This window comes from Ralstonia psammae (genome assembly GCF_958405935.1).
Taxonomy (GTDB): Bacteria; Pseudomonadota; Gammaproteobacteria; order Burkholderiales; family Burkholderiaceae; genus Ralstonia; species Ralstonia psammae.
The window spans coordinates 57,360-115,030 of sequence record NZ_CATZBU010000008.1; the positions used below are offsets into that span (position 1 = coordinate 57,360).

Genomic DNA, 57,671 nt, shown 5'->3' on the forward strand with positions numbered 1-57,671 from the left:
CCGCATCACGCGCACGGAATTCAACGGCAGCATCACCGTGCTGGCCGATCAATACCAGGGCAAGCGCCTGAACGCGCCCAACGACATCGTGGTCAAGTCCGACGACAGCATCTGGTTTACCGACCCGACGTTCGGCATCAACGGCAACTGGGAGGGCTTCAAGGCGCAGCCGGAACAGGCCACCACCAACGTCTACCGGATCGATCCGAACGGCAGCATCCGCGCGATCATCACCGACCTCGTGAACCCGAACGGCTTGGCGTTCTCGCCCGACGAGAAGAAGCTCTACGTGGTTGAGTGGAAGGGCACACCGTCACGCAGCATCTGGAGCTACGACATCGCGGCCGACGGCACGGCGTCCAACAAGACCAAGCTGATCGACGCCAACGGCGCGGGCGCGCTGGATGGTTTTCGCGTCGACAAGGACGGCAACCTGTGGTGCGGCTGGGGGGCGGACGGGCGCCTGGGCGTCAGTTCAGTCGACTACGACGGCGTGAAGGTCTTCAACGCGCACGGCAAGCCGATCGGCTTCATTCACCTGCCGGAACGCTGCCCTAATCTGACCTTCGGCGGGCCGAAGAACAATCGCCTGTACATGGCGAGTTCGCACTCCCTGTACGCGCTCTACGTCGAGGCCGAAGGCGCGGTATGACGCGGCGTTGATCCAACGCGGCCGCGCCGTCACGTGCGGCCGCAGCATCCGGATCGTTGGACTAGGGAAGACCCTGTATCAATACAAGTTCTGTATTAATCGAGTCAGCAGTTGGCTTGGACTTGAATCGATCCCGATGCAAGAATGCGTCCATCAACAACACGTATTCAGCACGAGCGAGACATGACCCGATACAGCCCCAAAGAATTCGCCCAACAGATCGGCTCCGGTCTGCTGTCCTTCCCGGTCACGCACTTCAAGGCGTCGGACCTGTCGTTCGACGAGGCAGCGTATCGCGCCAACCTGAACTGGCTCTTCAGCCACGATGCCGCCGGCCTGTTTGCCGCAGGCGGCACGGGTGAGTTCTTCTCGCTCACCGCTGCTGAAACCGACCGCGTGGTGCGCGCCGCCGTGGCGGAAACCGCCGGCAAGATTCCGGTGATCGCGCCGGCCGGCCGCGGCACTGCCGAATCGATCGAATACTGCAAGGCCGCTGAAGCTGCCGGCGCTGACGGCATCCTGCTGCTGCCGCCGTACCTGACTGAAGCGTCTGCCGACGGCGTGGCCGCGCACGTGGAACAGGTCTGCAAATCGACCAAGCTGGGCGTGATCGTCTACAACCGCGCCAACCAGATCCTCGACGAGAACCACCTGGAACGCCTGGCCGACCGCTGCCCGAACCTGGTCGGTTTCAAGGACGGTGTGGGCGACCTGGAACTGATGACCCGCATCTACGCCCGCCTGGGCGACCGCTTCACCTACGTTGGTGGCCTGCCGACCGCCGAGACCTTTGCGCTGCCGTACCTGACGATGGGCGTGTCGACGTATTCGTCGGCCATCTTCAACTTCGTGCCCAAGTTCGCGCTAGAGTTCTACGCCGCCGTGCGCGCGTTCGACAATGCCAAGGTCTACAAAATGCTGAACGAGTTCGTGTTGCCGTACATCCAGCTGCGCAATCGCAAGCGCGGCTATGCGGTGTCGATCGTCAAGGCCGGTATGAAGGTCATCGGCCGCGATGCAGGTCCGGTACGCGCCCCGTTGACCGACCTGACCGACGCCGAGATCGCAGAACTGTCGGCGTTGGTGTCGCGCATTGCCGAAGTGGAAAAGCTGGCGGCCTGAGCGCAACCGAAAACACAAGGAATCCAAATGCAATTGAGCGGCGAACTGTTGTTGGGTGCCGCCCGCGTAGCGGGTGGTGCCGGCAAGGTTCGCGCCATGAACCCCGCCGCCGGGGAATGGCTCGAACCGGAATTCACCCTGGCCTCCAAGGCCGATGCCGCACGTGCCGCTGAACTGGCCGCCGCGGCGTTTGACGTTTACCGCGAGACCGCGCCGGAAACCCGCGCAGCCTTCCTGGAAGCCATCGCCAGCCAAATCGAGGCGCTGGGTGATGCGCTGATCGAACGCGCGATGGCCGAATCGGCATTGCCGCGTCCGCGCCTGGAAGGGGAGCGTGGCCGCACGTGCGGTCAGCTTCGTCTGTTTGCAAGCGTGGTGCGTGCCGGCGATGCCGTGGGCGCGCGCCTCGATTCGGCACTGCCGGAGCGCAAGCCGCTGCCACGCTCCGACCTGCGCATGCGCCGCATTGCGCTGGGTCCCGTGGCCGTGTTTGGCGCGAGCAACTTCCCGCTGGCGTTCTCGGTGGCGGGTGGTGATACCGCGTCGGCGCTGGCTGCGGGTTGCCCGGTTGTCGTAAAGGCGCATCCGGCGCACCCGGGTACGTCCGAGCTGGTGGGCCGCGCCATTCAAGCCGCGGTTGCGCAGTGCGCGCTGCCGGAGGGCGTGTTCTCGCTCATCCTGGCGGACAACGACGTGGCCGGCGCACTGGTGGCCGATCCGCGCATCCAGGCGGTTGGCTTTACCGGCTCGCGCGCCGGCGGTCAGGCGCTGCTGCGTATTGCGCAGGCGCGTCCGCAGCCGATTCCGGTGTATGGCGAACTGAGCGCCATCAACCCTGTCTTCCTGCTGCCCGATGCACTGGCCAAGCGCGCTGCCGCGCTGGGTCAGCAGTACGTGGCATCGCTCACGATGGGCGCGGGCCAGTTCTGTACGAACCCGGGCCTGCTGCTCGCCATCGACGGGCCGGAGCTCGATGCCTTTGAAGCTGCAGCCGCTGCTGCCATGGGCGGCGTGGCCGCGCAACCGATGCTCACGGCCGGCATCCACACCGCCTACGCGCGCGGCGTCGACAAGCTGGCTGCCGAGGCCAACGTGCGCTGCGTCGCGCGTGGGCAAGACAGCGACCAGCCCAACCGCGGGCAAGCCGGTTTCTACATCACCGATGCCAAGAGCTTCCAGGCGCAACCGACGCTGCACGACGAGATCTTCGGCGCGACAGGCCTCGTTGTGCGCTGCCGCGATGCAGAAGAGCTGCGCACACTGGCCGAATCGCTGGAAGGCCAGTTGACCGCCACGCTGCATCTGGACGCTGGCGACATCGCGATCGCGCGTTCGCTGCTGCCGATTCTCGAACGCAAGGCGGGCCGCATTCTGGCCAACGGCTGGCCGACCGGCGTTGAAGTGTGCCAGGCCATGGTGCACGGCGGTCCCTGGCCGGCAACAACGGATGCCCGTACGACTTCGGTCGGCACGGCAGCCATCGAGCGCTTCCTGCGCCCGGTGTGCTACCAGGATCTGCCGGCCGAACTGCTGCCCGAGGCGCTCCAAGACGCCAACCCGCTCAAGCTGCGCCGTCTGGTGGATGGCAGCTGGGCCTGAAGTCGCAACACTCAATTAGCAAAACAACATGCCGGGCCGAACAGGACCCGGCAACCTGAACCGACCGGCACGACGGGTGCCGGCTTAAGGAGGAGACGATGGACATCAAAGCCCCCGCGGTGGGAGCCCAAGCCGTGCCGCGCACTGAGCGCATGAGCCGCGTGCGTTTCGTGATCCTCGCGATGCTGTTTATCGTGACGACCATCAACTACGCCGATCGCGCGACCATCTCCATTGCCGGCTCGGCCATGCAGAAGGAACTCGGCATCGATGCCGTGTCGCTGGGCTATATTTTTTCGGCATTCGGCTGGGCCTATGTGATTGCGCAGATTCCGGGCGGCTGGCTGCTTGACCGCTTCGGTTCCAAGCGCGTGTACACGTTCAGCATTCTGCTGTGGTCGCTGTTCACGCTGGCCCAGGGTGCGATCGGCTTCTTTACCGGCGCCGCCGCCATCGTCATGGTGTTCTGCCTGCGCTTTCTGGTCGGGGCCGCAGAGGCTCCGTCCTTCCCGGCGAACAGCCGTATCGTGGCAGCGTGGTTTCCGGCCAACGAGCGCGGCACTGCAGCGGCCATCTTCAACTCGGCGCAGTATGCCGCCACGGTGGTGTTTGCCCCGCTGATGGCCTGGCTGGTGCACGCGTTCGGCTGGCATCACGTGTTTATCGTGATGGGCGTGATCGGCATCGTCATGGCGGTCGTTTGGAAAGCGTTCGTGCACGAACCGAAGGACCACCCAGGCGTCAACCGCGCAGAAATCGAGTACATCGAAGCCGGCGGCGGCCTGGTCAACATGGACCGTTCTGGCGTTGCAAAGACCGAGGGGCCGAAACTCGGCTACGTCAAGCAGCTCCTGCAGAACCGCATGCTGATGGGTGTGTACATTGCGCAGTACTGCATCAATGCGCTCACGTACTTCTTCATCACGTGGTTCCCGGTGTACCTGGTGCAGGCGCGCGGCATGTCGATCCTGAAGGCGGGCTTCGTCGCGTCGATTCCGGCGGTGTGCGGCTTCCTGGGCGGCATTCTGGGCGGGATCATCTCTGACGCGCTGCTTCGCCGTGGGGCCTCCCTTTCGGTGGCGCGCAAGGTGCCCATCGTGGTGGGCATGCTGCTCTCCATGACCATGGTGATCTGCAACTACGTCGACGCGCAGTCCGTCGTGGTGGCGGTGATGGCGCTGTCGTTCTTCGGCAAGGGGCTCGGTGCGCTGGGCTGGGCAGTGAACTCGGATACGGCGCCCAAGCAGATCGCCGGGTTGTCGGGCGCCCTGATGAACACCTTCGGCAACCTGTCGAGCATCACGACCCCCATCGCCATCGGTTACATCGTCAACACCACGGGTTCGTTCAACGGTGCGCTGGTGTACGTCGGTATCCATGCCGCGGTTGCCATCGTCTGCTACCTGTTCATGGTGGGCGAGATCAAGCGTGTGGAACTCAAGCCGCTGTAAGCCACGGGAGCCTTGGAAGTGACGTTGCAATCGATCGAATCCGGCGCACGCACCCACACACCGCGTGTGACGGAGATGCAGGTGATCCCCGTCGCGGGCCGCGACAGCATGCTGCTGAACCTGTGCGGTGCGCATGCTCCGTTCTTTACGCGCAACCTCGTCATCCTGAAGGACAACGCCGGGCGCACTGGCGTGGGTGAGGTGCCGGGCGGGGAGGGCATCCGTCAGGCGCTGGAGCGCGTGATTCCGCTGGTGATCGGTCAATCGGTCGGTCGTACCAACGGCGTGCTGAACAGCATTCGCCGTGCTCTTGCGGGTGGCGGCAATGCGGCGCATCAGGCGACGGTGCACCAGGTGACTTCTGCTTCGGAAGCTGCCGTGCTGCGCCAGCCGCACGAGATCAACCTGCGCATGGACAACGTCATCACGGCAGTGGAAGCGGCGCTGCTCGATCTGCTCGGTCAGTTTCTGGAGGTGCCGGTGGCCGAGCTGCTCGGCGCCGGCCAGCAGCGCGATAGCGCCCCAATGCTCGCCTATCTGTTCTACGTGGGCGATCGTCGCAAAACCGATCTACCGTACCTGGACGGCGCCCGCGGCGCCGACGACTGGCTGCGCCTGCGCCACGAAGCCGCCATGACGCCCGCCGCTATCGCTCGTTTGGCCGAAGCCGCTACCGAGCGATACGGCTTTGCCGATTTCAAGCTCAAGGGCGGCGTGATGCCCGGCGCCGAAGAGATGGAAGCAATTGCCGCCATCAAGGCGCGTTTTCCGGAAAGCCGCGTAACGCTGGACCCGAATGGCGCATGGTCGCTCAACGAGGCGATTGCGCTGTGCAAGGGCCAAGGACATCTGCTGGCCTATGCCGAAGACCCGTGCGGCCCCGAAGCCGGCTACTCGGGCCGTGAGGTGATGGCTGAGTTCAAGCACGCGACCGGTATTCCGACCGCCACGAACATGATCGCCACCGATTGGCGCCAGATGGGACACGCCGTCCAACTGCACGCGGTGGATATTCCGCTGGCCGATCCCCATTTCTGGACCATGCAAGGCTCCGTGCGTGTCGCGCAGCTGTGCGACGAGTGGGGCTTGACGTGGGGCTCGCACTCCAACAACCACTTCGACGTGTCGCTGGCGATGTTCACGCACGTGGCTGCTGCCGCGCCGGGCAACATCACGGCAATCGATACGCACTGGATCTGGCAGGAAGCCGAGGAGCGCCTGACGCGCGAACCGCTGCGCATCCGGGGCGGCCATGTGGCCGTGCCCGAGCGTCCGGGCCTCGGTATCGAAATCGACATGGACCGCGTCATGGCGGCTCATGCGCTGCACAAGACCCTGGGCCCCGGCGCGCGCGACGACGCCACGGCCATGCAATACCTCGTGCCGGGCTGGACGTATGACCCGAAACGTCCGAGCCTGGGGCGTTGAAACGAAACCCGTTTGAATCAATCACGGAGTCTGTGATGTCTGAACCGACGCTGGCCCCTGAAGCCGGCAACGCAACTGAAAAGGCGCTGACGATCCGCGTGCACGACGGTGACAACGTCGCCATCGTCGTCAACGCACGGGGCTTGCCCGCCGGCACGGCACTGTCCGATGGCACCGTGCTCGTCGAAGGCGTGCCGCAAGGCCACAAGGTAGCGCTGGCCGACCTGGCTGAGGGCGACGCCATCATCCGCTATAACGAGGTGATCGGTTATGCCGTGAAGCCGCTGCCGCGCGGTAGCTGGGTCAACGAGCACGCCGTGAAGCTGCCGTCCGCGCCCGCGCTGGATGAGCTGCCGCTCGCCACGCGCCCCGATCCCAATCTCGCCAAGCTCGAGGGCTATACCTTCGAGGGCTATCGCAACGCAGACGGCACGGTCGGCACGAAGAACGTGCTCGGTATCATGACCAGCGTGCAGTGCGTGGCGGGCGTGACCGACTACGTCGTCGGCCGCATCAAGCGTGAATTGCTGCCGCGTTATCCAAACGTTGATGATGTCGTCGCACTCAATCACGTCTATGGATGCGGTGTCGCCATCAACGCGCCCGCGGCCATCGTGCCCATCCGCACCCTGCAAAACCTTGCGCTCAACCCGAACTTCGGCGGCGAGATCATGGTTATCGGCCTGGGCTGCGAAAAGCTCGTGCCCGAACGCCTCGTGCCCGAGAAGCTCGCCCCGGGTGGCCGCATTCCTATCGAAGTTGCCGGCACGGCGGATTCGCCGGTGCTGCGTCTGCAAGACGAGGCCTTTGACGGCTTCATCGGCATGACCGACGCCATCATGGAGATGGCTGAGCGCCGCCTTGAGCACCTGAACAAGCGCCAGCGTGAAACCTGCCCGGCATCGGACCTCGTGGTCGGGGTGCAGTGCGGCGGCAGCGATGCCTTTTCGGGCGTGACGGCCAACCCGGCCGTCGGCTTTGCGGCGGACCTGATCGTGCGTGCCGGCGGCACGGTGATGTTCTCGGAAGTGACCGAGGTGCGCGACGCCATCCATCTGCTCACCCCGCGCGCCATCGACGAAGACGTCGGCCGTGCGCTGCTGCGCGAGATGGCCTGGTACGACAACTACCTCAGCGGCGGCCAGACTGACCGCAGCGCCAACCCGTCGCCCGGCAACAAGAAGGGTGGCCTGTCCAACGTGGTGGAAAAGGCGCTGGGTTCGATCGTGAAGTCGGGCAGCACGCCCATCGTCGACGTGCTTGGCCCCGGTGAGAAAGTGCGTCGCAAGGGCCTGATCTTTGCCGCGACACCCGCGAGCGATTTCGTGTGCGGCACGTTGCAGCTGGCCTCCGGCATGAACCTGCAGGTGTTCACCACCGGCCGCGGCACGCCGTATGGCCTGGCCATGGCGCCGGTCATCAAGGTGTCGACGCGCAAGGCGCTGTCCGAGCGCTGGCATGACCTGATCGATCTCGACGCCGGCCGCATCGCTACGGGCGAAGCGAGCATTGCCGACATTGGCTGGGAGCTGTTCCACCTGATTCTTGACGTGGCGAGCGGCCGCAAGCAAGTTTGCGCCGACAAGCTGGGCCTGCATAATGCGCTGGCTCTGTTTAACCCCGCCCCGGTGACCTGATATGACCACTGACGTACACATTCAAACCGACCCGCTCGCGGGCGTGACCACGCATTGCCACCGCCTGCTGCTGACCGGCGCAGGTGGCAACCTCGGCAAGGTGCTGCGCGAGCGTCTGCCCAAATACGCCGATTTTTTGCGTTTGTCTGATATATCAAATCTGGGCGAAGCGCGCGCCGGTGAGGAGATCGCGCCGTGTGACCTGGCTGATGCGCAAGCCGTCGATGCGCTCGTCGCCGGCACGGATGCGATCGTGCATCTGGGCGGTGTGTCGGTCGAGCGGCCGTTTGAAGAGATTCTGCCGGCCAATATCGCGGGCACCTACAACCTGTACGAAGCCGCGCGTCGCCATGGCGTGCGCCGCATCGTGTTCGCCAGCTCGAACCACACCATCGGTTTCTACAAGCAGGGCGAGGTCATCGATAGCACCGCGCCCACCAAGCCCGATGGCTACTACGGGCTGAGCAAGGTGTTTGGCGAACAGCTCGCCAGTTTCTATTTCGATCGCTATGGCATCGAGACGGTCGCCATCCGCATCGGCTCTTCGTTTGCCGAAGCGAAGGACCGCCGCATGCTCGTCACCTGGCTCGGCTACGACGACCTCGAGCAGCTCATCCGCCGCGCCCTGTTTGTGCCAAGCGTGGGCTTTACCGTGGTCTACGGCATGTCGAACAACCGCGATCGCTGGTGGGACAACCGCCATGCAGCGCACCTCGGCTACACGCCCACGCAGACGAGTGAAATCTTCCGCGCGCAGGTCGAAGCACAGCCGCCGCTGCCCGCCGATGATCCGGCTGCGCAGTACCAGGGTGGGGCGTTTGTCAAAGCCGGCCCGTTCGGAGACTGACGCAATGCAGGTGAACGTAGAGCCGACTGTCGAGCGGATTGGCAACATGCAATGCGGTGTCGGCGAAAGCCCCATCTGGCACGCCGGTGAGCAGGCGCTGTACTGGACGGACATTCCGGGCCGCAAGCTGTGGCGCTGGAATTTCTTCACCGGCCAGGTCAACAACTGGGCGCTGCCCGAGATGGCCGGCTGTATTGCCATGACCTCCGACGGTTGGGCCATGGCCATGGAGACGGGCATCTTTCTCGCGCCGCAGCCTGGTGCCGGCGCTGAGCTTGCGCCGCTGCAGCGCCTTGCCACGGTGGCGCACCCGCGCCCTGACATGCGCTTCAACGACGGCCGTTGCGACCGCCAGGGCCGCCTGTGGGCCGGCACGATGGTCCTGGACACCTCTCTGGGTTTGCCCATCGGCACGCTGTATCGTTTTGATGCGCAGGCCGCTCGCGCCGGGCGCGTAGACGCCGTCATTGACGATCTGATCGTACCGAACGGCCTCGCCTTTAGCCCCGATGGCAAGACGATGTATCTTTCGGATTCGCACGCCAGCCGCCAAACCATCTGGGCTTTCGACTACGACGTCGACAGCGGCACGCCGCACAACCGCCGTGTCTTCGTCGACATGACCGCGTACCCCGGGCGTCCCGATGGTGCCGCGGTGGATGCCGACGGCTGCTACTGGATCTGCGGCAACGATGCGGGGCGCGTGCACCGCTTCACGCCGGACGGTCGTCTCGATCGCAGCATCGCCATTCCCACGTCCAAACCGGCCATGTGTGCATTCGGCGGGCCCGGGCTGGACACCCTGTTCGTGACGTCGATCCTGATCGGCGACGACCCGCTCTCGGGCGCCACGTTTGCAGTGCGCCCGGGCGTGACCGGATTACCGGAACCTGTCTTGCACCTCTGAAACCGCAGTACGCCCCGCACACAAGAACAACCGGGAGCTCTTAGGAGACAACACATGAAACCCATCAAAGGCTTGCGCTGGTGGATCATCGGCCTCGTACTCAGCGGCCTGATCATGAACTACCTGGCGCGCAACGCGCTGGCCGTGGCGGCACCTGAAGTCAACAAGGTGCTGAACATCAGCACGCAGCAGTACGGCTACATTGTCGCGGCATTCCAGGCGGCCTACATGGTGATGCAGCCGGTGGCGGGCTACGTGCTCGACGTGCTGGGCACCAAGCTGGGTTTTGCGCTGTTTGCGGCAGCGTGGTCGGTGGTCTGCCTGCTGCATAGCACGGCGGGCAGCTGGCTGTCGCTGGCGGCGTTCCGCGCCATGCTCGGGATGACGGAAGCGGCGGGTTTCCCCTCGGCGCTGCGGGCCACGGCGGAGTGGTTCCCGGCCAAGGAGCGGTCGATTGCAACCGGCTGGTTCAACATCGGCTCGTCCGTCGGGGCGGTGGTGGCACCTCCACTGGTGGTCTGGTGCATTTTGCACGGCAACTGGCGCTTTGCCTTTGCCGTGATCGGCGGGATCGGGCTGGTGTGGAGCGTGCTGTGGTTCCTGCTGTATCGCGTGCCGGCCAAGCACCATCGCCTGTCGGAAGAAGAGCGCAACTACATCCGAGCAGGCCAGGAAACGCCGGACGACAACGCGAACACGCCAAAGCCCTCATGGGGCAAGATCGTCAGCGGCCGCCGGTTCTGGGGCATCGCGATCCCGCGCTTTCTGTCGGAACCTGCGTGGCAGACGTTCAATTATTGGATTCCGCTCTATATGGCCACCGAGCGCCATATGAACCTGAAGGAGATCGCACTGTTCGCGTGGCTGCCGTTCCTGGCAGCGGATGTGGGCTGCGTGCTGGGCGGCTACCTGGCGCCGTGGTTCCAGAAGCGGTTTTCGGTGTCGCTCGTGACGTCGCGCAAGCTGGTGATGGTGACGGGCTGCCTGTGCATGATCGGCCCGGCCTGCATTGGATTGGCGACGAGCCCGTACACGGCGATTGCGCTGTTCTGCGTGGGCGGCTTCGCACACCAGACGCTTTCTGGCGCGCTGTACACGCTCACGTCTGACATGTTCGGCAAACATGAAGTGGGCACCGCCGTGGGGCTGGCAGGCATGTCGGGCTACCTGGGTGGCATGCTGTTCTCCCTGGCGGTGGGCACCCTGGCAACCACCATCGGCTACAACCCGTTGTTTGTGGCCCTGGCCGTGTTCGACATTGTGGCGGCCATCCTCGTGTGGACGATGCTCAACGACACGCAGGCGCGCCCCGTACCGATGCAGTCCGGCGGAACGGCGCCTAGCACGGCGGCCTGATTTCCGCTTCCGCAAACGCGCTCGATCATGTGGCCTGTTGTGCAATCTTCGGGTTGAGCCTGGTCGGGCTGAGCGGGTCGGAGTCGACCCACTCGCCGTTGCGTCAGCGGCCAGCGGCTTCTTCAACATCGATCCCGCCGGAGCCGGCCAGGATACGGGCGGCTTCGGCCTCCCGATCGGGTGTCACGCGCACGGCCAGCAGGACGCCGGCATGGCGTGTGCGCAAGGTGGCATCGGGCGGATGCGCGGGGGCGGGCTCGTCGCGTGTGGCGAGCATCGCCCCCGCCAGCGAGCCGATATAGGCACCCACACCGGCCGCCACCACCGAGAACAGCACGGCCGCGTGCAGCGCCACCAGCACCACCACATCAGCGACGGCGCCGATTGCAGCACCAAGCGCCATCCCCTTGCCCGCGCCCGCACGCGCACGGGCGGCGCCTTCGGCGTGTTCAAACGTGTCGAAACGGGCAGCGACGATGAGCGACGATGAGCGACATGGGGCCTCCTGCATGGGGCCTCCTGAGAAACGCATTTCCCATTGCGCAAGCAAGTCGGGGGTCCGCGCCAGAAGTCGACCCAAAGTTACCTAGATCAGGTAATTGGCTGGGCAATCACGCGTCGCCATACTTGCCCCCCAAGGCCCGATCGAGGCCATGTCATTTCCAGACAGACGATAACGAAAACGTGGCAGCCCAGATTGCCGGGCAGCCAGCCGATGCCGCCCGGCAATCTGGCGGTTCTTTGGTATCGAAACGGGAGGGTGTGTCATGTTCAACGGCTTTGCTGCGGTGCCGGGCGCGATCGTGCCTTATGCATACGACTGGCTGCTGGTGGGGCTGTCGTATCTCATCTCGGTGGCGGGAGCGTATGTGGGCTTGCGATGGTCAAGACGCGTGCGCAACAAGAACGGCACCATCGACATGGACCGGCTCCTCTGCGCCAGCGTGGCGCTCGGCGGCGGGGCGGTCTGGTCCATGCACTTCATCGGCATGGCCGCCTACCGGACACCGGTACGGATCGAGTTCGATCTCTTCATGACTATGGTGTCGCTGCTGGTGGTGATGGTGTTTGCCGCCGGCGGGCTGGTCATTGCATCGCGCACCACGGGCAGCCGCCCGCGAAACATTGCCGAGGGTGGCGTGCTGACCGGCCTGGGCGTGGCGGTGATGCACTACACCGGCATGGCCGCCGTGCACACCAACAGCAGCTTCGATTGGGACGTCTCCATCATGGGCGTCTCGGCGTTGATTGCGGTGGTGGTGTCGATGGTCGCGCTGTGGCTGGCGACAACCGTCAAGACACGCGGTCAGCAGTTCGGCGCGGCGCTCATCATGGGCGTGGCCGTCTGCGGCATGCACTACACGGGCATGACGGCCGGCACGATGATCTGCACGGGGCAGAGCTACTCCCCATCGCTGTTTGCCATTGAAGGCGGCAACATCGGCTATGCGGTGTTTGCGCTGGCCGGCACCATCCTGATGATCATCCTGCTGATCGAGGCCTCGCGCAGTGCAAGCAGCGCACAGGCCACTGCATCGGGCACGCTACGCTAAAACCTGTTGCCTGAACGCCCGGCCGCGTGCTTTTCGGTCGGGCGTTTCTCATGGCGTTGGCGCGCCCCGCTACAATCGCGGCCTGGCATTTGTTGATGGCGTTTGAAATGGTGCTTGGCTGGTTTGGCATTTCCACCGTGTGGCTGCTGCCCCTGGTGTGGCGGTATGTAACGCGCGCGCTGGCGGGGGAGCGGGGCTTCCTCAAAGGCCGGGGCACCGTGCGGCTCTGGCTGGTGACGCTCGTCGCGCTGAGCGCCAGCGCTGCGCTTGAGGCTCTGACCTCCGGCGCCGATCCGCAGGACAAGGCCGGCGGTGCCGCCGGGCGTGCAGTGTCGTCGCTGTTCTCGCACATGCTGGGCTGGACGGGCGCGTTCCTTCTGATGCTCGGCGTGCTGATCTGGGTCGCGCCAATGGTGTTCGGGCGATCGTGGGGGCAGGTGTTCAACCGCCGCCGCGCCGCGGATGCCGAGGCGTCTTCCGAGCCAGACACCCGCCAGGATGAACCCGTTGACGATGGCTTGAAGCCGACCGCGCTAGGACTCGGCGGGGCAGGTGAGACACGCTGGAGCGGCAACACCGGCCCCGCGCAGCCGGCGGTGCGGCACCGCGGCATCGAGGCTGTTTCTGCCCGCCGTCAGCCCGCTTGGCAGCCGCCCCCTCGTACTCGCCCCTCGCCGCCGCAACCGGGCGAGATCTGGCCGCTACTCGATGCAAAGAAGGGCGCGTCGGCAGAGGCGCCCGCAAGCGCGAAGACGGCACCGCCTGTAGCAGCGCCCACTCCGCCGCAGACGCCCCCGGCACGCCCAAAACCGCGCGCCACCATCGTCAGCAGCCCGTTCCATCAGCCGCAATTGGGTCTGCAGACGCAGGCTCCCGCAGCGCCTGCGATGCAGGCCACGCCCGCAAGCGAGCCGGTTGCCCTGCCCGAGCCGCCGGTGCCGCAGCCAGTGGAAGCGCACGGCCCCATTGAGGCGCAAGCCCCCGCTGCAGAAACTCCAACCGTTGACCTGGACGCCGTACGCCAGGAGGCGGAGGCGCTCCTGGCCGAACTGCGCGGGTTGATGGCGCCTGCCGTAACGACGGCGCCCGAGCCGGAGGTTGCCGAGCCGATCGTTGACGTCGCTCCGGTTGTCCCGGCGCAGCCTGACGCGGAAGTGCTGCCTATTACGCCTTTCATCGAGCCGACCGCCCAGCCGGAAGTCGCACCTGCATTGCCAACGCCCAAGCCACGCATCGTCTTGCCCGCCGTGGTGGGGGAGGTGGTGTCACGCGCCGCGCCGGCCGTCGCCGCCGTACCCGTGCCCGCGCCCGCGCCGGCTCCTGCCGCACCGCGCGTCGTCGACTACCGCCTGCCGGGCGCCGCATTGCTGACCGCCGCATTTGCGAGCGCTGAAGCGGTCTCCACCGAACACCTGGAGGAAACCAGCAACCTGATCGCCCAGCGTCTGGCGGAGTTCAAGGTCCCCGTGACGGTGGTTGGCGCCTCGGCCGGCCCGGTCATCACGCGTTTCGAGGTCGATCCGGCGATTGGCGTGCGCGGCGCGCAGGTCGTGGGGCTGATGAAGGACCTGGCGCGTGCGCTGGGCGTGACGTCCATCCGGGTGGTCGAGACCATCCCCGGCAAGACGTGCATGGGGCTGGAGTTGCCCAACGCCAAGCGCGAAATGATCCGCCTGTCGGAAGTCGTGAACGCGGCGGATTTCCAGTCGCACGCGTCGCACCTCGTGCTGGCCATGGGCAAGGACATCACCGGCAACCCGGTGGTGACGGATCTCGCACGCGCGCCGCACCTGCTCGTGGCCGGCACGACCGGGTCGGGCAAGTCGGTGGCCGTCAACGCGATGATCCTGTCGATGCTGTACAAAGCCACGCCCGACGATGTGCGCATGATCATGATCGACCCGAAGATGCTGGAACTCTCGGTGTACGAGGGCATTCCGCATCTGCTTGCACCGGTCGTGACGGACATGAAGCAGGCTGCGCATGCGCTCAACTGGTGCGTGGGCGAGATGGAAAAGCGTTACCGGCTGATGTCGGCGCTGGGTGTGCGCAACCTTGCCGGCTACAACCAGAAGATCCGCGCGGCGGAACAGGTCGGCCGCAAGGTGCCGAACCCGTTCTCGCTCACGCCCGATGCGCCCGAGCCGCTCTCGACGCTGCCGATGATCGTGGTCATCATCGACGAGCTGGCCGACCTGATGATGGTGGCCGGTAAGAAGATTGAAGAACTGATCGCGCGCCTCGCGCAGAAGGCCCGTGCCGCAGGCATCCACTTGATTCTGGCCACGCAGCGGCCGTCGGTGGACGTCATCACCGGCCTCATCAAGGCCAACATTCCCACGCGCGTGGCATTCCAGGTGTCATCCAAGATCGATTCGCGCACGATTCTCGATCAGATGGGCGCCGAGTCATTGCTTGGCCAGGGCGACATGCTCTTCTTGCCGCCAGGCACCGGCTATCCGCAGCGCGTGCACGGAGCGTTCGTCGCCGACGAGGAAGTGCACCGCGTGGTCGAGCACTGGAAGCAGTTCGGTGAGCCCGAGTACGACGAGGCCATCCTAGCCGGTGATCCAGGTGAAGCTGCTGCGAGCGGCGACTTGTTTGGCGCAGAGAGTGCCGATGCGGAAGCCGATCCGCTCTACGACGAAGCGGCAGCGTTTGTGCTCAACACGCGTCGCGCGTCGATCTCTTCCGTGCAGCGGCAACTGCGTATCGGCTACAACCGTGCGGCTCGGTTGATTGAGCAGATGGAAGCCGCCGGGCTGGTGTCGCCGATGGGGCGGAATGGGCAGCGGGAGGTGCTGGCGCCTGGTGGTGGGGAGTGACGGGCCTTGTCTGCCGCTGGTGACGACTACGGCGCGACATAGTCGAGGCACAACTGACCGGGGCGACAATCGCGCACTTGGCCGGACGTGCCGTCAGCGTGCTGATGTTGTACGCCACGCCGCCCTGTGTGAAGGCGCCTCGCAATGCGTCTTTCTCTGCGCCGGAAAACCATGGGTGCAAAAACGCTTCGAGACCCCAGGGGCGCGCATCAACTGCCGATAGGCGCTCAACTCTCGGCCGTGACCGTCAACGATTGCACCCACTGCCCAAGCTGCGCCTCGCCTTCCTCATCCAAGTGCCCCGACAGCACGCCATACCATTCGACGACGGCCTCGATCGGCAGGTTCGCCTTGAGGATGGGCAAACTGTTTTCCAGGAAGCTGCCGAAAAACGGAATGCCGCGCATGTACAGGAAATGCGAATCCGTAATGCGGACATGCGCGTAGACATCGCGCAGCCACGCCAGGTAGGGCAAAGCTTCGGCCATATGCCCGCTCTGCGTGAGCGGCGAGATGAATTGCGTGCGGGCCGTGACGCTGGACATTTCGCGCGTCTGCTCGTTGACCTCGTCGAACTTCATCAACCACGCTTCGCCGCGCTTCAATTCGCCGCACATGACGGAGGTGGTCGCCAGTTGCAGAGCATTGTGCGCGCTGGGCTCCTGTTCGAAGAGCGCCAGCCAGTGAGGGAATGCCTCGGGATAGCGGCGCATGTCCGAATAGGCAAGCGCGCATAGGCGGTTGGCGTCGGCATGGCGATCCGCGTAGGGGGCCGCTGCGGCGATGGCTGCTTCGTGCCGGCCTTGTTGGTAGGCCTCCAGGGCAGGGGCGAGTTCGGGGGCGATGTCGGCGGAGGTTTTGTCGTCTTTCGGTGGTTGGGGTGGGTTGGCGGCTCCGTCGTTGGAGTTTCGCCCAAATAGTTTTTTAAGTAGGCCCATGGTGTTTGTTCCTGGCGCTGGAGCGTCTAGTTATTGGCCTTATTCAACCCGCAGAATCAAGACTGAAGGCTAGATTGGTCGATATCCCACTGCCAGATCGTTGCGCCATAGCTGCTCCCCTCAAACGAGGGCATGATTTCGCCCGGTTTGAAATACCGGCGGCTATTGGCCTTTGCCGGCGTCAACCACCAACCGGCTTGCGGACAAGGCTCGCCAGCTTCACACCGCAGACGGCTGAGAGGGTAGCCATCCAGGCCCAGCGATGTGTCGAAATCACTGGTAACGCGACCCTCCTCGCGAAGTTTCCGGCCATAGGCGACAAGGTCTTTTGGATAGACCATATCGTCTATCTTGGAATCGTCGATACCTAATAGGAAACAGGTTGCTGCTGCCTCAAACGCCCAATAACCATAGTAGAACGACTCGTCTTCCTGGATTTTCTTGTGGGCGTCATACCAGCGCGCGCCGTCTTGATAGCGGTACCACTTCTTCAGATAGAACTGAATGTGTGGGACAGCCGCTTCCCGACGCTCTTGGAAGTAGGCCTCAACCAAGGTTGAATAAGGTTCATCAAATAGGACTTCTTCTATGTCTTCGTCGGGGTCGTTGACATAGTCGAGAATCAGTTGCTCATACAGAGCGTCACCATGGCGATTGCTCGCCATGGCTGCGATGATGCGTTTGATCGATCGTCCATCACGGATCAAGATGGCGACACTGAGAAACTGCAATGCCCTCTCGTACTCGACCATATTGTCAAAATCGACTGCGCAAATCGTTAGATCGGTATCTCCACGGTCCTTGAACTTTTCCTTCAGGAAAAGGCGATACGGGACATTGAGTTCGTTCCACCGAACAAATTCATCGACGATAGGCGCGAACTGATCAGCCAAGGCATCAAGGTCTTTGCCTGCCGTGTAGTCCAGCATCCAGAGATAGAACATCTCCTTGAAGACAGCACCCTGTGCATCGACAAGATAGTAAGGGTCGAGGTCTCCTCGTCGTACGCTCTTGACGCACACATCAATGCCTTCCAGAAGGCGAGTGCGGACGTTGCGATAGAGGGTGCTGTATAGGAAATTCTGACGACGTTTGGAGTGCAGATCGTCCCGCTCAGGAAGGAAAGAGGGCGTGCTGTTTTTTGCCATGGGGGGTATGCCGAAAATTATTTGCTGCGCTGGGTTCCTGTTCGAACAGCGCAAGCCAGTAAGGAAAGGCTTCGGGATAGCGGCGCATATCCGAATAGGCAAGCGCGCATAGGCGATTGGCGTCGGCGTGGCGATCGGCATACGGCGCAGCGGCTGCGATGGCAGCTTCGTGCTGGCCTTGCTGGTAGGCCTCCAGAGCGAGGGCGAGTTCGGGGGCGATGTCGGGCGAGGTGTCGTCTTTCGGCGGTGGGGGCGGGTTGGCGACGCGGTCGTTGGCGCTTCTGCCGAATAGTTTTTTCAGTAGGCCCATGGGGTTTTGTCGTTGTCTATCAGCTTGGATATGCGCTTTGTAGAGTGAAGAGCCGGCCTAGACGTCTGCATGCTGCTGGCACACGAACTTGGCGTTGAGCATGTCTGCAATCTGGCCGAATGCCGAAGTGAGCGCGTTCACGTGCTGTGCCTCAATGGCGAAGGGCAGTTCGTATCGGGCGATGCGTCCGCGATGCTCCGATGGACGATCGCTGCGTGAAGCTCGGAATTCAAATGTGATGTCATACCCGCCGCCTCCACGGGCCGGATAAATAATCGTGCATATCACCTTCCCGACAGCGCGATGCCGAAAGCGGAAGCTGTCGTTTCCGCATCTGAAGCCGACCCACGCCTTGTCGTGTGAGCGGAATACCACGAGCACATCGTCCGGCGGCAACCGTGTCAGACCGTCCGCCAATTCGCTTGAGGAAACCATCGAGGTGCCGGCGTCGCCATTCTCTTGTTCCACGACCTCGTGTTGGGCGACCATTTTCAGCAGTAGGCCATAGACGAGCCGTGTTGCAGCTTGGCGACCGTTTTCTTCCCCGTACACGATGAGCTGCCGAAAACGGGCTCGCGCGCCTGTTTTCTCGGGCATCGGGACGTTGGCGCTCTCTACAGCGGTCCCAGGCGGCTCTTTCCCGGGGTTGGCGTTGCTTCGACGGTCAAGCACGGTGTTCAACCAGATGAGAAGAGCCGTTTGCGGCACCAGCACGACGATCATCACTGCAATCAGGACACCGAGCCCTGCCAGAAAGCCGTGCTTTGATGCGACATGCGATGCGGCCTGCGCTCCGGCGCAGAGGGGCAGGGCCAGATAGAGAAGCCAGAACATCGATTAGCTGCTCAGTTCCCTATGTGTTACAGCTTCGGATCGGATTGATCGCTATCCCATTGCCAGATGGTCGAACCGTAATCCGATGCAATCTCCGGCATCGGGGTCCCTTGCGAGAAGAACCGGCGAGAGCCTGATTTGGCTGGCGTTATCCAGTAGCCGTCTTTTGGGCACCCTTGTCCTGCTTCACAACGCAGGTGCAACGCACTTGCGGGCATGGCCTGGGCAGCAGGTTGCGATACGAAGTACCAGGTTGTGTCTACCGCCTCGGTCACAGGTGAGCCGGTTGTCATTGCCTCATACTCCGCAGCCATCTCATCATCGTATCCAGAAAATGGATTATTTAGCTCCAGCCCTCTTATCCGATACGCAGGCTGCATGGGTTGTCCCTCAATACAGAACGCAAGACTGAAATCGCTAGCTCCGTCCTGATGCCACTGCTTGGGAACCCATACTCCAGTCTGAGGGCATGGTGCTCCTGGGCGCACGCTGTTCGCAATGTCGATCACATAGTGCGGAAAGACGGTCGGCGCCGACATGAGCCCATATTCTTCCGCAAGCTGGATACCTTTCGCCCTATCACCCACGTGGCTGTCGTCTCGATCAAGATAGACTTGGTTTGCACCGATTGAAGTGCGATTTAACCAATGGCCACCCTTGGTTTGGTTGTTGCGCAGTGCCTCGCTTCCGATACCACAGGCATGGCCCAGTCGAGCAAACGCATTGTTCCATTGCTTGCGCTGCTCATCGGTCATCCAGCCCAGAGGTTGTTCAACGAGGCCGCGATAATCCGTGTCAGGGGCGCTCAAGAAATCGATCATCGGCAGATAGTCGCCGCCGTTCTTGATGAAACCAATACCGCGTCGAATATTCTGGGCATGCGTCAGGTAACGTGAAACCCAGTAGTCCAAGCGAGCGGCGCCATGCACCCCATGCCCAGTAATGAATGTGTTGTAGATATTCGCGAACTCTTCACACAGACGGCCGCACAATTCGTAGTGTGAAATCGACGTGATTTGATAGAGAAACCATGCATCCTGGTCGAGGTTGCGCTCTACATCGTAGGGTTTTAGGCTTGCTGCATTCATTGAATGTCGTCGGGTAGTGAAACGATGATGCCCTTAGCTTCCTCGAGATTCCAATCTGCGAACCCCCAACCAGTCTCAAAAGGGCCCTTCACGCGAGGATCGCTAGCCTTGTCGCGGAGGGGTTTGGGGTCAGTTTTCCTCCCGGTCACATCTTCCCACTCGACACGGGTATCGAACTCTCCTGGCCTACGCCCGGGTACAGGTTGTCCCGTTTCATGATTGATACGTGGTCTAGTCGGCAGGAATTTGTCTTCTGCTGGGGAGAATACGATTTGGTCGGCACCGCCCTCCAAGTGATAAGGAGTGCCGTCAAGCTTCTGCGACGCGGCAGGTCCTCTCAAAACAGTGAGAGTTTCGCCGGCAGGCACTTCATATACGACGTACTGACCATTCTGGTTCCAATCAGGTTTCACCGCTAGCTTCTCTCTCCAGTCAGCGCGGTTTTTAAGGCTTTTGAATGTTTTCTCGTCGACCCAAAACATACCGCCGGCGGCGTTTGTCGGGTCAACAATCCGATAGAGCTTAGTCGGCCCCTTGATCGCGTCGACGCGGATTTTTCCGTGCTCGAATGTTTTAACCAGCCCTTCGTTAATCTCTGGGAGCTTGTTCTCGATAGTGCGCTTTCCCAGAACCGCGTTCAGGGCTTTTGCTGTTTCCTCAGCCTGCTCTTTTGTCGGCGCCGGATGAGGAAAGTCGTTTCCCAACCGCACCCACTTGGGCGGATGCTTGTTCATCAACTGAGCCGCGCCTTGTTCACTCATGGGGGCAATCCAGCCCTTGTTGTGCGTCCGCGTGTAAGCAATCCACGCATGGTCATCCAACCGCTTTGCCGTCACATTCAGGATCGTGCGAATCGGCGCCGTGTACTGCTCAAGTTTCGACGCCATGTCCTGCTTGTTCTTGCGCAGGAAGTCCAGAAAGTCATTCAGTTTCTCGCGCGTCGATGCAGGCACGATCAGCTTCAAGCGGCCAAGAAGCGTTTCGATCTTGTCGGCTGCTTCCAGAAACTGCGTACGAAGCCTCGAGCCATTGACCTTTTCCGCCAGCTCCGTGATTTTCTTTGAGCAGAATTTGAAGATGTCGGGCACGCCTTCTTTGGTCGCCCACTTGACGACCTTCGAGTTGCTGAGGAACTCCGCGATCTTCGGCAATGCAGCGTCGAGGGCGAGGTTCGTTGCCCGCCCGAGCTTGGTCGCGTCGAGCAGGTCCTCCGCACGTCGAAGGTATTTCCGGATGTACACGAAGGCGATTTTGACAACGCCCTTGACCACAGAACCGATCTCGGGGAAGAAACCGATGATGGTCAGCGCGATGAAGAACAGGATGAGCTTGTTGCTGGGGTCTTTTCTATACGCGCGGATATTGGCGCAAAGGTCACGGATATCGCAGATCGTGTCGACGATGGGGATCAACGAGATCACCATGTCGGCCGCAATCTGGCCGGCGGAGCGGTCTTCCTGAAAATCGCCCTGAATAGCTTCCCAGAGCCACAATCCGACGCCTTTGTCTTCGGGCTTCGCTTGGCCGTGAACGATGCCCCAGGCCTCTTCGGTCTGCTGCTGCGTGCTCATACAGTGGTATTCGTTTGGTCTTGTTGCAGTTTCGCTTCCTCTTCTTTGATCAGAGGCTCGGTTGCTGCAAGCAGGTCATCAAGGGTTGGGCGAGGGACGTCCTTCGCAGTTGGATTGTTCTTGTAAGTCAGAGTGGCTTCTCCCCAAGGAACAGCCTCTTCCCGTTGCTCTGCGGCCCCGTTCAGCCTGCCTTTACGCTTGGTGCCGTCGGTGAACTCCAACTCGTATTCAATGTTCTTCATCGGTAGGCCCTCATAGCCGAGCAGGCTCATCTCGATCCAGTTGGGCGCATTGGCAGAGATCGGCAACGCCGGCAACGCCGCCGCCTGCCCCCCAGGCCCCACCAGCGGATGCCCAGCCCCCTTCACCGACAGCAGCCCCGACGTCTCAAACGTCACGGCATTCCCTTCCAGCCGGATCAACGAATCCCCACCATGCAGCACGATGTTCTGCTGCGCGAGGATCTCGACCGAATCGGCCGATGAGGTGACGGTAACGGCCTTGTCAGCCAGCACGGCCAGCGCATCGGTATGCGATTGAATAGAGACCGGCCCGCCTTCGGCAATCGCGCGGATGCCGTTGCGCTGGGCGAACAGGCTCACGCCCTTTGCTGCCGCCGCGGCGATGACATTGCCCGCGGCCAGGTGCCAGTCGGCTTGAGCGGTGCCATGCAAATGGCGACCCGCGTAGACGGTGGTCGTGGCTTGGGAGGCGAGCGCGATGCTCGAGGGCGATTCGGTCACCAGCAGCGGCTGGCCGAATTTGTCGACCGGTTGCTGTGAATCCTGGCCGTTGACGTTGCCAGGGTATTTGCCGTCCTGCGCGGGGTCGAGCGCCTTGTCGATCGGCTCGAAGGCTTCGTTGGCGGCCAGCGGCAGGGCTTGCTGGCTGGAGGCTGCGTCCGACAGGCGCTGTGCGGTTTTCTGCGCGGCGGTGAGTTGCCCGCGCGCTTCATGGGCGTCGAGCAGCGTGCCGACGGCTTGCGCGCGCGCGGTGGTCGAGAGCAGCAAGCCTGCGCCCGCGCGCACCACGGCCCAGGCATCGGTCCGTAGTTCGGCGCCGGTGCCGCGCCAGGTGCCGCGGTCTCCGCCCGTGGCGCCGTGCGAGGTGACATAGCCGAGGTTCAGTTGGCTGTTGGCGGTGGAGCTGGCCAGGCGCGTGCGCAACTGGCCGGGGTGATCATCAACGACCCATTGGTTGTAGCCGTCGCCGCCAAGGCCCTGCGAGTGCCAGCCGGAGAGTGCCTGCCCGAGCGGCGCATCGGCGGGGGCCCAGGGCAGGGCGTCCTGCGTGTTGTGCAGCTGCATGGCGATCATCGGGCGGTCGATGTCGCCGTCGATGAAGGTAAGCAGCACTTGCGTGCCGGCACGCGGCAGGTGATTGCCACCCCAGTTCGGGCCCGCGCTGGCGCTGGCCACGCGCACCCAGGCGGTGACTTGCGTGCGGTCGCTGCTGGAGGGGTCGGAAAAGGCATTGACCTCCGGCGCGCGCAGCCATGGGAAGCGCACGCGTACGCGATGGTCGCGGTCGGTGGTGAGTGGCGCGCCGTCGTCGGCGATGACCACTGCGGCTTGGCCCTCGGGCGCGGTCGGGCGGCGCCGATAGGCCGGCACGATGGGCGCCTCGGCCGGCACGGCGACGAACCGATTGCGGTAGCTGCCCGATTCGATCTCGGTGGTGGAGAGCAGCCTTGCGATGTCGGCGCCGAGGTTGTTGGCGGCTTCGTGTTCCACCTGCAGCGTGACGAACTCGCTGTGCGTGCTGTCGAAATGCTGCGTGAGCGTGAAACGCTGCCCAGCGCCCAACTGGCGCACGCTGCCTTGGCCCTCGTAGCGCAGGTACGCGCCTTCGTGTGCCTGCATGCGCAATTGCGCAGCCCGGCTGGCCTCTTGCGTATTCGTATATTGATACGAGCCTGAGGCTTCAAAGCGTTCCAGCGTGGGCAGTTCGCCGCCGGGGTCGTGCGCGCTGGCTTGCGCGCTGGTGGCGGCCAGCGCCTTGTAGTCCCACGACGCGAGGGTCACGGCGTTGGTGCCTACGCTGTGCGCGTGCGAGAAGCGCTCGATCGCGTCGTCGCTTTCGGTGGCGTCAACGCGATGGAAGCGGATTTCCGGCTGCGGGCAGGCAGGCCGTTGCGCATCGTTGTCGAAGATGACAACGGTGTGGCGTGACTGGGCGCCGCCTTGCTGTTGCGTGTCGTCGCTTTGCTCGTGTTCGATACGGAACGACAGGCCTTCCTCGGCCAGCAGGCGCATCACGAAGGCGTAGTCGGTTTCGCGGTATTGGCAGCAGATCGAGCGTTTGGCACACGGCTGCGTGGCGGCGATCTTGTAATGCGCGGTAGGATATTCGCTGAAGACCTCTTCGATGATCTCTAGCGCGGTCTTGTCCTGGTAGACGAAGCAATCGCTGCGGGTGCGCAGGCGGTCAAGCCACGGCACGACGCGCAGGCGGTAGCGCGCGAGGCCGCCGTCGCCGCCAAGCGATGCGCAGTCGGCCACATAACCGTGCCACGCGCGGCGCTTGCCGTCGGCTTGCACCAGGCGCAGCGTCACTTCCTGCGCGGCCAGCTTGGCCGTATCCAGGTGTGCCGATGGGCTCAGGCAGTCGATATGCAGGACGAACGAGGCCGACACCGCCTCGGTGGCGGTAAAGCGCTCCACGACGAGGTTGTCGGAAGCGAGCGCCGTCTCCAGCGTGATCTGGCGGGTCTGCTGCCCGAGCAGCGCGCCCAGGACGGCTTGTGGCACGGCGGCCGGCAGGTTGGACAAAGGCTTCATCGGAACAGCGTCGCGCTGGGGTTCGTGTTGCGGTTCAGCAGGAGGATGGGCACGCGGCCCATCGTGGCCATCACGGGAGCGAAATCGTCAAGTGCGAGAAGCGCGGCCCGAGCTTGATGACCTGGGAGTAGCCTTCCAGCGTTTCGTTGGTCTTGGTGCTCAGCGTGTGCGACAGCCCAAGGAAGCCCAGCAGCCCAATCAGCGCAAACACGGCGCCAAAAATCCACAGCGGCGTCTCGCGCTTGAGCATGTGCGCGACCTTGTCGGGCAGCGGCCAGTGCGGTGCGAATGCGGCGCGCTTGCCCTTGATGGCGGAAATCTCGTCGCCCAGGCGTGCTGTCAGGTAAGCCAGCTTTTCCGGCCCTTCCAGGATGTATTTGCCACGGAAGCCCAGCAGCAGGCACATGTGGAAGACCTCCAGCGCCTGCAGGCGCGGCGCACCGCGTGCCCGCAACTCTTCGAGCTTGACGAAGAAGGTCTCGCCGGCGAGCTGTTCGCCAAACAGTACGAGCTGCAGCGGGCGGCGTTCCCAGGCCGGGCGGATCGCAAAGTTGGACGACAGGATGGTTTCGTCCACGGCCGCGCAGAACGCATATTTCGAGTCGAACACGTCTTCGGCCGACACGTTCAGCCGCTTGGCGCCGCGGTCGAAATCGTCGAGGAAGGCACGTACGCGTGACAGGAAATCTTCTGCGCTGGTCGGCTGCTGGGCATTGCGCAACTGGAACAGCATGAAGAAGCCGTCATACAGCAAGTCGAGCAGCGTGCGCGCGTGCGTGCTGGATTCACGTGCATCCGCCGCTGCGGTTGCCGGTGCCGAACCGCCAAACAGTGAAGGGGTGGAGGTAGCGCTCATGAAGTCACCGCGATCAGTTCAAGTTTGAGTTCCCGAATACCGGCCGGGGCGTAGATGGTGAGGGTCTGCGCCTGCAGCATGCGTTCGTACAGCATGCCGCGCGCTTCTACGGCGAAGTAGCAGGCGCCCGGGCGCACCGGAATGGCGGGCGGCACCTGCGGCGTGTAGGTAAGCGGCACGCCGGGCATGGACGACAGCACAAGCTTTTCCACGTCGTCGGGTGCCCCGACCTTGAAGCGCGCCGGAATGGCTTCTACCAGCTCGGCGGCGGGCATGTCTGCCGACACCGACAGATAGAAGCTGGTCTGGTCGTCGATCTTGCCGGAGTCGATGCGGCCGAGGTGGAACGACGGGCGGGTCTCTTCCAGTGCAATCGCAAAGTAGCGCGTGGAGATGACGGTATCGAGCAGCTCGCGCACGATAGTGTCGAGCTTGGCAAACACCGGGCCCGGATTGTCGTGGTCGTAAGCGGGAAGGTCGGCCAGCGTGTAACTCTTGGTGAACGTCATGAGTGCGCCGGCCAGGCGCAGCATTTCCTGGAACAGGCGCTCCGGGTGCAGGTCGGGGTGGTGATACAGGTGCGACAGCGCCGCAAACGCCGCATTGGCCGTATGCAGCAGCCAGAACGACGCAATGTCGCCGGAGCGGAATTCGATGATGTTCTTGGTTGGCTCGCGGTGGAAACCATACAGCGCGTTGACCTTGGCCTGCAGCGCGTCGAGTAGGCGGCGCAGGCGCTGATACAGCACGGCCGAGGCGTTGATCGCCATGCTGGGCGCGACAAAGTTCTCGTCCAGTTCAAAGCCGCCGGTGCCGGTGCGCCGCACGCGCACCACGGGCAGTGAGATGAACTGCTCGCGCGGTTCCGTCTCGGCAATCAGCTTGACGGACTTCTTCAAATACGTGATGGCAGCGGGCTCGGCCTCTGTATACAGGTCGGCCGTTTCCTCCTCCGTGCCGACAAAGCGCGATACCGAGGCGCCTTCGATCTGCTCTCGGTAGTTGCCGCCGTTGTCTTGCAGCGGATACAGCGCGATATGGAAGGTCAGCTCCGACACGCCGGCGGGAATGGCGTCAAGCACCAGCGGTGGCGGAAGCGCATCGGCCTGCGGAGCGAAGTACAGCTCGCCGTCCGGAAAGAACAGCGACAGCTCGATTACGCGCAGCACGCCGCTGGCCAGCGCATCGGTATCGAAGCGCGCATGGCGGATGCCCCATCCGTACGGCTGGATGACCTGTGCGGTCGCATGCAGGCGCGACTCGTGATACGCATCCTGACGCTGGAAATGCTGCGGACGCAGGAACAGCCCTTCGCCCCAGAGAATCTTTGCGGAGTAACTCACGTTGGCCCTTGTTGTTCAGCTACCGCAGACCGCGGGGGAGAGCAGGTTGAGATCAGTCAGCGGCGTGGCGCCGGCCGGGGTGGTCAGCGTGCCCGACGTCACGGTCATGGCGCACGCGTGCAGCCCGATCACGATGCCCGACTTCTCGTTCTTCTCGGTGTTGAAGGCGAACTTCCAGCGCTGCGATGCGGGGCTGCGGAACAGCGCCACGACGCCCAGCGTTGTCGCCTCGCGCGAGACCTTCTCGGTGAAGTCGTAGCGCTGGCCCGGGATCAGCGTCATCTCGCGCACGTTGACGAGATCGGCGCCCAGCGTTTGCTTTTCACGCGCCGGGTCGATGAAGGTGTCATACGGCGCCTGCAGGAAGCTGGTCGGGTCCTTCAATGAGTACAGGCGCACCACGACCGCAACTGGACGGCGGTCGTTGGCGGCGTTCAGGTTGTTGCCGGCCGTCATCTTGAGCGGCACTTCGCGCGGTGGCTTCTGCGCATCCGGCAGGTTGGACGATTTGAGCCCCATCGCTTCCAGCGCGCCGTTGGCCGCGCCGGCCAGCACGCTCGCACCGGTTGAGCAGGCGGCCAGAACGGCCACGCTGGCGCTCAGCAGCATCAGCTTGAGCGCCCCAGCGAGACGGTGCTTCAGAGAGTGCTTCAGAAGGCGGCCGCAGCCCGGCTGCCTCGCCGCTTGCCCCCAAGCAGCATCGAATTTCATCATCTTCATGCCTGATTTCTGAATTACTTAATTCTCTTTGTTTGACTGGTTCTGCGCCCGCTCAGCTAAAGAAAGCTAGCGAATTGTTTCGATTTCTTAATAAAGTAAATCGCAAGAATATTTCGGTTTCTTAATAATTGAAGATCGTTGCCGGATGCGGTTCTAAGGTACTGAATACAAAGGATGTTTCGGTTCCTTAATAATCCGTTTTTGGTTGTCAACGGCAACGAGCGGAGTGTACTATTTCGCGCCAGTCGAGACCAACATTTAACTCGCCAATTCTGGCGAATTTGATTGGGTATCGACACACCGCTTTGAAACTTTGAAGAGTCTCGCCGTGGCCAAATCCTCGTCTATTTCCGTTCTCCGTTCCTTCATCGTGCTGGCGGGTGCCGCCGCTCTCTTTGCGGGTTGCTCGACCACTAACCCCGGACCTCAAACCGACGAGGCCTTCGGCCAGAGCATGTCGGAGGCGGAAACTGCGGCCAAGGGCGGCCAGCAGGACAAGGCGATTGATCTGTACCAGCAGATCGCCAAGCAGAACCCGACCCGTGACGAGCCGTGGGTGCGCATCGCGCAGCTCCAGTTCGGCGCAGAGAAGTACCCGCAGGCCATCCTGGCTGCGGAAGAAGCCCTGCAGCGTGACAACGCCGATCGTCAGGCCAAGAGCATCCTGGCAGTGAGTGGCCTGCGCGTGGCGCGCCGTTCGCTGCAAGAGCTGCGTGCCGACAGCGCGCTGGCCGGCGACGTCAAGACCGATGCGCAAGTGCTTGCCAAGATGCTGCGCGACACGCTGGGCGAACAGGTCCTGTTCCCGGGCGAGCAGCCGACCGCCAAGCAGCCCGTACGCCGTCCGGCCCGCGTTGTCCGCCGCGCTGCGCCCGCTGCTGAGCACGGCACCACTGCTGCGCCTGCCGCTGCAACCGGTGCTGCCAGCGGCAGCGCAGACCCGTTCGGCGCACTGCGTTAAGCACAGCGCTGGTTCGCATTCCTGGAGGAACGTGATGGCCAAGAAAGAAAGCGTACAAAAGCGTCTGCAGAAGGTGCGTCCGCCGCGTGTACAACTGACGTATGACGTCGAAATCGGCGACGCAATCGAGACGAAGGAGCTGCCATTCGTGGTGGGCGTGGTGGCTGATCTGTCGGGCCAATCCGAAGTGCAGCAACCCAAGCTGCGTGATCGCAAGTTCGTCAACATCGATCGCGACAACTTCGACGAAGTGATGAAGGGCGTGGAGCCGCGTGCGGCGTTCCAGGTGCCGAACACGCTGACGGAAGAGGGCGGCCGCTTTGGCGTCGACCTGAAGTTCCGCTCGCTCGAAGATTTCAGCCCCGAAGCCGTTGTCGAGCAGGTTGAACCGCTGCGCAAGCTGCTGGAAGCCCGTTCCAAGCTGGCTGACCTGCGCAACAAGATGGCCGGTAACGACAAGCTGGAAGATCTGCTGTCGGAAGTGTTGAAGAACACCGAAAACGCGAAGAAGCTGGGCGCCAAGCAAAACGGGGGCGAGGATGCTTGAGAACCAATCCGCTGCGCAAGGCGCCTCGGTTGCGGAAGAGGTCAGCCTGCTCGACAGCATCGTCGAGCAAAGTCGCGTCGCCAAGTCGGATTCCGAGCGTGAGCGTGCGAAAGACATCATCGGCGAGCTGGCCAGCCAGGTGCTGAGCGGCACCGTGGTGGTGTCGGACAACCTGTCGGCCACGCTCGATGCACGTGTGGCCGAGCTGGACCGCTTGATCTCGCAGCAGCTGAGCGCGGTCATGCACGCACCGGAATTCCAGAAGCTGGAATCCACCTGGCGCGGCCTGCACTATCTGGTCAAGGAAACGAGCACCGGCCAGACGATCAAGATCAAGGCACTCAACGCCACCAAGCGCGATCTGACAAAGGACTTCAAGACCGCCATCGAGTTTGATCAGAGCGCGCTGTTCAAGAAGGTCTACGAAGAAGAATTCGGCACCTTCGGCGGCGCACCGTTTGGCGCACTGATCGGCGACTACGAAGTCACGCGTCAGCCGGAAGACATGTACTTCATCGAGCAGATGGCGCACGTGGCTGCGGCTTCGCATGCGCCGTTCATCGCGTCGTCGTCGCCGGAGCTGCTGGGCCTGGAGTCGTTCGCCGACCTGGGCAAGCCGCGTGACCTGGCCAAGGTGTTCGACACGGTTGAGTACGCCAAGTGGAAGTCGTTCCGCGACTCTGAAGATTCGCGCTATGTGGGTCTGACCTTGCCGCGTTTCCTGGGCCGCCTGCCGTACAACCCGAAGGACGGCACCGTGGTCGAGAGCTTCAATTTTGTTGAAGACGTGGACGGCACGGATCACAGCAAATACCTGTGGTGCAACGCCGCCTGGGCGTTCGGCGCGCGCCTGACGGCCGCGTTTGACGACTTCGGCTGGTGTGCTGCCATCCGCGGTGTGGAAGGTGGCGGCCTGGTCGAAGATTTGCCGACGCACACCTTCAAGACCGACGACGGCGAAATCGCACTCAAGTGCCCGACCGAGATCGCCATCACCGACCGCCGCGAGAAGGAACTGAGCGACCTCGGCTTCATCCCGCTCGTGCATTGCAAGAACACGGACTACGCCGCGTTCTTCGCTGCACAGTCGGCGCAGAAGGCCAAGAAGTACGACTCTGACAGCGCCAACGCCAATGCGGTCTTGTCTGCGCAGCTGCAGTACATCTTCTCGGTATCGCGCGTGGCGCATTACCTGAAGGCGATGATGCGCGACAAGATCGGCAGCTTTGCCTCGGCCAAGAACGTTGAGACGTTCCTGAACCGCTGGATTTCGCAGTATGTGCTGCTGGACGACAACGCCACGCAAGAACAGAAGGCGCAGTTCCCGCTGCGCGAGGCGTCGATCCAGGTGGCGGAAGTGCCGGGCAAGCCGGGCACGTACCGCTCGGTGGCGTTCCTGCGGCCGCACTTCCAGTTGGATGAGCTGTCGATCTCGCTGCGCCTGGTGGCGGATCTGCCCAAGTCGGCCAACTCGTAATTCCTGACCGGACTCTCCCCGGGGGGGAATGTTCGGGCATAACCACCCGTTACGCTCGTTACCCGTTGCAGTACCAACAACCAATCTATTGAAGAGGGTCTCTGTATGAAGGATATCTACGTCAAGTTCGACAGCCCGGCAATCAAGGGGGAGTCGCAAGACAAGGATCACAAGGACTGGATCGAAATCAACAGCTGGTCGCAGGCAATCACGCAACCGCGTTCGGCCACGGCTTCGACCGCCGGCGGCCACACGGCTGAGCGTTGCGAGCACCGCGACATGGTGTTCACGAAGGACCTGGACGTGGTCAGCCCGCTGCTGTACCAGCACGCTTCGGGCGGCACGACCTTCGGTGAAGTGACCATCGAGTTCTTCCGCGCAGATGGCGAAGGCAACCGCGTGAAGTACCTCGAAGTCAAGCTGAAGAACGCCATCCTGAGCGAAGTCGATTCGCAAGTGGTCGCCCAGGGCATTCCGACCGACACGTTCAGCCTGCGCTACGCCGCCGTGCAGTGGAAGTACACGCAGCAAAAGAGCGCCGGCGGCCAAGGCGGCAACTCGCAAGGCGCCTGGAGCCTCACCAAGAACGACAAGACCTACTCGGTTTAACGTTTGGTGTTCTCCTGATGACAAGAGCCGCAGCCGCCGTGCTGCGGCATCTTGTTTTCTAGCAGCATATGAAAGGCTTCGAACCCAGCCTGCTCGACAAGCTCTTCGACGATGAGCCGCACGCGCCCATGCCAACAGCATTGCGCCAGCTCTCGCTTGAAGAACTCAAGAGCACCGTGGCACGCGATATTGAATCCTTGCTCAACACGCGCATCGTGTTGGAAGAGGAGGATCTGCACGGCTTGCCGGAATGCAAGCGGTCGTTGCTCACGTATGGCCTGAACGATTTTTCCGGCCTGAGCCTGGCCAGTTTCTACGACCGCAACTACATCTGCCAGTCGCTGACCAAGGCAATCGAGCGGCACGAGCCGCGTCTGCAGCATGTGAATGTGTCGCTGGAAATCAATGAACGCGCGACCAATGCCTTGTGCTTTGGGATCAGCGCGGTGCTGCTGGTGGGGCCCGCTCGCGAGCCCGTGAGTTTTGACGCCATGCTGCAACCGTCGACGCTGCGGTATTCCGTTTCGCGCGGACGCGGCTGAGGTTTGCACGCACCTGCACAACGCACCACCCGCAACACGCTGAAGCACCCGCAGGACTGCCACCGGACCGCCACGAAGAATGGAAGAGCTGCTGCCCTATTACGAACGAGAACTGGCCTTCCTGCGCCGGTACTCGCGCGACTTCGCCGAGCGGTATCCGAAGATCGCCGGCCGCCTCGCCATGTCGGGCGACGGCTGCGACGATCCGCATGTCGAGCGGATGATCGAATCGTTTGCCTTCCTGACCGCACGCGTCAGCAAGAAGCTCGACGACGACTATCCTGAATTTACCGAGGCGCTGCTGGAGGTGCTGTATCCGCACTACCTGCGGCCCTTTCCATCGTGCTCGGTCGCGCATTTCGATGCGCGCGGCGTGGCGGCACAACTGAGCGCGCCTGTCACGATCGCGCGCGGCACCTTCCTGACCACACGCGTGGTGCGCAAGGTTGAATGCCGATTCCGCACCGCGTACGACGTCACGTTCGCGCCGGTGCGTGTGGCCGCGGCGACGTTCGAGCGCGCGGTGTCCGCGCCGGCCGCCGTGCAACTGCCCAAGGGCGCGACCGGCGCCATTGCGATCACGCTGGAATACGTGGGCGAGCGCGGCGGCTTTGAGTCGCTGCCGATGGACAAACTGCGCGTCTACATGGACGGCGAGCCGTCCTTTGTTGCCGCGCTCGGTGATGCGCTGTTCCTGCATACCGCGGCCGGCTACGTAGAAGCCGAACGCGCAGGCGTCTGGAAGCGCCTGATGTCCGTTCCCTTGCACGAAGTCGGCTTTGCTGAAGACGAGGCCCTGATCGATTGCCCGGCACGCTCGCATCCAGCCTATCGCCTGCTGACCGAGCACTTCAGCTTTGCCGAGAAATTCAACTTCTTCGACATCGACCTCGCTGCATTGCGACGCGGCATGACGCCGGGCGTGCCGGTGCGCCGTCTGACGCTGCACCTGGTGCTGAAAGACGTGCGCAGCGATTCGCACGCTGCGCGCCTGCTCGAGAACCTGCAGGCAGAGCACCTGCGCCTGCACTGCACGCCCGTGGTCAATCTGTTCCAGCAGAAGGCTGACCCGATCCGCGTTGAACATACGGCCAGCGCCTATCCGGTGGTGGCCGATAGCCGGCGCGCCCACGGCTTTGACATCTACTCCATCGACAACGTGCAGTTGGTGCGTGAAACCGCGGCGCACGAAAAGGTCACGGAGTTCCGTCCGTTCTACTCCTTGCATCACGGTGAAGAGCCCGGCCGCGCGGGCCATTACTGGCTGGCACGCCGCAACGAACTGATCGCGCAGCGAAGCCCCGGGTTCGAAACCGAAATCTCCATCGTCGATACGCAGTTCGACCCGGCCAGCCCGCAGACCGACACGCTGAGCCTCACCGTCACCTGCACAAACCGTGATCTGCCGTCGACGCTGGCGTTTGGTCAGCCCGATGGCGACCTGTCGATGGAGGGCAGCTCCATAGCCCGCAACATCACCTTCCTGCGCAAGCCGACGCCTTCGATGCGGTTTGGCGGCGGGCGCGCGGCGCAGTGGCGGCTGATTTCGATGTTGGCACTCAACCATCTGTCGCTGGTGCAGAACGGTTTGCCGACGCTGAAGGAAATGCTGCGCCTGCATGATTTGCCGCGCAACGCGATCTCTGCGCGGCAGATCGAAGGCATCGTCGCCCTGGACTACCAACCAGCTACGCAGTGGCTGGCAGGTAAGCCGTTCGCCACCTTCGTGCGCGGCCTGGAAGTACGCCTCACGTTGGATGAAGACGCCTTTGTGGGCACCGGCATGCACCGGTTCATCCGTGTGCTGGACCACTTCTTCGGCCTGTACGTCCACATGAACAGCTTTGTGCAGTTGATTGCGGTCTCGCGCCGCAGTGGCAAGGAATTGGTCAAATGCGCACCCCGCAGCGGCGAATCGATCCTGGTGTGATCCGTCGGCTGCTCAAGCAGCCGCACCGGTACCAGTTTTTCCAGGCCGTGCGCCTGTTGGAGCAGTTGTTCGCGCGCGAAGGCGGCATGGCGCCCGAGCAGGCACTGGCCACGCGTCTGAGCTTTCGCAACACGCTTTCGCTCGCGTTTCCGCCCAGCGAACTGCAGAACATCGAGGCAGACGGCATTACCGCCGAGATGCTCGAAACCGATGCCGCGTTCATCGCAGCGCTGGAAGAGGGAGCACTCGATTCGCTGTCGATCACGCCCACGTTCTTCGGCATGCTGGGCGGCCAGGGCGCCTTGCCGCTGCGTTACACCGAGATCGTGGCAGAGCGCGAAAGCCTGTGGCGCGACCGCGCCGCGCGTGCGTTCTTCGACATCTTCTCGAACCGGGCAACGGCGCTGTTCTATCTGGCGTGGAAGAAATACCGCCTGCCGTTCCAGTACGAAGTCGACAGCAGCAAGCATTACCTGCCGCTGCTGCTGTCGCTGGCGGGCGCGGCAGACAAGACGCTGCGCCGCGATCTTTCCACCACGCCGGGCCCGATCCTGGACGAAGCACTGGCCGGTTATGCCACGGCGATCCGGCATCGGCCGGTGTCTGCAGCGTATCTGCAGCGCGTGCTGTCGGATTATTTCCAGGCGCCGATGCGGGTGGAGCAGTTCGTCGGCGGGTGGTATCGCGTGCCGGCGTCGCAATACACGCGGCTCGGTAGCACCAACAACGTGCTGGGCGCCACGGCGTTGGCCGGCGCGCGGGTGTGGCAGCGGGACCTGCGGGTGCGCCTGTGGGTCGGCCCGCTCAAGCGCGAGCAGTACCGCAATTTTCTGCCCGGTGCGTCCGGCGCGCTGGCCCTGCGCAAGATGCTGACCATCCTGTGCGGCACCACGCTGGAGTTCGAGATCAAGCTGATCCTGCGCCAGCAGGACGTGACCGGCAGCACGCTGGACAACAGCAACGACGGCCGCCTGGGCTGGGACACCTTCCTGTGCTCCCGCCCCGCGCAGCAAGACCGCAGCGATGCGCAATACACACTCGCGCCGCTGCATTGAGACCGACACATTCATCGATTCTTTCGGAGCGCTGCCGCCATGGCCATCCCACTCAAAACCCTGATCGCCAAGCTGAACGCGACAAGCCGGCAAGCCGCCGAGCGGGCCGCGTCGCTGTGCATGGCGCGCGGCAACTACGAGGTCGATCTCGAACACCTGTTCCTGGCGCTGCTGGAAAACCGCCGCAGCGACTTTGCCGTGGCCGCCCGTGCCAGCGGCATCGACCTGGCCGCGCTGCAACGGGACCTGGAAGCCGAGATCGGGCGCTTCCAGACCGGCAACACGCGCACGCCGGCGTTTTCGCCGTATCTGCCCAAGCTGTTCGAGCATGGCTGGCTGATTGCCTCGCTCGATTCGCAAATCACCCGCATCCGTTCGGGCCATCTGCTGCTGGCGCTGCTGACGGAGCCAAGCCTGTCTGCGCTCGCGCAACGTGGCTCACGCCTCTTCGGCCAGATTGACGCAGACCGCCTGAAGCATGCCTTCGATCGACTGACCACCGGTTCGGACGAACAAGAGCAAGCCGTGGACATTGCCGACGACGGCGCAGGCGCCATACAAGGCGAGGGCGGCAAGCCCGCAGCTGCGCTGACCGCCACACCCGCGCTGGATCAGTTCACCGTGGACCTGACGCAATCCGCTCGCGATGGCCGCATCGACCCCGTGATCGGCCGCGATGCCGAGATCCGCCAGGTGATCGATATCCTGATGCGTCGTCGCCAGAACAACCCCATCCTCACCGGGGAAGCCGGCGTAGGTAAGACCGCTGTGGTGGAAGGCCTGGCCCTGCGCGTGGCCGCCAACGATGTGCCTCCGCCGCTGCAAGGCGTGACGCTGCGCACGCTCGACATGGGTCTCTTGCAGGCCGGCGCCAGCGTGAAGGGCGAATTCGAGAATCGCCTGAAGAACGTGATCGACGAGGTGAAGAAGAGCCCGAAGCCGATCATCCTGTTCATTGACGAAGCGCACACCATCATCGGTGCAGGCGGGCAGGCTGGGCAGAACGATGCGGCCAACCTACTCAAGCCTGCGCTCGCACGCGGTGAGTTGCGCACGATCGCGGCCACCACATGGAGCGAATACAAGAAGTACTTCGAGAAAGATGCCGCACTGGCGCGCCGCTTCCAGGTCGTGAAGGTGGAAGAACCCAGCGAGCCGCTGGCTGCATCCATGCTGCGCGGCATGGCTGGGCTGATGGAGCGCCACTTTGGCGTGCGCGTGCTGGACGAGGCGATTACCGAGGCCGTGCGTCTGTCGCATCGCTACATCAGCGGCCGCCAACTGCCGGACAAGGCTGTCAGCGTGCTGGACACGGCCTGCGCCAAGGTGGCGTTGGGCCAGAGCGCCACGCCCGGTGCCATTGAAGATGACCAGAAAACGCTGGAACGACTGCAAGGCGAGATCAACGCGCTGGAACGCGAGCAAAGCGCCGGCGCCGAGCACGATGCACGCCTGAAGGCGTTGAACGAGCAGCGTACGGAACTGGAGCAGCGCGTCGCGCAGAACACCGAACGCCTGGCGCAGGAGCGCGCGCTGGTTGCACGCATTCAGGCGCTGCGCGAAGCGCGCGAGAGCGATACCGGGCAAGCAGGCGAGGAAGATGCTCTGCCCGTGGCCGCCAACAGCGACGTTGTGTCGATGCCCAAGCGCAAGCGCGCTGCCGACAAAGCGGACGAACAGGACGAACTGGCCAAGCTGCTCGCCGAGTTGCGCGCGCTGCAAGGCGAGTCGCCCATGGTGCCGTTGCAGGTGGATGGCCATGTCGTGTCGGAAATCGTCTCGGCCTGGACGGGCATCCCATTGGGCCGCATGGTCAAGGACGAGCTGCGCACGGTGCTGAACCTCAAGCCGCTGCTGGCTGCCCGCGTGATCGGGCAGGACCACGCGCTGGATGCGATTGCCCAGCGTGTGCGCACCGCCACCGCCAACCTGGAAGACCCGAACAAGCCGCGCGGCGTGTTTCTGTTTGCCGGCCCGTCGGGCGTCGGTAAAACGGAAACGGCGCTGGCGCTGGCCGACATTCTCTATGGCGGCGAACGCAAGCTCATCACCATCAACATGAGCGAGTACCAGGAAGCGCACAGCGTGTCGGGCCTCAAGGGCTCGCCGCCGGGTTATGTCGGCTACGGCGAGGGCGGCGTGCTGACCGAAGCCGTGCGTCGCAACCCGTACAGCGTCGTGCTGCTCGATGAAGTGGAGAAGGCCCACCCTGATGTGCTGGAGATGTTCTTCCAGGTATTCGACAAGGGCGAGATGGACGACGCGGAAGGCCGCCCGATCGACTTCCGCAACACCATCATCATCCTCACGTCGAATGTCGGTTCGCAGGCCATCATGCAGGCCTGCCTGAACAAGCCGGTTGAAGAGCTGCCCGACACCGACGCGCTGGCAGAGCAGCTGCGCCCCACGCTCTACAAGGCGTTCAAGCCCGCCTTCCTGGGGCGCATGAAGGTGGTGCCGTACTACCCGATTTCCGACGACGTGCTGGCCGAGATCATCACGCTCAAGCTGGGCCGCATCCGCGATCGCGTGGCCATCAATCACAAGGCCTCGTTCCAGTGGGACAACGCACTGGTTGAGTCGGTGCTCGCACGCTGCACTGAAGTGGATGCCGGCGCCCGCGCGGTCGACCACATCCTCAACGGCACGCTGCTGCCGCAGATTGCCGAATCGGTGCTGACGCGCATGGCAGAAGGCGGCAGTGTCGAGAAGATCAAAGTGGGCGTCGGCAAGAACGGCGAGTTCAAGTATCGCATCAACTAAGTCGCTTCGCTGGAGCACATCATGGTCTCTCCGACCGATTTGGCAAACCTGCTACGTGCATCGTTCTCCCAGGCCGATCGGCTGCTGCGCCTGGAAACGCCGCTCGGGCCGAACACATTGCTGCCCGAGCAGGTCGATGCTGCCGAGCACATCGATGCAGGTGGGTTCCGGCTGGAACTGACGGCGTTGTCCGACAACGCTGACATCGATTCGACCAAACTGCTTGGCCAGCCCGTGCGGCTTGATTTGCTGACGCAGCAGAGCCGCAGCGCGCTGCGGCCGTTCCATGGCCATGTGACGCGTTTCGAGCAGGTTGGCGCCAATGGCGGCCTGGTGCGCTATCGGCTGGTGATCGAACCGTGGCTCGCGTTCCTTCGCCATCGGCAAGACAGCTTCCTGTTCCAGGACATGTCGGTCATCGAGGTGATCGACAGCCTGTTTGGGGACTATCAGGGCCAAGGCCGTCTCGTGCCCGCTTGGCGCTGGGCGTTGCGCGACAGCTCGGTCTACACACGCCGCAGCGTCATCACGCAATACGACGAGAGCGACTTCGATTTCGCCACGCGCCTGCTGGCCGAAGAGGGGCTGTTCTATTTCTTCGAGCACGAAGCCAAGGACGGCGATGCGCTGGGCGTGCATCGCATGGTCATTGCCGATGCCAACGACGTGTTCGTTGACAACGCCCAGGCGAACATCCGTTTTTGCCGCGCCGACGCCACCGCCACCGAAGACGTGATCGACCGCTGGCAAGGCGCACGCCGCTGGCAGACCAACGCCGTATCGATCGCCAGTTGGGACTATCGCTCCAACGCCAAGCGCGCGGCCCAGCTCGGCGGCCAGCAGCAAGGCAACGACGGCCCGCAACTGACGCTGCAAGATACCGACTACCCCGGTCAGTACTGGTTTGAAGACAACAACCAGGCGCAGCGCGTTGCGCGGCTGATGATGGAAGCGCTGGAGTTGCGCGACAAGCAGTTCGATGGTGAAGGCTCTGCCCGCACGTTGTCGACCGGCACCCGCTTCCAGTTGCTCGATCATTTCGATCACGACGATGGCGAGCAGCGCTTTGCCGTGTTGGCCGTGAGGCACCAGGCGCGCAACAACTTCAACGACCGCTTCGGCCAGGTGCTGACGGAAACACTGGGTGCACTGCGCGGCGGCGATGTGCTGGCCGCTGGCAGCAACCGCGGCACGGGCGACGATGCACCGTTCTATCGCAACCACTTCACCGTAGTGCGCGACAACGTGCCCGTGCGCCCGCAGCAGAGCGACGCACAGGGTCGTGCACTGCATCCGCGCCCGACCGTCAACGGCAGCCAGACCGCGTTGGTGGTGGGCTCGGAAGGGCCCGTGCATACCGATCGTGATCATCGGATCAAGGTGCAATTCCACTGGCAGCGCGGTGCGCGCTCGGCCAGCCGTCAATCGCATCCGGCCGGCGACGACAACGCGCGTGGCAACGCGGCCCTTGGCGCCTGGGTGCGGGTGACGGCGCCCGTGGCCGGCCCGAACTGGGGCGGCGTGGCGCTGCCGCGCGTGGGCCAGGAGGTGCTAATCGAATTCCTGCAAGGTGACATCGATCGGCCCGTCGTGGTGGGCGCCGCCTACAACGGCAGCGGCCAGACCGACGCGCAATACAACCAGAACCAGGCCGGCGCAGCGGGCGCCACCGGCAACGCCCCCGCCTGGTTTGCCGGCGACAGCAAGAGCCAGGGCGCCTACGCCCACAACGCGGTGCTGTCCGGCATCAAGACGCAGGCGCTGCCCGGTAGCCAATCGGGCTCGTCGGGCTACAACCAGCTTGTCTTTGATGACTCTGAAGGGCAGGGCCGCACGCAGCTCAGCACCACGCAGGCCGCCACCGGCCTCGTGCTCGGCCATCACAAGGAACAGATCGACAGCGCCCGCCAGGCAGACCTGGGTCACGGCGCAGCGCTCGCCACCGACGACAGCGGCAGCGTGCGTGCCGGCGCGGGCCTGCTGCTTACCGCGCACAGTGCCGGCACCAGCGCCCCGCTACAAGACAGCGAACCCGCCGCCAGCCAGATCGAAGCCGCGAGCGACCTCGCCGAATCGCTTGCCGACGCGGCACAGAAGCAGAAAGCCGGCCTGGCCGACGAACCCGCCGCCAAAGAACTCCCCGCGCTCAAGCAACTGCGCCACACCACCGAAGTGCTGCGCCATGCCGAGAGCGCCGGTGAGGGTGCCGAAGCCGTTGCCTACAGCGAGCCGCACCTGCAGGTGTCCGCGCCCAAGGGCATCATCGGCACGACGCCGGTGGACGCCGTGCTGGTTGCGGGCACGCAGGCCACGCTGATCGCCAAGCAGGACACCAATGTCGCCGCAGGCGGCAATCTCTCCGTCGCGGTGGCCGAAGGGTTGAGCCTGTACGCGCACGGCAAATCGCTAGGGCAGGCGGGGGATGCAACACCGGGCATCGCCATGCATGCCGCTAGCGGCAAGGTCGGGCTTTCGAGCCTCAAGGGCGAGAGTCATCTCGTGGCGGAGAAGGCTGTGACGGTTGCCTCCACGCAGGGCAACGTGACGGCGGAGGCGAAGCAGCATGTGCTCGTCAATGCGGCCGGTGCGCAGATCAAGGTGACGAACGGCACGATTGAGCTGCACGCGCCGGGGATGGTGACGTTTAAAGGGGCGGGGCATCGGTTTGTGGGGCCGGGAGGGGCGGGGGTGGATAACAGTCTGGCGCAGGGCAAATTGAAGGGGTGCAGTGTCCAGGAAGATAGCGCTGCCACTAGCGGCGCGGGCTCGGTGTCGCGTTGAACGGCTTGCGCAATGACATGGCGAATCGCATGTTGGCTGGTCTTGCAGACGTGATGTTGAACCGCACCGCAGCGGAGAAAGCGGTCCCGGCTCCCGATTACCTAGCTCGGTGCAGGGAATTGGCGGCCGGATATCGCATGCTGCAACAACAGGCTTCTCGCGAACGTCCATTGCGTGCGTATTTGCTGCTTGATGCGTGGGATAACAATCCACTTGCAGCCGAATTGTCCGAGCAGTGGCCCGAGACTATCAGTGGAAGGGAGGCCGTTCCCGATAGCTTCTACACAGGCCGAGAGGACGAGGCACCTTGCCTTGTGCCGTTCCCCGACGACTTGTTACTCGATGCCGATTCCGACAACCTGGCGCAGGTGCGTGCGCGAGAAGCGTTGGCCCGTTGGCTGGAGGAGGCTAGCAAGGAGGCCGGTCAACGATTGGCGCGGCAATACTTCTGCGCTGTCGTGTTCAGCCCTGAGCCGGCTGCGCGGGTTGCCCAGCACCTTGCTCAGCTCGGGTTGCAATACGTACCGGGAAGTCACGCGGCACGACTGTTTCGCTATCAGGACCCTCGTGTAATGCAACGAGTCTGGCCGACGCTGGCGGCAGGGCAGCAGAACATGTGGCTGGGACAAGCGCAGGCGTGGTGGTCGTTGACGCAGCCATGGGGACCCATTGCAGATTTGTCTGCAACAGAAGACTGCGCCGCTCCTGCACCGATCTGGTTCAAAGCGCAGAGACACGTTCTGTCGGATGTGCAAACACTGGTGCCGCCGCTTAACCGGCTGATGGACGCCAACCAATGGCAGACGGCCCATTCGTCGCCGATTGGGAATCGCATATGGGCAAGGTTGGCACAGCGAGGGGTCTCTGTTCAAAAACAGCCGGACGCGGCGAGCATGACCCGGTTGTTGAATAAGGGACAGGAACTGGGGTTGGTGGACTCCAATCTGCAGGACTTCATCTGGTGCAGCTGGCGACCGATTCTGCAAAGCTCACAGGACGGCGCCGCTGTTTTACCGATTGATTGGGACAGCCCACGGTGGCGCGACGTGCTTGCCCGTGTTTTGCAAGCGTTGCGTAACGACTCCGAAGCGGGGTTTGCTGGCCTGTTTGAAGACTACGAGCAATTCGCATGAGGACGCATTTCCATGGCTGCTGAAAAAGTCTGTGCAACGCCTTGCAGCAACTGTAATCGCAAGGGGCTGCCTATCTTGTTTACGCGATATGCAGTTGCGTATAGCGCTCAGAAAGCAAATATGGCGTTGCTCAAGCAGCTGAGCCCGACTGGACAACTACAGGGCAAACCTGGTGGTGTTGCTATCGGGACGGCGGTCTATAACGTACGCCTGCTTCGTGCAGGCTATTTGTACGTTCACGTTGACCGAGGCCCTCTCATCTGTACCGACGACGAATGGAAGGGCTATGTGGTGCACCCACAAGGGTATCTGACTGAGTTCGATGTGTTCGTGCCCGGAAAAACGGCACCGAAGATCGCTTGTGCGCGTGATTCCAGACAATCGAACAACAGCATGGTGTGGATCCGGGATGCGAAGCGAGTCAAGAAGCTCTGGTACCTGTTCAGTCCAGACCCAATCGACTATGAGCACTTCAAAAACGTGATTTCCGCTAATCCTGCCACGTACATGAAATCGTTCGATGTGGCAGGCTGGGCAAATGGCAACACGAGTCAGCCGGACACGATGCAACCGGGACTGCTTAACGGGCAGGTGGCGGAGTTTGCCGCGTTGGCGAACCCTAGGTTAAGAGATGCATTGGATCCTTTGCTATATGGCTTGATGGGGAGTACGCCGCAGGAACGTGGCTGGGGCGATTACCAAGAGGAGGTTTCCACTCCGATGATGACGCCTGATGGTTTTGCCTCAGGTTTCGATGAAACCACCACGGTAATGCGAACTGGCCCGACCTACGAAAAGGCCCATGCAGTCCGCCTGAAGCAAATGGCTGCGTTCCTGCAACAGAACCAAGGTGCGGTGATCGCGTGTGAAGATGCAATGGGCATTGCCCAGGAGTTAGGACATTTGCAAGGGGAGGCACAGACCGTCTACACGGCCTGGCAGGCGAGAAGCGCCCCGGGGTTCGATGCCAGTGTCAGTAATGAGTGGGTCTACCAAACTGCCATCGGTGCGCAAGGATTGCGTGACCTGGTAAAGAAGGGAGCAATCAAAAAGGCTAGCGAGCACATCGATAGCTGGAACAAGATGCGACGCCCTGCCCCGATTGCGTATCGAGATGCCGAGACGCGTGCCAGGGAAGAAGCTCGTCGCGACGCTGCGATTGCCCGCAATCAGCAGGCTGAGCGAGACCGGGCAGCCACAACCGGCGATGCAGAGTTCAAGGAGTTGTTTGATTCGACTTCTGCGGCAGCGATCATTGCGACGCAAGGTAATGAGTACGGCAGCGTGCAGGCGTTACGGGAGACCTTGGGGCGCGACCAAGTTGCCTGGCTTGATTCGGCGTCGCTTAAGCGAGCGATTGCGCTATATAGCCCAAAGGACGCGGCGGTCAATCAGCCGGGAGGCGGCGCAGCACTGAGTTTGGAGTTGGCGCACTGCATGAGCGGAACAGAATCCAACAAGGCGGGCAAGGCGTGGCTTGCGAAGATAGATCTATGGGATGACAACGTGCTGGGCAAGACGCTGTCTTTCAATAATGTGCCTTATCGCGAGCAGATGAAGGCGCTGACACAGGAATCACCTCCTCCTCAGGTTCTACCGAATGCCGAACCAACCACAAGTCTCGCTGACGCTGTCACGGACAAGTTGAAGCCATTTGCTGCCCGGGTTTCGCTGGGCGACAAGGCGCTGGGCTTCATGGAAGCTTTTCCGCGTATCAGCGAGAGCGCCGCGCTACGCAAGCTTGCCTGGCCATTGCATATCGCGTCGCTTATGAGTGTGAAGATGATGAAGACTGTTCAAGGTCTTCCAGTCCCGCAGGTGGAGGCTAAGCTGACCAGGTACCTTGTGTCGCTTGGTGTAACTACACTCGGCCGGACCGCAGCCCAGTACGCCGGGACGCTGTCTCAAGCAAACCGGGACCGATTGCGAAACGCCGAACGAGGCCTTTCGAATGCGGCAAACAGGGCTGATGCCTTTAAAGCGGCGCCGAATGCGCGAGCAGCTGCGCTGGCTGGTGTGTTGGATGTGAGTTTCGCGATCATCAAGGGCACACAGTTCCAGACGAAAATGGATGGCCGAACGGGGACGGAGTTAGTTGGCAATATCATGCAAGGTATCGGAAGCCTGGCGGATTGGAGGGCTAAGGCTTATGAGGAGACCGTATTCAAGGGAATTGAAGGTCGCAACCTGTTCTCAACGCCTGGCATGCAGGCGACTTTGGATGAGTTGCAGGCCCTTCAACTCAAGGGACTGAGACTGACGGCGTTCAAATTCCTACTGCCCGCTGCGCTCATCTCGGCATTTTTTGACGGGATTGATGCTTGGACGTCAGGGCAACGAGGAAGCTATGCAGTGATGGCGGCTCAGATCGCAAGCGTGGCTGGTACGGTTTTCACCGTTGTAAGCACTGGCGTTGCCGTTTTCGCAATAGGAAACGCCTCGTTGCTGGCTGTAGCCGCTGTCCTGGGTCTGATTGGGGCGGTACTTACTGTCGTGGCGGTCATTGCAGTTCTGATTCTCAAAGAGGATGACTGGATTACTTGGTTGCGCGACAATCCGCTGAGCTTGAAGCGTAAGGGAAAAAAGCCAATACACAACAATCTAGGCGACACGCTTCAGAAATTGGCGAACGCGCAGTCTGGAATTTAGGTGGGTAAAAATGTTTGTACGTGAAAACGCTTACGCGCGAAAAAAAAGTCGCTCGGCTGAGCAAGGTCGCAAGTACCTCAATGTCGATGGGCAACGCCAATGGCGTGTTGACGAGCCCAGCGACGCAGAGGGCGTAAGCCTCCCGGGCAGATGCATTTTTGCGCAAAACGATGCTTACCTGGAAATATGCAACCCAGGATGGGATCTGCAATGGCGGGCAGGTATTGGGAATTTTTTTGTCGTGATTCCTGCGTTGTTAATGATATGGTGGTGGTTTGGTTTCGCTATTTATCCATTGATATCAGATGGAGTAATTTTCTTCTTTGTGAAGACATCTTTAGGGGATGGGGACAAGGTTCTTCTATGGATGGGGTGGCTTCTGTTCTTCCCTTTGGCTATTGGGTGCGGTTTCTTGCTGTACCTGTGGTTCTTTGTCGGAGGAATGCGTTCAGCATTCTTCACGTTCGCGCGCGGTCGCATCCGATTTAATCGATTGAAAAGAAAAATATACGTACTACGACCAAAATATTGCGGTGGCAATGTGGTTATCGATTGGGAAAAGATCGTCGCGTTGCTGAAACCGGAGGGTGTTCGACGGGGGGATAAGGAGACTGTCCAGGCGATTGCGCTATATCGCCCGCCCTCTGATCCGGTTGGGAGTGATTCCGATGAGGACGCGATCTTTGTGGGCCCGACGCTGACGTTCAGGGATCTGCAGGCAGCTGGCATGTGGGAATACATTCGCCGCTACATGGAGGACGGCCCTACGGTCGACCAGATTCCGCCAAACGCTCCCTCGAACTACAAGCAGATTCCGCGCTATCTGCCGCAGGAATATACGACCTACTGCGGTAAGCCCAGTTGGCGTCAATACATCTTGGAGCAGAAGCCGGGCTTCATGGAGGCTTCTTGCCACATGATGAGTCAGCTGACATGTACATGGCCCCGATTCCCCAAGGAGTGGGGCAGCGACTCCGGCCTGGGCGAACCAGAAGACCGTCCTGTGCAAACGGGGGCCGTCATGACCGCAATGGTGTATCGCGCTCAGGGTCGGTTGTCTGCTGAAGACAATCTCGAGTTCTTGCGACGTTGGGGAACGCAGGAAGCCTTGAACGAGGCATTGTCCAAAGCCGTTTAGGCACCTACAGGAGGTTTGAGAGCGTCGTATCGGCTGAGCGGACGCTGCTAGTAACCTGATCAAGAACGAGAGCTTGAAAGAAGCCTAAGTCGAAACGGACACCACGCATCTCCTGAGGCGTATGCATGTTTGATTGCGAAGCGGCATTCCACGAACACGTAAGGAAGCAAGGAAGAAAGGGTGCGGTTGAATATCTCGCCGATATCAATCGTTACACCGTACTGCACGCCCCCACGGAGCGTCGCAAGGATGATGCTAAGCCCAGCTTGGAGTCGGCACGCACGCTATTCGACTACAACGAGCACTTCATCGAACTCTCCAACATGGGGGAGGAAGACCGCTCCCTGATGTTCATGCTGGCAATCGCTGTGCTCCTGCTTCTTTCGCTACCGATCATGGGGTTGGCATTGACGCTGCCAGGAGAACCGCCATTTACGCACGATTGGAATGTATCGGTCATCGTCGGCGGGGCGCTTTTGGGCTTTGTGCTGACATTCATTTATTTCCTTTGGCCCACCCAGTTTGGTCCCAACTACTTCACTTACCTGCGAGCCCGCTACCGCTTCAATCGCAAGACACGTAAGGTGTACGTACTGCGTCCCAAGCGCTACGGCGGCAATGTCATTCTCGATTGGGACCGCGTCAAAGCCCACGTGAGCTGGTGCGCCCCCCGCGAGATGACGCCCGACCAGATCGATGACAAGTTCGCGCGCCAACGCCGGCAGGAAACCGCCGGGGGCCAGTTTGGTATGCGAGGTTTGGTGCTGTACTGGCCGCCGTTGGATCCAGCCGACCCCGAGCGCAAAGGCGAAGAGGTTCTTTGGGTCGGCCCCAAGCTGGCCGGAGAAGGCCTCTGGCAGTACATCCGCACCTTCATGGAAGAAGGCATCGACAAGGTTCCGGTCCCCACCGAGTACGAATGGCTGCGCAAAGGCTTCCACACCCCGAGCCAGCATCTGGAGGAAACGGAACTGTCGGCTTCGCGCGTGCTGGACCGTATCGGCGGCCGCGGGGAAAATTCCGCGCAAACGCAGCTCACCTTCCTGATGACGTTTCTGTGGGCGCCGCTGCATTGCTTGGCCGAGCGTCTGTGCACCTGGCCGACGTTTCCGAAGGAATGGAACAGCGACTGCGGCCAGAGGCGCCGGGAGGATGGCATCGGGCCGGAGGAGCCATTGCGGTGGGTAGCGTCCTCGAAATGCCCGTAGTGCCGTCACGACAAGCCGCTCACGCACATCCGAAGCCTGCATTCGAGCTATCGACGGCCGAGTGCGAGCATCAAGTAGCGGCATTCCAATGTCAGAGGTCCAAAATTTCGACTTCCAATCGACACGTTCAACAGTCTAAGCATGGCGTGCGAGCTTCAATGCGGCAGCTTCCGTTGCCCGGAGACGGAATGCGGCCCTCGGAGGCTCGATGGGTCGGGTGTATCAGGGCGGCGTGCGGTACGGGAAGCGAAGACCGTGGAGTTCGGTGATCTGCGAGAGAAACTCGTCTGGCGCGCTTTATGTTGCGGTGGAGTCCGCCGAGCGGACTTTGTCGCACGGAAGTCGATGTTGCCCCCGCCTACAGGTGCTGACTGGGCCCCCGAGCACGCTCGCAGCCACATGAAGATTTAGAAACAATCCCCCCAACCGCCCCAAGCCTGCGTAGCATCTCCACCGTCCGCCCCGCGCGCGCGGACGTCACATTCACGCACGCTGATATGAACGCACTGTCCCGCCTTGCCGCAGCTTCTGCTCTGGCCGCGCTGCTTGTCACGTCCGCATTCGCCCAGGACGACACGCCGCTGCAGGTTTCGTACCGACAGGTGCTGACTGAATATTTCAAGGACGCGCCGACTGCGTCGAAGAAATACGACGGCCATCGCCTCGTCTTCAAGGGTCAGGTCTATCCGTTGTCCGACGACAGCCTGAACACGCTGGCTGTGACCGAAGACCTGAAGGTGGGGGCGCCGTTCCAGGACGATCAGCGTGACGCGCTCAAGGCGCTGTTTCCCGATCACAAGCTGGCGGCGTACAAGCCCAGCAAGGACATCACACTGGATTGCTTGAATCGCCAGTTCGTTGGCTTGACGCTGGCGCTGGCGGATTGCCGCCTCGCCAAGCCCTGACTTTCGTATCGCACCCCGGTTCTTCGCTTCAGATCATGGCCTCTCTTCCGTTTGACCAATTGCTCGCTCCGCTGCCCGGCGCTCAACCGTGTGGCGAAGACATGCTCTTCTCGGCTGAATTCGACAGCATTCAAGATGCGCGTCGCTTTGATGACCCGTCACTCGATCAAGGCGAGTGGATCACGGAGATCAAGGAGGCCGACTGGCGCGCCGTCATCGCCGAGAGCACCTCGTTGCTACAGAATCGCACGAAGGATTTGCGTCTGGCCGCATGGTTGGCCGAGGCGCTGTCGAAAGAGCGCGGTTTCGCGGGCCTGCGTGAGGGCTACGAACTGATCGCCGGCCTGTGCGAGCAGTTCTGGGAACACCTCTATCCGTTGCCCGAAGCCGATGACCCGGAAGCCCGCACGGGCAGCATGGCGTGGCTTGCGACGCGTTCGAGCCAGTTGATTCGAGAGGTGCCGCTGGTGGAAGCGGGCAAGGGCGGCTACAGCCTCGTCGATTGGGAAGTCGCGACCAGCCTGGTCGAAGCCATCCGCCGCGATCCGGAGCAGGCAGATGAGCTGTCGCGCGGAAAAATCACGCAGGAACAGTTTGAATCGGCACGGCGCGCAACGTCGCCGGCGTTCTACAAGACGCTGCACGACGACGTGGTGGGCTGTGGTGCGGCGCTGCTGCGGTTGGAATCCGTGCTAGATGCACGGGCAGGGGATCATGCACCCAGTTTCCGCGCTGCGCGCGAAGCGTTGCAGGCGGTGCGCGCATTGGTGGAGCGCTTCGGTGGTAAGCCGGAGCCCAAACCAACCTCGGTGGAAGCCAAGGGCGCCCAGCAACAGACGGTGCAGTCCGCCACAGGCTCCACGGTGGAAACGGTGGTTTCCGGCCCGATCCGCACGCGCGCCCAGGCGCTGAACCAGTTGCGCGATGTGGCGGAGTTTTTCCGGCAGACCGAGCCGCACAGCCCGGTTGCCTACCTCGCCGCACGTGCAGCGAAGTGGGGCGACATGCCGCTGCATGCCTGGCTGCGCACGGTGGTCAAGGATGATGCGACGCTGTCGCAAATCGAGGAACTGCTGGGATTGGGCGATCCGCCGTCGGAAAGCGCGAGCTGATCTTACGAACTGCCTGAACAACCGCCGCAGCCGCTGGACCCGCAGCTACTCGATCCGCAACTGCTAGAGCCGCTGCTGCCTGAACTGCAGTTGCTCGACGTGTCGCCTCCCGAGCCGCCCGAACTGGCGCCGGTTGGCGTTCCCATCATTGATCGGTATCCGACCCACGCTGTGTTGGCCAACACGCTGGTGCCGGCAAACGCGGTCATCCACAGTAGATCGTCCGTCGACAAGCCGGCACCAGAGGCCCGCTGGCCGCGCTGACGATGTACATCGAGTGCGGCGACGGCCGCAGCGGTCGGGCCGGCACGGCCGACGCCGATCAGCCGCGCTGTCACGCCCCAATACGCGATTCCGAACAAGGCCATCTCGACCAGCAGCCACATCACCGGACGCCCTCGGGACAGGCCGATGAAGACCTTCATCACGCCGAGCCAGAGCACCGGCAGCGCGATCGCCCATGCAGCCAGTGTCGTTCCTCGCATCGCGCCGCGCGGCCACATCCATCCTTCGTGGCGCAGCCGATCTGTCATGTCGCATGCTTCGTCGGCCAGCCGGTCTCGAAAGTTCGGCCATGGGGAGCGGTGCTGTGTTTGCCGCACCAGCCATGCCCATGCGTTCACGTGGCGCGCGGGCGTTTGCGCCTCATTCGCGACCACGTAGGTGTTGCGGTCCCGTTTTCTCTTTGCTGGATGGACGACCCGGATCGCACCTGCGTTGAGGAGTGTCAGCGCCGCAACCTGCGCCATGCGCCCGGCATCGCCGGTCATCAGCGCAGCCTCGGCGGGCGCCAACTGGCGCGGCACGCTGCCATCGGCGCCTCCCCAAGGGCGACGCCCGTACGCCAATCGATGCAGGCCCCGGATTAACAGACACGCCATCACGCACACGCCCAGATAGAACGCGAGAAAGCGCGGCCCCGGATAGTTCAGCGCATCAAAATCCGATGCGGCATGCGTCGTGATGGCGATGAGGCCAACTCCGATCGCGAGCCATACGGATGGCATGATCGAGCGAACGGCGGAGGGGCGCGGCGGCGTGACAGGGTTGGGCGGTTGCAGTGCGGGGCCAGCAGCTTCTGGCGCACTGTCTGCCTGTGCATGCTCCGGCACCGGCCAGACCTCGGCCGGCGGCTCCATGCCGAACGTGTGCCGATAGCTGTCGAGCGTTTGCGCGTAATGCCGCGCGTAAGCGTCGTCTTCGTCCGGCGCACCAATGCCCGGCGCATGGTGGAGCGGCGCGCGCAGTACCTCCGCGCAGAACACCGTCCAATACTCTTTTGAATATTGCAGATGGAGATGCCATGCGGCATCGATCGCCTCGGAAGGCGTAACGGCATGCCCGGCAAACACCGCCAGATACGCGAACCGCTTGTACTCTTCGATGACGGTCAGCGTATATAAACGCGACCATCCTTCGGCCTCTGCCAGGCGTTGGCTGTAAGGCACCGGCGCGTCAGGCGCATCGGGCGAGTACTGGCTCAGCCGAAGCAGGCAGGCCTTGCGATCCGCTTCGGTCGGGCAGCCTGATCCTCGCGCGTCACTTGCTCGCTCGAAACTCGATCCGCCGATTGCGCGACCGGCCTTCATCCGTGTTGTTGGCGGCAACAGGTTGATCCGGCCCCACGCCCATCGCGGTGAGCGTGCCTTGCTCGGCGCCCTTGGCGATCAGGTAGTTCTTGACCGTCTCTGCGCGCGCCTGGCTCAGGTTGAGGTTCATGGCGCGGCTGCCGGAGTTGTCGGTGTGGCCGACGATCTCGATCTTGCGGCCGTTCAGGCGCGGCAGCACGGCGGCCATTTCATCCAGGATCGTGCGGCCCTTGGGGGTGAGCGTGGCGCTGCCGGTTTCAAACTCGATGATGCGGTTGGCCAGCGTCTGGTCCAGCAGCCCTTGCTCGGACACTGCTGCCACGCGCAGCCCGTTCTTGATCGTGTAGCTCTGGCCCAGCGCCGTCGCCATGTCGCTGGTCAGCTGCTGGCGCTGCGCCTCGTTGCCGACGTCGCCATGCAGGGAAATCTGCGTGCCGTCGATGTTGAGCTGCCCCCGGTTGACCTGCTTGATCGCCGGCGACAGGATCTTCTGCACGTTGGTCGACCAGTTGGGCGGCGACACCACATTGCCGACTTCGATCTGATCGACCACGTTGGCGCTGCCATACAGCTCGCGCAGCTTGGCGAGCACGCTCGCCTTGGTGGCTTCGTCCGGAACCATGCCACCGGCCACGACCTGGCCCGGCACGGGCGCAGCGTCGCCAGCAGCGGCATAGGCGGGCAGGGCGCTGACCAGGCACGCCAGCATGGCGGCGTTCGCCACGAGCGTTGCAGGCCGGAAGCCGCGCTTGATTGCATCCAGACCCATGTTCATTCTCCGATGAAGACTTCGCGGAAGGTATCGACCGCCACGCGCAGCGAGAGCTGCGGTTGATCCAGGTAACTCACGAACTTGGCCAAGCCGTACTCTCCGCTGACGTGCTGGTCGACCCATTCCGGATCGTCGATGTTGATGTTCTGTTCGGCATATGCCAGCGGCGACATCACGCTGTGCAGCGTGCGTGAAGAGGCGCCGTTGAAACCGATGACCAGTCGCTCGGCTCCGTTGATCTCGCCCAGGAAGAGCGACAGCTCAAAGTCTGCGCGCTGCAGGAAGCGCGACACCAGCTCCAGCCAGAAACTCGCCACCAGGCTGCGATAGAGCGGGTCTGCGGGCAGCGGCAGGGTGAGCCCCTTCTCCAGTCGCGACGAGCCATTGGCCATCACGGGTTGCAGCAGCGTGCCGAGCGCCAGCAGTGTGCGGCGCAGGCGGATGTTGTGGCCTTCCGAGCGCAGCATCTGCTCAAGGCCCGCCACGGTCTGGAAGTCGATGAAATCCGAAAAGCTTGCGTCGTGCGACTGCGTGCTGGTGCCGCCCGTGCCGGTCTCCACGCCGTGCTGACCTTCTGCGAGCAGGCGCAGGCCTTCCGTGGCGTCGGCGGCGGTCCCGAGCGAGATCATCTGCTGGCCGGCGCGTGTCCACAGGCGGGCCAGTGCAATCGGGCTGCGTGCGATGAAGTTGATCGGGCGATCGACCTCCATGGCCGCCGCCGTCAGGAACGGAAAGCGACGCGAGGACAGATCACTGCTGGCCATGAGCGTGCCCGCAATGGCGAGCTTGCTCTGCGAGCCGAGAAACGCAAACTGCACAGGCTTCCAACTGTCGTAGGTCGTCTTCCAATCCGGGGCTTCGGCCAGCAACTCCATGCCTTGCGCCAGCCAGCGGTCCAGCGTGTCGAGCAACTGGACGTTGTTGGCGCTTTTGACGAAATCGCCGCGCGACGGAAGCTTGCCGAAGTACGAAAGCTGCAACTGGGTCTGGCTCATTGCGCCGTCCCTCCTTGCTCTTCCGTGACGTTGTGACGTGCAGCCTGTGTTGACACTGCCGCTTGCGCCGCAGGCGGCGTGCCTGCGGGTGCTACCGGGGCAGGCGGCGTCAGGGTGTTCTGCGGTGCTGCTGCATCGGCAATCGACGTCGGCAGGCGCAGGCCGCGCAGGCCCTGGCCTTGCGGCGAATCCGATGCCGTCGTGCCGCCGGTCTGCGGGCTGCTGATGATGCGCAGGCTGATCGATACCGTCAGGTTGTCCTTCGTCCAGGACAGATCAAACGCGCCATCCGGACGGCGTTTGCGCTGAGCCGTGGCAATCAGGCGCTCCAGGCCAAAGCGGCCGGGCTCGTTGAGCAGTTCCACGGTGCGGCCGTCAAATGTGGTGGCGGTTACGCGCGCCCCCGGCGTGCCTTGCGGATTCGGCCAGACGAAGTTGGCCCATTGCGGCGGCGTGTTGCGATAGCGCAGTTGCTGTCCGTCGATCTCGATCGTGTACTCGGTGGCGCCTTGCGACGGCACCGGCAGGATCTGGAACACCGTCTGCGGCGCTGCGGCTGCCGCACCGCCTGCACCTCCGGCCGCGCCACCCGTGAGCGGCGCGATCCAGCGTGTGAAGCCTGTGGTGAACTCGGGCACGAACGCAATGCCCAGGTCGCCCCAGGTGCGAGAGGCGATCATGTCGCCGCGGCGCACCGACAGCGGACCGATCGTCGTGCTGGCGAACTTGGCAATGGCGCCATCGGGGCCGAACACCTGGCCGATCTCAGCCGCGCTGGCCTCGATCTTGGCGTTGGGCGCAAACGGGTACTTGTCTGCCAGCGTGGTGGCAAAGGGCTGATACACCTGTGCGTTCCACACCTTGTTGACTTCGGTCGTGGCCGGGCGGATTGCCACCGCATACGACTGCAGCAGCGGGCGCACCAGCAGCGGGCGCAGCGTGGCGCGCTCGCTGTCGGTCATGCCGGTCAGCATCTGCTCATCCACGTACTTGAGCGTGTCGGCCAGTTCCGAGCCGTTGCCGTCCAGTGTCTGCTGCATCAACTGGCGTGCACCTGGGCCGGGGTCTCCCTGGTTCTTGATCTGGTTGAAGCGCGTGCGCACCTTGGAGAGCGAATCCATATAGCCGCGCAGCAGCGATTTTTCGTCGCGCATGACAACCACGCGTGCCAGCCCCGAGAACTCCTTGCCCACCGGGCCCATCGGAATGGCGCCCGTGTCGGCATTGCCGCTCACGTCCAGGTTGACGTTCACCTGCGACGGCGTCTGGCGCGCGAAAAGCTGCTTGAACCAGCCCAGCACGCCGGTCTTGGCCTGCTTCAGGCCGGCGTTGAACATCGACGGGTTGTCCCACGACGTCTGTTCATACGCGGTGTCGAGCACCTTGCGGATGGGCGAGTTGGTCGGATCGCCCAGCAGGTTCATGCCGGTGACGGCCTGGTCGAAGCTGGTGAAATCCTGGATCGCCACGCCCTGCATGAAGCGTTGCCATTCGCGCGCGTATTCGGTCTTGTACATCGTGACCAGCGCCTTCTGGATCTGCTCGGGACTGCCTTCCAGCGTGAGGTCGTCGCGCGCGGCAACGTTCAACACCCAATCCTTGGTCTGCAGTTCCTTGTTGGCGGCTTCCTTGATGGCGGGCTGCACGTAGCCGAGCCACGCTTCCTTGGTGAAGGTGCCGGGCACGGCATAGCTGCCGGCCACCAGGCCAGCACCGGTATCGCCAACAATGCGTGCGACCGTCATCGGGGCGTAGCGCGTGGAGGCGCGCGCCTTGATCTCGGCATAGGCGCGTTCGCGTGCCGGCATGCCGCGCACCACGCGGCGCAGGTTCTCACGCGTCTGGTCGACCAGCGAGAGGTTGCCTTCCAGAAGCGGCCAGTTGTCGTCGTTCACGCGCGCGAGGAAGAACGACAGATTGCGCTCCGCCGAGCGGATCATCTGCTCGCGAGGCATGTTGCCCCGGTTGTCTTCCAGCCAGCTGCGCCAGAAGCGCGTGATCTGGTCAGTCAGGTGCGCGACTTCCACGTGGCGCTTGTCCGACAGCATGAGGTAGGTCTTGAGCGCGTTGTAGCCGTCTTCCACGTTGGTGGGGGAGGCGTCGGTGTAGCGCTTGGCACCGGTTGACGCCGTGGCCTGGTTGGGCGCCGCTGGCGCATTGGCGGCAGCACCCGAGGCACCGCCCACCGTGGCGGTGGCCGTCGTCACAGATGTGGTCATCACAGCGCCGGTTTCCGGCGGACGCACCATGGGTGCCAACTGATCCGGATGCGCGTTGACTTCGGCCAGGAAGGTTTCGATCGCCCCGCCTACCGGTTTGAGCATGACCTGGCGCAGGCCGTTGTAGTACTCGTCGAGGAGTTTGTGCTGCAGCGTGTCACCCTGGTACAGGCCCAGCGACAACGCGAGCGGATGGTCGTTGCGATACCGGTCGAGCTGTTCGATACGGTCTTGCAGGATGTCGAGTGCTTCCAGCCGGGCCTGCAGGTCCACCCGGTTCTGCTGCATCTTCACGATCTTGTCGAGATCGGCCTGCACGTTGGCTGTCAACGTGCGGTTGCCCATGTACGACCACGTCCAGCCGCCCAGCATCACGCCCAGCGCCAGCACCAGCGCAAAGAACGTGGCGATGCGCAGGCGCGTCTTCGCAGGGCTGGCAAACTGCCGCACTGTCTGCTTGTCGGCAAAGATCACCTTCGAGAACAGGTCGCGCAGGAAGAAGCCGTTCTTGGAGAACACTTCGCGCGTGCGTGCGGCCCCGTCGGTCGACAGGCCGAACCGGCGTGCAATGCGCTCGGCCGACACGCTGTTGGTGGCACCTTCCTGCAGCGCGCTGGTGAAGTAGAAGCCGCGGAATACTGGTTTGTACTGGAACGGGTTCTCATCGAACAGCGTCATCAGGAACGCGCGCAGCGTCGGCTTGATCGATGCAAATTCCAGCGGGAAACTCAGCAGCCCCGGCGAGAGTTTGTTGTTCCGGTGCAGCGCGATCTGCGCCACGCTGATCTCCTTCAGCCCGTCGCACAGCTCGTCAAAGCGCTGATCGAACACGGCGGCCACGTCCGGCTTCGAATCGGGCTCGAAGGGCAGGGTGGCGCCCCATACGCGGTCGCGCTCCTGTTTCTCGCTGTCGCCAAAGAACTCGGTAAAGCCGGTGATCAGGTCAGCCTTGGTGAACATCACGTACACCGGGGCAAATACTTCCAGGCGTTCGGTCAGTTCCTGCACGCGCTGGCGCAGGTTCTTGGCCAGGTTGATGGCAAATTCGGGGCGGTTTTGCGTGAGTTCCGACACGCTCACCGTCACGACAATGCCGTTGATGGGCGCCTTGGGGCGATAGCGCTTGAGCAGGTCCAGGAAGCCGAGCCACTCGCGACGGTCTTCTTCGTGCACCGAGTAACGGCCCGCCGTGTCGAGCAGGATGCCTTCGGTGGTGAAAAACCAGTCGCAGTTACGCGTGCCGCCGATGCCCTGGATGACAGCGCCGCCCTTGTCGGCAAATGGAAACTGCAGGCCGGAGTTGAGCACCGCCGTACTCTTGCCTGCCGCCGGGTTGCCGATCACGATGTACCAGGGCAGCTCGTACAGCGCCGCGCTGCCAGACATCTGCCCGAGCTTGGAGCGCTTGATGGTCTTGACGGCTTCGGCCAGGCGCACGCGCAGGGCTTCCACTTCTTCGCGCTTGTCTGGCGTGGCGGCCTTGTCGGCGGCGGCCTGTTCCAGCACGCCCTCAAGCTTGTTGCTGGCCTGACGTGCGCGCCAGCGCTTCCAGAGATACGTCAGCAGCCACAGCGCGAGCAGCGCGCCAAGCGCGATGCCAACCCAGACCAGGCCAACCTCAAAGGTCTGCGCCATCAGCAGCAGGAAGATGGTCAGCACGATCACGCCAAGAATCGATAGCGTGCGTGAGTTGGTCAGGAAGTTCAGGAAGCGTTGCATGTTGCCTTCGGCTCGGGAACAGACGGAATCGGAATCGGAATCGGGAACAACGTCAGGTCAGACTGGGCACCACCGCGATGGCGCCGCGCTGCTGGATGTCGTTGGCGGTAATGGCCAGCACCGGCTTGCCGGTCTGCCGGCTCAATTGGTGCGCCACCACCACCGACAGCAGCGGGCCTGCAGCGCCGACATAGCCGCAAGGTGTGCCAACCGGCAGCAGATCGGCGGCCAGGTCCAGCGTGGGGAAACGTTCGGAAAACACGCGTGCCACCTCGACCGTGCGCACAGGGTGCATGCCGGTGTCTGAGACGACGCCGGCAACGGTGATGGGGTCGACGGCCGAATCGGCCTCGGCGCTCTCCGCCTTCTCGGCAGGGGCGGCGTCTTGCTTGGCCTTGGCGGGCGCGGCGGCCAAGGTATCGAGCACGTGGCCCACCGCCTCTCCCAGCGCCTGCAGTTGCGGCTGGCCGCGATCAGGCGTCGGCGATTCAAGCCGGGCCACGCCCGCGCGCGTGATCGTGAAGGGCGCGTTGGCTGCGTGGTCGCCTGCCGGCGCGCATAGCAGCACACCGGCAGCGGCTTCGCCCGGCACGCGGCCATGTTGGCGATTGGCCTCGAACAATTGCTCGTGCTGAATCAACTGCTCAACGGCGCTCGGGCCCACCAGTGAATCCGCCACCACCACCATGCGCAGCACGCGCTCGTCTGCGGCGCGGTTCACGCCCTGCGTGGCGCGATCGAGCAGCAGGAGCGCATCGGCATCGCCCTTGGCGGTGATGGGTTCCAGCGTCAACCGGTCCGTCGGCCAGATCAAGGCGAGGCGCTGGCGCAACCAGCCGTCGGCGGCAGCCTGGTGCTGCGGCGTCCATTCGCGCGGGAGCAGGGTGGTGATGATCAGCCGCGCGGCTTCGGGCTCGGTAGCGTCGGGCTGATGCGCAACCGCGTGGGCAGTCAATTCTTCGGCGACCTGGCCGGCAAGCGCCAATGCACGCAGGCGTTCGTCGAGCCAGTCCACATCGGGATGGCGTTCGGCCAGTTCGGCGCGCAGGTCTTCGATGTCGACGCCTTCCACCCGGGCTGCAAAGATCGGCTGGCCGAAACCCTGCACATCGGTCAGGCCGGGTTGCGTGTTGGCCTGCACGGCTTCCACCACCGATGCGGCATCACCGCCGGCAGGCGAGCGCAGGGCGCTGGCAAGCAGCACGGCGCGCCATTGACGCGTGGCGTCTTGCGGGTCGGCGGCCTTCGCATCGTTGCCCGTTGCGGCCGGCGTGGCGGTGGCCAGTTCGCGGCCTGCGGCCACATTGGAGCGAATGCCATCGACCGCGCGCTTGATGACCCAATAGCCGACGATCATGCCCACCGGCAGCAACAGCAGGTAGGTCAGGATGTCGGCGGTGGTCGGCATGCGGTTGGCAGACTGCCACCACACGATGACGGCAATCCACACCACCACGAAGACCGCGAGCAGCGTCAGCCCGGACCGGAAGAGTCTTGCAACCATGTCGTACGCGTTCAGATACTGCCGGTATTGCCCTGGCTGGACAGGAGCGTGGCGCCGCAAGCGGTTTTGTCACCATGGCGCGCTGCCTGCTTGCCGTCGATGATGACGTTCGGGTCTCCGGTCACGATGACGGTCGTGCCGCCGTGGCCGCTCTGCGGGCAAGTCACCTTGTCGCCCACGCAGGCGATGCCCTTGCCACCAGTGCTTGTGTTGCCCGACGCCGTGATCACCACGCCGCCATGATCCGTCTTGTCACCCAGCAGGATGAAGGGCCGTGTCATTGCATGCTCTCCATGAGTCCTATCGTCATTGCCTGGGCGCCGGCTGCTTGCCGAGCACACCTTTGCGGCGCAGCTCCACGTGGCCCAGGTCCATCATCTTCCAGCGGCCGCCCCACACGAGGCCGACCGATTCCGCCGTCTGTCCGTACAGCTCGTAGCCGCGCATCGCCCACGGGTCTTTTTCACTGATGACCAGCTTGCCGTCGCGGAAGAACGCGTTGTCCGCCGCCAGGCCGTACTGGTGATAGCTCTGGAACGCCGTAGCCTGCGTGACATTGCTGCCCATCGCCGCCAGCTTCACTTGCCGCTCGGGGCTTCGGTAGCCCTCGAGCAGCGCCATCTCGTAACCGTGTTCGTCGCGCATGATCTTGTAGACGAGCAGCAAGCGTTGGCGGAAATCCGCATCGAGCAGGTTCCAGTCGCGGCTCGCATCGCGGATGGCCGGGCGGATCTGCTCGACTTCACGGGTGGTGAACACCTCGGGCGGCAAGGGCGGTGGCGGGATCAGCCGTTCGCCATTGAGCAGCGCCGAGATGTGCGGATCCGGCTCGCGCACCTGGTCGTCATCGAACTCGAACGACTGCTGCTCGCGCAGCGCCAGCGCCAGCATGGGCGGCACCGACAGCACACCGAGCGCACCGAGCAGCAACATCCGCCGCCGGACCACGAACTGCTTGAACGCCGATACCCCCGACGTTGCGTTGTCCACCGACTCGCGCAACGACCCTGCCGAGCGTGCCCCCACCACCGCAGCCCCTGTGCTCAGGCGGCGCCATTGCGCGCGCACCAGCGCGGCGCAGCGCTGCCGCACCGACGG

General features: G+C 63.1%; 43 protein-coding genes and 1 pseudogene (2 of these 44 cut by a window edge). 26 read left to right on the forward strand and 18 right to left on the reverse strand.

Annotated elements, in window-relative coordinates; genetic code table 11:
* The 9 genes from R2N16_RS16600 to R2N16_RS16640 form a co-directional block, all read left to right on the forward strand.
* Positions 1-652, forward strand: the 3' portion of a protein-coding gene (locus R2N16_RS16600) for an SMP-30/gluconolactonase/LRE family protein (RefSeq protein ID WP_316666839.1). Its footprint begins 410 nt before the window's first position; only the last 652 of its 1,062 coding nucleotides appear in the window; its start codon lies off the left edge, out of view; its stop codon occupies positions 650-652.
* 183 nt (positions 653-835) lie between these two features.
* Positions 836-1,774, forward strand: coding sequence for a 5-dehydro-4-deoxyglucarate dehydratase (gene kdgD, locus R2N16_RS16605; protein WP_316666840.1), 939 nt, complete (start codon positions 836-838; stop codon positions 1,772-1,774).
* A 27-nt stretch (positions 1,775-1,801) separates the two neighbouring features.
* Positions 1,802-3,373 (forward strand): aldehyde dehydrogenase (NADP(+)), encoded by a 1,572-nt coding sequence (locus tag R2N16_RS16610; RefSeq protein ID WP_316666842.1) that lies wholly within the window; start codon positions 1,802-1,804, stop codon positions 3,371-3,373.
* Between the two features lie 98 nt (positions 3,374-3,471).
* Positions 3,472-4,824 (forward strand): MFS transporter, encoded by a 1,353-nt coding sequence (locus R2N16_RS16615; RefSeq protein WP_316666844.1) that lies wholly within the window; start codon positions 3,472-3,474, stop codon positions 4,822-4,824.
* 18 nt (positions 4,825-4,842) lie between these two features.
* On the forward strand, positions 4,843-6,252 hold the full coding sequence (locus tag R2N16_RS16620) for an enolase C-terminal domain-like protein (RefSeq protein ID WP_316666845.1): 1,410 nt from the start codon (positions 4,843-4,845) through the stop codon (positions 6,250-6,252).
* A 35-nt stretch (positions 6,253-6,287) separates the two neighbouring features.
* On the forward strand, positions 6,288-7,889 hold the full coding sequence (gene garD / locus R2N16_RS16625; protein ID WP_316666846.1) for a galactarate dehydratase: 1,602 nt from the start codon (positions 6,288-6,290) through the stop codon (positions 7,887-7,889).
* A gap of 1 nt (position 7,890) precedes the next feature.
* A complete protein-coding gene (locus R2N16_RS16630; protein WP_316666848.1) occupies positions 7,891-8,736 on the forward strand; it encodes an NAD-dependent epimerase/dehydratase family protein in 846 nt (281 codons plus the stop codon).
* A 4-nt stretch (positions 8,737-8,740) separates the two neighbouring features.
* Positions 8,741-9,643 carry an SMP-30/gluconolactonase/LRE family protein gene (locus tag R2N16_RS16635; RefSeq protein ID WP_316666849.1) on the forward strand — a complete coding sequence of 301 codons (903 nt, stop codon included), beginning with the start codon at positions 8,741-8,743 and terminating at the stop codon, positions 9,641-9,643.
* 54 nt (positions 9,644-9,697) lie between these two features.
* On the forward strand, positions 9,698-10,999 hold the full coding sequence (locus R2N16_RS16640; RefSeq protein ID WP_316666850.1) for an MFS transporter: 1,302 nt from the start codon (positions 9,698-9,700) through the stop codon (positions 10,997-10,999).
* Positions 11,000-11,102: 103 nt separating this feature from the next.
* Here R2N16_RS16640 and R2N16_RS16645 read toward each other — a convergent pair whose 3' ends face one another.
* Positions 11,103-11,510, reverse strand: coding sequence for a hypothetical protein (locus R2N16_RS16645; protein WP_316666851.1), 408 nt, complete (start codon positions 11,508-11,510; stop codon positions 11,103-11,105).
* 256 nt (positions 11,511-11,766) lie between these two features.
* Between R2N16_RS16645 and R2N16_RS16650 the strand changes: the two genes are divergently transcribed.
* Both R2N16_RS16650 and R2N16_RS16655 read left to right on the forward strand, forming a co-directional pair.
* Complete coding sequence (locus R2N16_RS16650) at positions 11,767-12,552, forward strand: MHYT domain-containing protein (protein ID WP_316666852.1); 786 nt, start codon at positions 11,767-11,769, stop codon at positions 12,550-12,552.
* A 95-nt stretch (positions 12,553-12,647) separates the two neighbouring features.
* Complete coding sequence (locus tag R2N16_RS16655; protein WP_316666854.1) at positions 12,648-15,377, forward strand: FtsK/SpoIIIE family DNA translocase; 2,730 nt, start codon at positions 12,648-12,650, stop codon at positions 15,375-15,377.
* Positions 15,378-15,604: 227 nt separating this feature from the next.
* Here the strand turns inward: R2N16_RS16655 and R2N16_RS16660 are convergent, their stop codons facing one another.
* The 10 genes and pseudogenes from R2N16_RS16660 to tssJ form a co-directional block, all read right to left on the reverse strand.
* Positions 15,605-16,315, reverse strand: a complete 711-nt coding sequence (locus R2N16_RS16660) for a hypothetical protein (RefSeq protein ID WP_316666855.1) — start codon at positions 16,313-16,315, stop codon at positions 15,605-15,607.
* A 56-nt stretch (positions 16,316-16,371) separates the two neighbouring features.
* Positions 16,372-17,463: a PoNe immunity protein domain-containing protein gene (locus R2N16_RS16665; protein WP_316666856.1), complete on the reverse strand. Its 1,092-nt coding sequence runs from the start codon at positions 17,461-17,463 to the stop codon at positions 16,372-16,374.
* Positions 17,464-17,482: 19 nt separating this feature from the next.
* Positions 17,483-17,773 (reverse strand): annotated as a pseudogene (locus tag R2N16_RS16670) (hypothetical protein); the annotation flags it as partial.
* A gap of 57 nt (positions 17,774-17,830) precedes the next feature.
* A complete protein-coding gene (locus R2N16_RS16675) occupies positions 17,831-18,607 on the reverse strand; it encodes a hypothetical protein (protein WP_316666857.1) in 777 nt (258 codons plus the stop codon).
* A gap of 26 nt (positions 18,608-18,633) precedes the next feature.
* A complete protein-coding gene (locus R2N16_RS16680) occupies positions 18,634-19,695 on the reverse strand; it encodes a hypothetical protein (RefSeq protein WP_316666858.1) in 1,062 nt (353 codons plus the stop codon).
* The gene (locus tag R2N16_RS16685; protein WP_316666859.1) at positions 19,692-21,266 is read right to left on the reverse strand and encodes a hypothetical protein; all 1,575 of its coding nucleotides are present in this window, start codon (positions 21,264-21,266) and stop codon (positions 19,692-19,694) included. Before R2N16_RS16685 ends, R2N16_RS16680 begins: the two co-directional genes overlap by 4 nt.
* The gene (locus R2N16_RS16690; RefSeq protein WP_316666860.1) at positions 21,263-24,046 is read right to left on the reverse strand and encodes a type VI secretion system Vgr family protein; all 2,784 of its coding nucleotides are present in this window, start codon (positions 24,044-24,046) and stop codon (positions 21,263-21,265) included. The genes R2N16_RS16685 and R2N16_RS16690 overlap by 4 nt, the downstream gene beginning before the upstream one ends.
* A 70-nt stretch (positions 24,047-24,116) precedes the next feature.
* Positions 24,117-24,902 (reverse strand): DotU family type IV/VI secretion system protein, encoded by a 786-nt coding sequence (locus tag R2N16_RS16695; RefSeq protein ID WP_316666861.1) that lies wholly within the window; start codon positions 24,900-24,902, stop codon positions 24,117-24,119.
* Positions 24,899-26,245: a type VI secretion system baseplate subunit TssK gene (gene tssK / locus R2N16_RS16700; protein WP_045203976.1), complete on the reverse strand. Its 1,347-nt coding sequence runs from the start codon at positions 26,243-26,245 to the stop codon at positions 24,899-24,901. Before tssK ends, R2N16_RS16695 begins: the two co-directional genes overlap by 4 nt.
* A gap of 15 nt (positions 26,246-26,260) precedes the next feature.
* Positions 26,261-26,854, reverse strand: a complete 594-nt coding sequence (tssJ, locus tag R2N16_RS16705; protein WP_316666991.1) for a type VI secretion system lipoprotein TssJ — start codon at positions 26,852-26,854, stop codon at positions 26,261-26,263.
* A 439-nt stretch (positions 26,855-27,293) separates the two neighbouring features.
* Between tssJ and R2N16_RS16710 the strand changes: the two genes are divergently transcribed.
* The 15 genes from R2N16_RS16710 (at position 27,294) to tssA (ending at position 47,775) form a co-directional block, all read left to right on the forward strand.
* Entirely contained in the window at positions 27,294-27,926 is a 633-nt protein-coding gene (locus R2N16_RS16710) for a hypothetical protein (RefSeq protein WP_316666863.1), read from the forward strand.
* A gap of 34 nt (positions 27,927-27,960) precedes the next feature.
* Positions 27,961-28,473 carry a type VI secretion system contractile sheath small subunit gene (gene tssB, locus R2N16_RS16715; protein ID WP_316666865.1) on the forward strand — a complete coding sequence of 171 codons (513 nt, stop codon included), beginning with the start codon at positions 27,961-27,963 and terminating at the stop codon, positions 28,471-28,473.
* Positions 28,466-29,950, forward strand: coding sequence for a type VI secretion system contractile sheath large subunit (gene tssC, locus R2N16_RS16720; protein WP_316666867.1), 1,485 nt, complete (start codon positions 28,466-28,468; stop codon positions 29,948-29,950). The genes tssB and tssC overlap by 8 nt, the downstream gene beginning before the upstream one ends.
* Positions 29,951-30,055: 105 nt before the next feature.
* A complete protein-coding gene (locus tag R2N16_RS16725; RefSeq protein ID WP_316666868.1) occupies positions 30,056-30,559 on the forward strand; it encodes an Hcp family type VI secretion system effector in 504 nt (167 codons plus the stop codon).
* Positions 30,560-30,627: 68 nt separating this feature from the next.
* Entirely contained in the window at positions 30,628-31,101 is a 474-nt protein-coding gene (gene tssE, locus R2N16_RS16730) for a type VI secretion system baseplate subunit TssE (RefSeq protein ID WP_009241814.1), read from the forward strand.
* 79 nt (positions 31,102-31,180) lie between these two features.
* On the forward strand, positions 31,181-33,031 hold the full coding sequence (gene tssF / locus R2N16_RS16735; RefSeq protein ID WP_316666870.1) for a type VI secretion system baseplate subunit TssF: 1,851 nt from the start codon (positions 31,181-31,183) through the stop codon (positions 33,029-33,031).
* Entirely contained in the window at positions 32,995-34,086 is a 1,092-nt protein-coding gene (gene tssG, locus R2N16_RS16740) for a type VI secretion system baseplate subunit TssG (protein WP_316666872.1), read from the forward strand. Before tssF ends, tssG begins: the two co-directional genes overlap by 37 nt.
* Before the next feature lie 39 nt (positions 34,087-34,125).
* Complete coding sequence (gene tssH, locus R2N16_RS16745) at positions 34,126-36,849, forward strand: type VI secretion system ATPase TssH (protein WP_316666873.1); 2,724 nt, start codon at positions 34,126-34,128, stop codon at positions 36,847-36,849.
* Positions 36,850-36,870: 21 nt separating this feature from the next.
* Positions 36,871-39,630 (forward strand): type VI secretion system Vgr family protein, encoded by a 2,760-nt coding sequence (locus R2N16_RS16750; RefSeq protein ID WP_316666875.1) that lies wholly within the window; start codon positions 36,871-36,873, stop codon positions 39,628-39,630.
* A 137-nt stretch (positions 39,631-39,767) separates the two neighbouring features.
* A complete protein-coding gene (locus R2N16_RS16755; RefSeq protein ID WP_316666876.1) occupies positions 39,768-40,763 on the forward strand; it encodes a DUF4123 domain-containing protein in 996 nt (331 codons plus the stop codon).
* 12 nt (positions 40,764-40,775) lie between these two features.
* A complete protein-coding gene (locus R2N16_RS16760) occupies positions 40,776-43,412 on the forward strand; it encodes a T6SS effector BTH_I2691 family protein (RefSeq protein WP_316666877.1) in 2,637 nt (878 codons plus the stop codon).
* Between the two features lie 10 nt (positions 43,413-43,422).
* The gene (locus tag R2N16_RS16765; protein WP_316666879.1) at positions 43,423-44,550 is read left to right on the forward strand and encodes a DUF6708 domain-containing protein; all 1,128 of its coding nucleotides are present in this window, start codon (positions 43,423-43,425) and stop codon (positions 44,548-44,550) included.
* 125 nt (positions 44,551-44,675) lie between these two features.
* Entirely contained in the window at positions 44,676-45,758 is a 1,083-nt protein-coding gene (locus R2N16_RS16770) for an MFS transporter (protein WP_316666880.1), read from the forward strand.
* A 497-nt stretch (positions 45,759-46,255) separates the two neighbouring features.
* Entirely contained in the window at positions 46,256-46,663 is a 408-nt protein-coding gene (locus R2N16_RS16775; protein WP_316666881.1) for a hypothetical protein, read from the forward strand.
* 35 nt (positions 46,664-46,698) lie between these two features.
* Complete coding sequence (tssA, locus tag R2N16_RS16780; protein WP_316666882.1) at positions 46,699-47,775, forward strand: type VI secretion system protein TssA; 1,077 nt, start codon at positions 46,699-46,701, stop codon at positions 47,773-47,775.
* Between the two features lie 2 nt (positions 47,776-47,777).
* Here the strand turns inward: tssA and R2N16_RS16785 are convergent, their stop codons facing one another.
* The 7 genes in view from R2N16_RS16785 to R2N16_RS16815 are tightly spaced (at most 52 nt apart) and all read right to left on the reverse strand, a layout consistent with a single transcriptional unit that may run on beyond the window.
* Complete coding sequence (locus R2N16_RS16785) at positions 47,778-49,364, reverse strand: TIGR04222 domain-containing membrane protein (protein WP_316666885.1); 1,587 nt, start codon at positions 49,362-49,364, stop codon at positions 47,778-47,780.
* Positions 49,315-50,133 carry an OmpA family protein gene (locus R2N16_RS16790; protein ID WP_316666886.1) on the reverse strand — a complete coding sequence of 273 codons (819 nt, stop codon included), beginning with the start codon at positions 50,131-50,133 and terminating at the stop codon, positions 49,315-49,317. Before R2N16_RS16790 ends, R2N16_RS16785 begins: the two co-directional genes overlap by 50 nt.
* A gap of 2 nt (positions 50,134-50,135) precedes the next feature.
* Complete coding sequence (gene tagF / locus R2N16_RS16795; protein WP_316666887.1) at positions 50,136-51,131, reverse strand: type VI secretion system-associated protein TagF; 996 nt, start codon at positions 51,129-51,131, stop codon at positions 50,136-50,138.
* A complete protein-coding gene (gene tssM, locus R2N16_RS16800; protein ID WP_316666889.1) occupies positions 51,128-55,069 on the reverse strand; it encodes a type VI secretion system membrane subunit TssM in 3,942 nt (1,313 codons plus the stop codon). The genes tagF and tssM overlap by 4 nt, the downstream gene beginning before the upstream one ends.
* A gap of 52 nt (positions 55,070-55,121) precedes the next feature.
* Positions 55,122-56,573 carry a hypothetical protein gene (locus tag R2N16_RS16805; protein WP_316666891.1) on the reverse strand — a complete coding sequence of 484 codons (1,452 nt, stop codon included), beginning with the start codon at positions 56,571-56,573 and terminating at the stop codon, positions 55,122-55,124.
* An 11-nt stretch (positions 56,574-56,584) separates the two neighbouring features.
* Positions 56,585-56,854 (reverse strand): PAAR domain-containing protein, encoded by a 270-nt coding sequence (locus R2N16_RS16810; protein WP_316666892.1) that lies wholly within the window; start codon positions 56,852-56,854, stop codon positions 56,585-56,587.
* A 25-nt stretch (positions 56,855-56,879) separates the two neighbouring features.
* A protein-coding gene (locus R2N16_RS16815; RefSeq protein WP_316666893.1) for a M15 family metallopeptidase crosses the window boundary here: on the reverse strand, positions 56,880-57,671 show its 3' portion. It continues 66 nt past the right edge of the window; 792 of the gene's 858 nt are visible here — the last part of the coding sequence; its start codon lies off the right edge, out of view; its stop codon occupies positions 56,880-56,882.

Bases quoted from the DNA above. Each gene is read 5' to 3' on its own strand.
- kdgD (WP_316666840.1), top strand. From the start codon at position 836: ATGACCCGATACAGCCCCAAAGAATTCGCCCAACAGATCGGCTCCGGT.
- R2N16_RS16610 (WP_316666842.1), top strand. From the start codon at position 1,802: ATGCAATTGAGCGGCGAACTGTTGTTGGGTGCCGCCCGCGTAGCGGGT.
- R2N16_RS16615 (WP_316666844.1), top strand. From the start codon at position 3,472: ATGGACATCAAAGCCCCCGCGGTGGGAGCCCAAGCCGTGCCGCGCACT.
- garD (WP_316666846.1), top strand. From the start codon at position 6,288: ATGTCTGAACCGACGCTGGCCCCTGAAGCCGGCAACGCAACTGAAAAG.
- R2N16_RS16630 (WP_316666848.1), top strand. From the start codon at position 7,891: ATGACCACTGACGTACACATTCAAACCGACCCGCTCGCGGGCGTGACC.
- R2N16_RS16635 (WP_316666849.1), top strand. From the start codon at position 8,741: ATGCAGGTGAACGTAGAGCCGACTGTCGAGCGGATTGGCAACATGCAA.
- R2N16_RS16640 (WP_316666850.1), top strand. From the start codon at position 9,698: ATGAAACCCATCAAAGGCTTGCGCTGGTGGATCATCGGCCTCGTACTC.
- R2N16_RS16645 (WP_316666851.1), bottom strand. From the start codon at position 11,510: ATGCAGGAGGCCCCATGTCGCTCATCGTCGCTCATCGTCGCTGCCCGT.
- R2N16_RS16650 (WP_316666852.1), top strand. From the start codon at position 11,767: ATGTTCAACGGCTTTGCTGCGGTGCCGGGCGCGATCGTGCCTTATGCA.
- R2N16_RS16655 (WP_316666854.1), top strand. From the start codon at position 12,648: ATGGCGTTTGAAATGGTGCTTGGCTGGTTTGGCATTTCCACCGTGTGG.
- R2N16_RS16660 (WP_316666855.1), bottom strand. From the start codon at position 16,315: ATGGGCCTACTTAAAAAACTATTTGGGCGAAACTCCAACGACGGAGCC.
- R2N16_RS16665 (WP_316666856.1), bottom strand. From the start codon at position 17,463: ATGGCAAAAAACAGCACGCCCTCTTTCCTTCCTGAGCGGGACGATCTG.
- R2N16_RS16675 (WP_316666857.1), bottom strand. From the start codon at position 18,607: ATGTTCTGGCTTCTCTATCTGGCCCTGCCCCTCTGCGCCGGAGCGCAG.
- R2N16_RS16680 (WP_316666858.1), bottom strand. From the start codon at position 19,695: ATGAATGCAGCAAGCCTAAAACCCTACGATGTAGAGCGCAACCTCGAC.
- R2N16_RS16685 (WP_316666859.1), bottom strand. From the start codon at position 21,266: ATGAGCACGCAGCAGCAGACCGAAGAGGCCTGGGGCATCGTTCACGGC.
- R2N16_RS16690 (WP_316666860.1), bottom strand. From the start codon at position 24,046: ATGAAGCCTTTGTCCAACCTGCCGGCCGCCGTGCCACAAGCCGTCCTG.
- R2N16_RS16695 (WP_316666861.1), bottom strand. From the start codon at position 24,902: ATGAGCGCTACCTCCACCCCTTCACTGTTTGGCGGTTCGGCACCGGCA.
- tssJ (WP_316666991.1), bottom strand. From the start codon at position 26,854: ATGCTGCTGAGCGCCAGCGTGGCCGTTCTGGCCGCCTGCTCAACCGGT.
- tssB (WP_316666865.1), top strand. From the start codon at position 27,961: ATGGCCAAGAAAGAAAGCGTACAAAAGCGTCTGCAGAAGGTGCGTCCG.
- tssC (WP_316666867.1), top strand. From the start codon at position 28,466: ATGCTTGAGAACCAATCCGCTGCGCAAGGCGCCTCGGTTGCGGAAGAG.
- R2N16_RS16725 (WP_316666868.1), top strand. From the start codon at position 30,056: ATGAAGGATATCTACGTCAAGTTCGACAGCCCGGCAATCAAGGGGGAG.
- tssE (WP_009241814.1), top strand. From the start codon at position 30,628: ATGAAAGGCTTCGAACCCAGCCTGCTCGACAAGCTCTTCGACGATGAG.
- tssF (WP_316666870.1), top strand. From the start codon at position 31,181: ATGGAAGAGCTGCTGCCCTATTACGAACGAGAACTGGCCTTCCTGCGC.
- tssG (WP_316666872.1), top strand. From the start codon at position 32,995: ATGCGCACCCCGCAGCGGCGAATCGATCCTGGTGTGATCCGTCGGCTG.
- tssH (WP_316666873.1), top strand. From the start codon at position 34,126: ATGGCCATCCCACTCAAAACCCTGATCGCCAAGCTGAACGCGACAAGC.
- R2N16_RS16750 (WP_316666875.1), top strand. From the start codon at position 36,871: ATGGTCTCTCCGACCGATTTGGCAAACCTGCTACGTGCATCGTTCTCC.
- R2N16_RS16755 (WP_316666876.1), top strand. From the start codon at position 39,768: ATGCTGCAACAACAGGCTTCTCGCGAACGTCCATTGCGTGCGTATTTG.
- R2N16_RS16760 (WP_316666877.1), top strand. From the start codon at position 40,776: ATGGCTGCTGAAAAAGTCTGTGCAACGCCTTGCAGCAACTGTAATCGC.
- R2N16_RS16765 (WP_316666879.1), top strand. From the start codon at position 43,423: ATGTTTGTACGTGAAAACGCTTACGCGCGAAAAAAAAGTCGCTCGGCT.
- R2N16_RS16770 (WP_316666880.1), top strand. From the start codon at position 44,676: ATGTTTGATTGCGAAGCGGCATTCCACGAACACGTAAGGAAGCAAGGA.
- R2N16_RS16775 (WP_316666881.1), top strand. From the start codon at position 46,256: ATGAACGCACTGTCCCGCCTTGCCGCAGCTTCTGCTCTGGCCGCGCTG.
- tssA (WP_316666882.1), top strand. From the start codon at position 46,699: ATGGCCTCTCTTCCGTTTGACCAATTGCTCGCTCCGCTGCCCGGCGCT.
- R2N16_RS16785 (WP_316666885.1), bottom strand. From the start codon at position 49,364: ATGAAGGCCGGTCGCGCAATCGGCGGATCGAGTTTCGAGCGAGCAAGT.
- R2N16_RS16790 (WP_316666886.1), bottom strand. From the start codon at position 50,133: ATGGGTCTGGATGCAATCAAGCGCGGCTTCCGGCCTGCAACGCTCGTG.
- tagF (WP_316666887.1), bottom strand. From the start codon at position 51,131: ATGAGCCAGACCCAGTTGCAGCTTTCGTACTTCGGCAAGCTTCCGTCG.
- tssM (WP_316666889.1), bottom strand. From the start codon at position 55,069: ATGCAACGCTTCCTGAACTTCCTGACCAACTCACGCACGCTATCGATT.
- R2N16_RS16805 (WP_316666891.1), bottom strand. From the start codon at position 56,573: ATGGTTGCAAGACTCTTCCGGTCCGGGCTGACGCTGCTCGCGGTCTTC.
- R2N16_RS16810 (WP_316666892.1), bottom strand. From the start codon at position 56,854: ATGACACGGCCCTTCATCCTGCTGGGTGACAAGACGGATCATGGCGGC.